The 55708-nt window shown below is 72.4% G+C and carries 53 protein-coding genes and 1 riboswitch (2 of these 54 only partly in view); of the genes, 31 read left to right on the top strand and 22 right to left on the bottom strand.

What is annotated here, in order from left to right; translation table 11 throughout:
* From AB8O64_RS06380 to AB8O64_RS06340, 9 genes are all read left to right on the top strand, one after another.
* Window positions 1–779, top strand: partial view of a mannose-1-phosphate guanyltransferase gene (locus AB8O64_RS06380; RefSeq protein WP_356457281.1) — the 3' end only. Its footprint begins 1717 nt before the window's first position; the window shows 779 of its 2496 coding nt (coding positions 1718–2496); its start codon lies off the left edge, out of view; the stop codon is at window positions 777–779.
* 129 nt (window positions 780–908) lie between these two features.
* Window positions 909–1829, top strand: coding sequence for a DUF881 domain-containing protein (locus AB8O64_RS06375; protein ID WP_370418272.1), 921 nt, complete (start codon window positions 909–911; stop codon window positions 1827–1829).
* Window positions 1826–2158 (top strand): small basic family protein, encoded by a 333-nt coding sequence (locus tag AB8O64_RS06370; protein WP_003984969.1) that lies wholly within the window; start codon window positions 1826–1828, stop codon window positions 2156–2158. The genes AB8O64_RS06375 and AB8O64_RS06370 overlap by 4 nt, the downstream gene beginning before the upstream one ends.
* 5 nt (window positions 2159–2163) lie before the next feature.
* Window positions 2164–3216, top strand: coding sequence for a DUF881 domain-containing protein (locus AB8O64_RS06365; protein WP_370418269.1), 1053 nt, complete (start codon window positions 2164–2166; stop codon window positions 3214–3216).
* Window positions 3217–3346: 130 nt separating this feature from the next.
* Entirely contained in the window at window positions 3347–4186 is an 840-nt protein-coding gene (locus AB8O64_RS06360; protein WP_370418267.1) for an FHA domain-containing protein, read from the top strand.
* A 17-nt stretch (window positions 4187–4203) separates the two neighbouring features.
* On the top strand, window positions 4204–4974 hold the full coding sequence (locus AB8O64_RS06355; protein WP_370418266.1) for a MerR family transcriptional regulator: 771 nt from the start codon (window positions 4204–4206) through the stop codon (window positions 4972–4974).
* A gap of 53 nt (window positions 4975–5027) precedes the next feature.
* Window positions 5028–5501: a bifunctional nuclease family protein gene (locus tag AB8O64_RS06350; protein ID WP_184736688.1), complete on the top strand. Its 474-nt coding sequence runs from the start codon at window positions 5028–5030 to the stop codon at window positions 5499–5501.
* A gap of 179 nt (window positions 5502–5680) precedes the next feature.
* Window positions 5681–6295: a MerR family transcriptional regulator gene (locus AB8O64_RS06345; protein WP_356457287.1), complete on the top strand. Its 615-nt coding sequence runs from the start codon at window positions 5681–5683 to the stop codon at window positions 6293–6295.
* Window positions 6296–6387: 92 nt separating this feature from the next.
* Window positions 6388–7932 (top strand): DNA polymerase IV, encoded by a 1545-nt coding sequence (locus AB8O64_RS06340; RefSeq protein WP_370418264.1) that lies wholly within the window; start codon window positions 6388–6390, stop codon window positions 7930–7932.
* Here the strand turns inward: AB8O64_RS06340 and AB8O64_RS06335 are convergent.
* A complete protein-coding gene (locus AB8O64_RS06335; protein WP_370418263.1) occupies window positions 7902–8279 on the bottom strand; it encodes a PRC-barrel domain-containing protein in 378 nt (125 codons plus the stop codon). The two genes, AB8O64_RS06340 and AB8O64_RS06335, sit on opposite strands and share 31 nt — an antisense overlap.
* Before the next feature lie 170 nt (window positions 8280–8449).
* A riboswitch (glycine riboswitch) is annotated at window positions 8450–8557 on the top strand.
* Between the two features lie 190 nt (window positions 8558–8747).
* Between AB8O64_RS06335 and gcvP the strand changes: the two genes are divergently transcribed.
* Window positions 8748–11633 carry an aminomethyl-transferring glycine dehydrogenase gene (gene gcvP / locus AB8O64_RS06330; RefSeq protein WP_370418262.1) on the top strand — a complete coding sequence of 962 codons (2886 nt, stop codon included), beginning with the start codon at window positions 8748–8750 and terminating at the stop codon, window positions 11631–11633.
* Between the two features lie 123 nt (window positions 11634–11756).
* On the opposite strand, the gene AB8O64_RS06325 is transcribed toward gcvP, so the two are convergent.
* Entirely contained in the window at window positions 11757–11963 is a 207-nt protein-coding gene (locus AB8O64_RS06325) for a DUF5999 family protein (RefSeq protein WP_207303840.1), read from the bottom strand.
* Between the two features lie 340 nt (window positions 11964–12303).
* Complete coding sequence (locus tag AB8O64_RS06320; RefSeq protein ID WP_365208888.1) at window positions 12304–12894, bottom strand: hypothetical protein; 591 nt, start codon at window positions 12892–12894, stop codon at window positions 12304–12306.
* Window positions 12895–13379: 485 nt separating this feature from the next.
* On the opposite strand from AB8O64_RS06320, the gene AB8O64_RS06315 reads away from it, so the two are divergent.
* Together AB8O64_RS06315 and AB8O64_RS06310 are read left to right on the top strand one after the other, a co-directional pair.
* Window positions 13380–14882: a glutamate--cysteine ligase gene (locus AB8O64_RS06315; RefSeq protein ID WP_370418261.1), complete on the top strand. Its 1503-nt coding sequence runs from the start codon at window positions 13380–13382 to the stop codon at window positions 14880–14882.
* A 219-nt stretch (window positions 14883–15101) separates the two neighbouring features.
* Window positions 15102–15854, top strand: a complete 753-nt coding sequence (locus AB8O64_RS06310; protein WP_370423807.1) for a CPBP family intramembrane glutamic endopeptidase — start codon at window positions 15102–15104, stop codon at window positions 15852–15854.
* 43 nt (window positions 15855–15897) lie between these two features.
* Here AB8O64_RS06310 and AB8O64_RS06305 read toward each other — a convergent pair whose 3' ends face one another.
* Window positions 15898–16713, bottom strand: a complete 816-nt coding sequence (locus tag AB8O64_RS06305) for a PhzF family phenazine biosynthesis protein (RefSeq protein ID WP_370418260.1) — start codon at window positions 16711–16713, stop codon at window positions 15898–15900.
* A gap of 374 nt (window positions 16714–17087) precedes the next feature.
* Here AB8O64_RS06305 and AB8O64_RS06300 point away from each other — a divergent pair, with 374 nt between their 5' ends.
* The 4 genes from AB8O64_RS06300 to AB8O64_RS06285 all read left to right on the top strand — a co-directional run bounded on the left by AB8O64_RS06300 (window position 17088) and on the right by AB8O64_RS06285 (window position 22271).
* Window positions 17088–19205, top strand: a complete 2118-nt coding sequence (locus AB8O64_RS06300) for a glycoside hydrolase family 3 N-terminal domain-containing protein (protein WP_370418259.1) — start codon at window positions 17088–17090, stop codon at window positions 19203–19205.
* Between the two features lie 283 nt (window positions 19206–19488).
* Entirely contained in the window at window positions 19489–20013 is a 525-nt protein-coding gene (locus AB8O64_RS06295; protein ID WP_370418258.1) for a Clp protease N-terminal domain-containing protein, read from the top strand.
* 58 nt (window positions 20014–20071) lie between these two features.
* Window positions 20072–21076, top strand: a complete 1005-nt coding sequence (locus AB8O64_RS06290; protein WP_365376601.1) for an EamA family transporter — start codon at window positions 20072–20074, stop codon at window positions 21074–21076.
* Window positions 21077–21233: 157 nt separating this feature from the next.
* Window positions 21234–22271 carry a DMT family transporter gene (locus tag AB8O64_RS06285; protein ID WP_370418257.1) on the top strand — a complete coding sequence of 346 codons (1038 nt, stop codon included), beginning with the start codon at window positions 21234–21236 and terminating at the stop codon, window positions 22269–22271.
* On the opposite strand, the gene AB8O64_RS06280 is transcribed toward AB8O64_RS06285, so the two are convergent.
* Window positions 22258–22944 carry a pyridoxamine 5'-phosphate oxidase family protein gene (locus AB8O64_RS06280; protein WP_370418256.1) on the bottom strand — a complete coding sequence of 229 codons (687 nt, stop codon included), beginning with the start codon at window positions 22942–22944 and terminating at the stop codon, window positions 22258–22260. The genes AB8O64_RS06285 and AB8O64_RS06280 overlap by 14 nt on opposite strands.
* A 35-nt stretch (window positions 22945–22979) precedes the next feature.
* Here AB8O64_RS06280 and AB8O64_RS06275 point away from each other — a divergent pair, with 35 nt between their 5' ends.
* On the top strand, window positions 22980–24311 hold the full coding sequence (locus tag AB8O64_RS06275) for an aminotransferase class I/II-fold pyridoxal phosphate-dependent enzyme (RefSeq protein ID WP_370418255.1): 1332 nt from the start codon (window positions 22980–22982) through the stop codon (window positions 24309–24311).
* A 76-nt stretch (window positions 24312–24387) separates the two neighbouring features.
* Here the strand turns inward: AB8O64_RS06275 and AB8O64_RS06270 are convergent, their stop codons facing one another.
* On the bottom strand, window positions 24388–25428 hold the full coding sequence (locus AB8O64_RS06270) for a DMT family transporter (protein ID WP_370418254.1): 1041 nt from the start codon (window positions 25426–25428) through the stop codon (window positions 24388–24390).
* Window positions 25429–25490: 62 nt separating this feature from the next.
* On the opposite strand from AB8O64_RS06270, the gene AB8O64_RS06265 reads away from it, so the two are divergent.
* The gene (locus AB8O64_RS06265; protein WP_370418253.1) at window positions 25491–26405 is read left to right on the top strand and encodes a LysR family transcriptional regulator; all 915 of its coding nucleotides are present in this window, start codon (window positions 25491–25493) and stop codon (window positions 26403–26405) included.
* A gap of 33 nt (window positions 26406–26438) precedes the next feature.
* Here the strand turns inward: AB8O64_RS06265 and AB8O64_RS06260 are convergent, their stop codons facing one another.
* Entirely contained in the window at window positions 26439–26906 is a 468-nt protein-coding gene (locus AB8O64_RS06260) for a pyridoxamine 5'-phosphate oxidase family protein (protein WP_370418252.1), read from the bottom strand.
* A 148-nt stretch (window positions 26907–27054) separates the two neighbouring features.
* Here AB8O64_RS06260 and AB8O64_RS06255 point away from each other — a divergent pair, with 148 nt between their 5' ends.
* Window positions 27055–27699: a cysteine hydrolase gene (locus AB8O64_RS06255; RefSeq protein WP_370418251.1), complete on the top strand. Its 645-nt coding sequence runs from the start codon at window positions 27055–27057 to the stop codon at window positions 27697–27699.
* A gap of 27 nt (window positions 27700–27726) precedes the next feature.
* On the opposite strand, the gene AB8O64_RS06250 is transcribed toward AB8O64_RS06255, so the two are convergent.
* Window positions 27727–28224, bottom strand: coding sequence for a Rieske (2Fe-2S) protein (locus AB8O64_RS06250; protein ID WP_370418250.1), 498 nt, complete (start codon window positions 28222–28224; stop codon window positions 27727–27729).
* A gap of 148 nt (window positions 28225–28372) precedes the next feature.
* A complete protein-coding gene (locus AB8O64_RS06245; RefSeq protein WP_370423806.1) occupies window positions 28373–30490 on the bottom strand; it encodes an alpha/beta fold hydrolase in 2118 nt (705 codons plus the stop codon).
* A 96-nt stretch (window positions 30491–30586) separates the two neighbouring features.
* Between AB8O64_RS06245 and AB8O64_RS06240 the strand changes: the two genes are divergently transcribed.
* From AB8O64_RS06240 to ung, 5 genes are all read left to right on the top strand, one after another.
* Window positions 30587–31411, top strand: a complete 825-nt coding sequence (locus AB8O64_RS06240; protein WP_370418249.1) for a HipA family kinase — start codon at window positions 30587–30589, stop codon at window positions 31409–31411.
* On the top strand, window positions 31408–31803 hold the full coding sequence (locus tag AB8O64_RS06235) for a DUF3037 domain-containing protein (RefSeq protein ID WP_130876679.1): 396 nt from the start codon (window positions 31408–31410) through the stop codon (window positions 31801–31803). Before AB8O64_RS06240 ends, AB8O64_RS06235 begins: the two co-directional genes overlap by 4 nt.
* Before the next feature lie 167 nt (window positions 31804–31970).
* Window positions 31971–32732 carry a 3-oxoacyl-ACP reductase FabG gene (gene fabG / locus AB8O64_RS06230; protein ID WP_209514247.1) on the top strand — a complete coding sequence of 254 codons (762 nt, stop codon included), beginning with the start codon at window positions 31971–31973 and terminating at the stop codon, window positions 32730–32732.
* A gap of 17 nt (window positions 32733–32749) precedes the next feature.
* Window positions 32750–33502 carry an SDR family oxidoreductase gene (locus AB8O64_RS06225; protein ID WP_356457325.1) on the top strand — a complete coding sequence of 251 codons (753 nt, stop codon included), beginning with the start codon at window positions 32750–32752 and terminating at the stop codon, window positions 33500–33502.
* A gap of 111 nt (window positions 33503–33613) precedes the next feature.
* Entirely contained in the window at window positions 33614–34300 is a 687-nt protein-coding gene (gene ung / locus AB8O64_RS06220; protein WP_356457595.1) for a uracil-DNA glycosylase, read from the top strand.
* Between the two features lie 36 nt (window positions 34301–34336).
* Here ung and AB8O64_RS06215 read toward each other — a convergent pair whose 3' ends face one another.
* The 3 genes from AB8O64_RS06215 to AB8O64_RS06205 all read right to left on the bottom strand — a co-directional run bounded on the left by AB8O64_RS06215 (window position 34337) and on the right by AB8O64_RS06205 (window position 36268).
* Window positions 34337–35011: a hypothetical protein gene (locus AB8O64_RS06215; protein WP_370418248.1), complete on the bottom strand. Its 675-nt coding sequence runs from the start codon at window positions 35009–35011 to the stop codon at window positions 34337–34339.
* Window positions 35012–35108: 97 nt separating this feature from the next.
* The gene (locus tag AB8O64_RS06210) at window positions 35109–35621 is read right to left on the bottom strand and encodes a DinB family protein (protein ID WP_370423805.1); all 513 of its coding nucleotides are present in this window, start codon (window positions 35619–35621) and stop codon (window positions 35109–35111) included.
* A gap of 44 nt (window positions 35622–35665) precedes the next feature.
* Window positions 35666–36268 carry a TetR/AcrR family transcriptional regulator gene (locus AB8O64_RS06205; RefSeq protein ID WP_370418247.1) on the bottom strand — a complete coding sequence of 201 codons (603 nt, stop codon included), beginning with the start codon at window positions 36266–36268 and terminating at the stop codon, window positions 35666–35668.
* An 80-nt stretch (window positions 36269–36348) separates the two neighbouring features.
* Here AB8O64_RS06205 and AB8O64_RS06200 point away from each other — a divergent pair, with 80 nt between their 5' ends.
* Both AB8O64_RS06200 and AB8O64_RS06195 read left to right on the top strand, forming a co-directional pair.
* Window positions 36349–37539, top strand: coding sequence for an FAD-dependent monooxygenase (locus AB8O64_RS06200; RefSeq protein WP_370418246.1), 1191 nt, complete (start codon window positions 36349–36351; stop codon window positions 37537–37539).
* Window positions 37540–37556: 17 nt separating this feature from the next.
* On the top strand, window positions 37557–38462 hold the full coding sequence (locus AB8O64_RS06195) for a Gfo/Idh/MocA family protein (RefSeq protein ID WP_370418245.1): 906 nt from the start codon (window positions 37557–37559) through the stop codon (window positions 38460–38462).
* On the opposite strand, the gene lnt is transcribed toward AB8O64_RS06195, so the two are convergent.
* Entirely contained in the window at window positions 38434–39987 is a 1554-nt protein-coding gene (gene lnt, locus AB8O64_RS06190) for an apolipoprotein N-acyltransferase (protein ID WP_370418244.1), read from the bottom strand. The genes AB8O64_RS06195 and lnt overlap by 29 nt on opposite strands.
* 620 nt (window positions 39988–40607) lie before the next feature.
* Between lnt and AB8O64_RS06185 the strand changes: the two genes are divergently transcribed.
* Both AB8O64_RS06185 and AB8O64_RS06180 read left to right on the top strand, forming a co-directional pair.
* Complete coding sequence (locus AB8O64_RS06185) at window positions 40608–41516, top strand: cyclopropane-fatty-acyl-phospholipid synthase family protein (protein WP_370418243.1); 909 nt, start codon at window positions 40608–40610, stop codon at window positions 41514–41516.
* 4 nt (window positions 41517–41520) lie between these two features.
* Complete coding sequence (locus tag AB8O64_RS06180) at window positions 41521–42732, top strand: hypothetical protein (RefSeq protein ID WP_370418242.1); 1212 nt, start codon at window positions 41521–41523, stop codon at window positions 42730–42732.
* On the opposite strand, the gene AB8O64_RS06175 is transcribed toward AB8O64_RS06180, so the two are convergent.
* Genes AB8O64_RS06175 through AB8O64_RS06155 form a run of 5 tightly spaced genes read right to left on the bottom strand, consistent with a single transcriptional unit; the run spans window position 42624 to window position 46943 of the window.
* On the bottom strand, window positions 42624–44078 hold the full coding sequence (locus AB8O64_RS06175) for a cytochrome P450 (RefSeq protein ID WP_370418241.1): 1455 nt from the start codon (window positions 44076–44078) through the stop codon (window positions 42624–42626). The two genes, AB8O64_RS06180 and AB8O64_RS06175, sit on opposite strands and share 109 nt — an antisense overlap.
* Complete coding sequence (locus AB8O64_RS06170; protein WP_356457611.1) at window positions 44075–44698, bottom strand: ATP/GTP-binding protein; 624 nt, start codon at window positions 44696–44698, stop codon at window positions 44075–44077. The genes AB8O64_RS06175 and AB8O64_RS06170 overlap by 4 nt, the downstream gene beginning before the upstream one ends.
* Window positions 44679–45038, bottom strand: a complete 360-nt coding sequence (locus tag AB8O64_RS06165; protein ID WP_356457613.1) for a DUF742 domain-containing protein — start codon at window positions 45036–45038, stop codon at window positions 44679–44681. The genes AB8O64_RS06170 and AB8O64_RS06165 overlap by 20 nt, the downstream gene beginning before the upstream one ends.
* Entirely contained in the window at window positions 45035–45421 is a 387-nt protein-coding gene (locus AB8O64_RS06160) for a roadblock/LC7 domain-containing protein (protein WP_184737155.1), read from the bottom strand. Before AB8O64_RS06160 ends, AB8O64_RS06165 begins: the two co-directional genes overlap by 4 nt.
* Before the next feature lie 25 nt (window positions 45422–45446).
* Window positions 45447–46943 carry an ATP-binding protein gene (locus AB8O64_RS06155; protein ID WP_365376564.1) on the bottom strand — a complete coding sequence of 499 codons (1497 nt, stop codon included), beginning with the start codon at window positions 46941–46943 and terminating at the stop codon, window positions 45447–45449.
* 401 nt (window positions 46944–47344) lie between these two features.
* On the opposite strand from AB8O64_RS06155, the gene AB8O64_RS06150 reads away from it, so the two are divergent.
* A complete protein-coding gene (locus tag AB8O64_RS06150; RefSeq protein ID WP_370418240.1) occupies window positions 47345–50050 on the top strand; it encodes an AAA family ATPase in 2706 nt (901 codons plus the stop codon).
* 4 nt (window positions 50051–50054) lie between these two features.
* Here the strand turns inward: AB8O64_RS06150 and AB8O64_RS06145 are convergent, their stop codons facing one another.
* A complete protein-coding gene (locus AB8O64_RS06145; RefSeq protein WP_370418239.1) occupies window positions 50055–51092 on the bottom strand; it encodes a Ku protein in 1038 nt (345 codons plus the stop codon).
* A gap of 32 nt (window positions 51093–51124) precedes the next feature.
* Here AB8O64_RS06145 and ligD (AB8O64_RS06140) point away from each other — a divergent pair, with 32 nt between their 5' ends.
* Window positions 51125–52027: a non-homologous end-joining DNA ligase gene (ligD, locus tag AB8O64_RS06140; RefSeq protein WP_370418238.1), complete on the top strand. Its 903-nt coding sequence runs from the start codon at window positions 51125–51127 to the stop codon at window positions 52025–52027.
* Between the two features lie 16 nt (window positions 52028–52043).
* Here ligD (AB8O64_RS06140) and ligD (AB8O64_RS06135) read toward each other — a convergent pair whose 3' ends face one another.
* Window positions 52044–52991 carry a non-homologous end-joining DNA ligase gene (gene ligD / locus AB8O64_RS06135; RefSeq protein WP_370418237.1) on the bottom strand — a complete coding sequence of 316 codons (948 nt, stop codon included), beginning with the start codon at window positions 52989–52991 and terminating at the stop codon, window positions 52044–52046.
* 52 nt (window positions 52992–53043) lie between these two features.
* The gene (locus AB8O64_RS06130) at window positions 53044–54051 is read right to left on the bottom strand and encodes a PHP domain-containing protein (RefSeq protein ID WP_370423804.1); all 1008 of its coding nucleotides are present in this window, start codon (window positions 54049–54051) and stop codon (window positions 53044–53046) included.
* 179 nt (window positions 54052–54230) lie between these two features.
* Here AB8O64_RS06130 and AB8O64_RS06125 point away from each other — a divergent pair, with 179 nt between their 5' ends.
* Window positions 54231–55670, top strand: a complete 1440-nt coding sequence (locus tag AB8O64_RS06125; RefSeq protein WP_370418236.1) for an NAD(P)/FAD-dependent oxidoreductase — start codon at window positions 54231–54233, stop codon at window positions 55668–55670.
* A 3-nt stretch (window positions 55671–55673) separates the two neighbouring features.
* Here the strand turns inward: AB8O64_RS06125 and AB8O64_RS06120 are convergent, their stop codons facing one another.
* Window positions 55674–55708: the 3' portion of a lipase maturation factor family protein gene (locus AB8O64_RS06120; protein ID WP_370418235.1), read on the bottom strand. The gene runs 1396 nt beyond the window's last position; the window shows 35 of its 1431 coding nt (coding positions 1397–1431); its start codon lies off the right edge, out of view; the stop codon is at window positions 55674–55676.

The following is a 55708-nucleotide window of genomic DNA, read 5'->3' as shown; positions in this document are numbered from 1 at the left end:
TCGGTGTGGACGCGCTCATCATCAACCCCGGGCTCGACGAGGCGCATCCGACCGAGACCGCCGACACCCGTCGGTCCGGCCTGGTGCGGCTCGGGGAGATCGTCGCTTCGGCGCGGGCCGCGTTCGGCGTGCGGTTCGACCCGGTGGGTGAGCGGATCTCGCTCGTCGACGAGCGTGGGCGCATCGTCGAGGACGACCGTGCCCTGCTGGTCCTGCTGGACCTGGTCGCCGCCGAGCGGCGCAGCGGGCGGGTGGCGCTCCCGGTGACCACGACCCGGATCGCCGAGCAGGTGGCCGCGTACCACGGTACCCAGGTCGAGTGGACGACGACCTCGCCCGACGACCTGACCCGGGTCGGCCGCGCGGACTCGACGATCTTCGGCGGGGACGGGCGTGGTGGGTTCATCGTCCCGGAGTCCAGCAGTGTCTTCGACGGTACGGCCGCGTTCGTACGCCTTGTCGGTCTGGTGGCGCGTACGCAGCTCACCCTCAGCCAGATAGACGCACGCATTCCGCGGGCGCATGTGCTGCGGCGCGACCTGGCCACTCCGTGGGCGGTCAAGGGACTCGTCATGCGTCATGTGGTCGAGGCGGCCGGGGACCGCTCGGTCGACACGACCGACGGTGTGCGGGTGGTCGAGGCCGACGGTCGCTGGGTGATGGTCCTGCCCGACCCGGCCGAGGCGGTGACACACCTGTGGGCGGAGGGCCCGGACGACGCCTCCGCGCAGGCCCTGCTGGACGAGTGGTCGGCGATCGTGGACGGCGCCGGGCGCTGACCGGCGCGTAGCGGGGTACCCGTCAGCGGTACCCGAGAGAGTCAACGGGACGTCGTCTCCCGGGTCCGGATCCGGCACGCCGGTGGGGCCATTGGGAGACGACGGCTCCGACGTGCGACGATGTGCGGCATGTCGCAGCAGCCCCCCGTTCGGAGCACCGCATCGCCGGCTCCGCGCCCCGATGCCTCCATGTCGCTGCTGACCAATGTCATGGACCACAGCCTCGACGACGGTTACGCCGAGGCCGCTGCCCGGCGCGCGGAGGGCGGCAAGGGGCTGCCGAGCACGCTCCGCGCCAAGTTGGGGATCGCCGCCGCCCTGTTGCTTGCGGCGGCGGTGGTGACGCTCGGTGCCGCGCAGGCGCGGATAGCGGCACCCACCCTGGCCAAGGAGCGCGAACAGCTCATCGACCGGATCGAGACCGAGACCTCGGCCGCGGACACCCTGCAGAAGAATGTCGACACGCTGCGGGACGCGGTCGGCGCGAAGCAGCGCGATGTCCTGGAGAAACACGGCGGGGACAGCGCCGAGTTGGTGTCGCTGCTCGCGGGGGCCACTCCGGCGCGCGGACCCGGGGTCAAGGTCGTCGTCGACGACGCCAAGCAGACCAAGCAGTCCGGCGCCGGGGGACCGCGGGAAAGCAGCGGGTTCTCCGATACGGGACGGGTGCGCGACCGTGATATGCAACGCATCGTCAACGGTCTGTGGCAGTCCGGCGCCGAGGCGATCGCGGTCAACGGACAGCGGCTGACGTCGCTGTCGGCGATCAGGGCCGCCGGTGACGCCATACTGGTCGACAACAGACCGCTGGTACCGCCCTACACGGTGCTGGCGATCGGCGACGGGCAGCGGCTGAGCACCGCTTTCCAGGACAGTGCCGACGGACAGTATCTGCATGTTCTCCAGCAGAATTACGGTGTCCGGGCCAGCATTTCCGCCGAGGGCGAGGTCCGGTTGCCGGCCGCGCCGAGCCTGCTCGTACGTACCGCACAGCCGCAGGGCGGTGGCGCGGAGAAACGCGGCACCGACACAGGGAAGGGCACATCGTGATCGCCGTATTGGGCCTCATCGTGGGAGTCGTGGTCGGACTGGTCGTCCGTCCCGTGGTGCCGACGGTGGTCGAGCCCTACCTTCCCATCGCTGTCGTGGCGGCACTCGACGCGGTGTTCGGCGGCCTGCGGGCGATGCTGGACGGAATCTTCGACGACAAGGTCTTCGTCGTCTCCTTCCTGTCCAATGTGGTCGTGGCCGCGCTGATCGTCTTCCTCGGTGACAAGCTCGGTGTCGGCGCACAGTTGTCCACCGGTGTCGTGGTCGTCCTGGGTATCCGTATCTTCTCCAACGCGGCCGCCATCCGGCGGCACGTGTTCCGGGCGTGAGGCCGATGAGCAGCGACGACACGCCGGAGAAGTCCGGAAAGCCGGAGCCGATCGAGGAGCCGGAGCAGCAGCGGAAGCCCGAAAAGTCCGGTGACAAAGCCGACAAGGGCGACAGCGGCGGGCTGACACCCCGGCCTGACGAAGGCTCGGCAACGGGAAAGCCGGACAAGCCGGACGAGGTGAGCCGGCCCGAGCGACCGGAACAGCCGGAACGTCCGGAACAGCCGGAACGTCCGGAACCCGCGCCGCACGAGGCCGACACGCCCGGGCCCGAACCCGTCCCCGGACCCGTGCCCGAACCCGGGACGTCGGCGGAAGAGCCTGCCGGGCCCACTCCGTTGACCGGTCGTCAACGGCTCGCCAAGGGGCTCTGGCCCCCGAGGCTGACGCGGGCACAGCTCATCGTGGCGCTGCTGCTGTGCGTGCTCGGGCTGGGCCTGGCCATCCAGGTGCGCTCGACCAATGACAGCAGTGCCCTGCGCGGGGCCCGCCAGGAGGACCTGGTGCGGATCCTCGACGAGCTGGACAACCGCACGAAGCGGCTGGAGGACGAGAAACGGCGTCTGGAGAACCAGCAGTCGGAGCTGGAGAGCAGCTCCAACCAGGCCGCCGAGGCGCGCAAGCAGACCGAGCAGAAAGAGGGACAGCTCGGCGTGCTCGCCGGCACGGTGGCGGCCCGTGGGCCCGGCATCGAGCTGACGGTCAGTGACACCAAGAGCAAGGTCGAGGCGGACATGCTGCTCGACGCGATCCAGGAGCTGCGCGCCGCGGGTGCGGAGGCGATCCAGATCAACGACGTCCGGGTGGTCGCCGACACCTATTTCTCGGGTGCCGCGGGCCGGGTGGAGATCGACGGCAAGAAGGTCTCGCAGCCCTACCGCTTCAAGGTCATCGGCAAGCCGCAGGACCTGGAGCCGGCGCTGAACATCCCCGGGGGTGTGGTGCAGACTCTGGAGAAGGAGCAGGCGGGCGTGGCGGTGGCCCGGTCTGAGAAGATCATTGTGGATGCCTTGCGCCCGGCGAAGCGGCCTGACTACGCTCGGTCGTCATCGCAGTGAGGCGGGCATGGACGAGTGCTCCAGGGGGAGCGTGGGAGGTTGCGGGGGGTCGGCGCACCAAGTTGGGGGCGCGTGGTGGAAACTGTGAGCTGACCACGGACGTTGTAGAGGTGTCCGGGTCGGACGGTGTGTGCATCGAGGGTTTGTCCTGCCCCACGGGCGGGTCTGTTTCGGTCAAGGGGAATCGCCCGTGAAGTTGTTTGGGAAGTTGTTCGGCAAGAGCGCACGCCAGGACGGCGGCTCCGCCCGTCACAGGGCGTCGCGTCCGTCGGAAGGCGGCGAGGGGGCCCAGGAAGGGCGTCCTCTGTTCCGGGACCAGGTGGGTGCTCCCGGAGGTGGCGTCCCTGGCGGTCAGGGCGCGTCCTCTGTTGACCCTGCCGCAGCCGGACGCATAGGTTTCGGAGCACCAGAGACCTCAAGTGCGGGTGGAGGGTTTGCCTTGCCGGTCTGTACGAGGTGTGGCCACCGGGCCGGCGAGGCCAGCCGGTTCTGTTCCAACTGCGGTGCGCCGCTGCGGCCCGGCGCCGCTGCCGAGCGCGCCTCGGAGACGACCTCGACCATTTCCATCTCCGGTCTCGAGGCGTACGACTCGGAGACCACCGGGCAGACGCCGATCCCGTCGCTCTCTCCGGAGGCCCAGGCGGCCGTCGACGCGCTGCCGCTGGGCTCGGCGCTGCTGGTGGTCAGGCGCGGTCCGAACTCGGGCAGCCGCTTCCTGCTGGACGGCGACGTGACCACCGCGGGCCGTCACCCGCAGAGCGACATCTTCCTCGACGACGTCACGGTCTCGCGACGGCACGTGGAGTTCCGCAGAGGACAGGACGGCGGTTTCACCGTCACGGACGTCGGCAGCCTCAACGGCACGTACGTCAACCGGGAGCGCATCGACACGGTTCCGCTGTCGAACGGCGACGAGGTGCAGATCGGTAAGTACCGTCTGGTCTTCTACGGCAGCCAGCGCGGCATCTGACCCCGCGAGGGAAGGCCATGCTTCGAACATCGTCAGGCGGTACCGGATCCTCCGGTGCCGCCGGCGCGGACGGCCGGCTGGTGAGCATCGGCACGGTGCTCAATCTGCTTCGGGACGAGTTTCCCGAGGTCACCATCTCCAAGATTCGTTTTCTGGAGGCGGAGGGCCTGGTGGAGCCGCAGCGCACCCCGTCCGGCTACCGCAAATTCAGCGCGGAGGATGTGGAGCGACTGGGGTTCGTGCTGCGCATGCAGCGTGACCACTACCTTCCGCTCAAGGTCATCCGGGAGCAGCTGGACGCCCTGGCCCGGGGCGAGCGGGTGCAGCTGCCCGCGCCGGGGCAGCCCAGGGATGCTCTCGACGTCCCGGTGGCCCCCATCGGTCCGGAGGCCGTGGAGGCCGTCTCCAAGCCGCCTGCGGCCACGCGCATCGGCCGTGCCGAGCTGTTGGCCGTCACCGGCGTGACCGAGCCGGAGCTCGCGGAATGGGAGTCGTACGGGCTGATCGGCGCCCACCCGGACGGCGGATTCGACGTCGATTCGGTCGCGGTGGCCAAGCTCGTCGCGGATCTGGGCCGTTTCGGCCTGGAACCCCGGCACCTTCGCGCCATGAAGGCCGCCGCCGACCGTGAGGCCGGACTGGTCGAACAGGTGGTCGCACCCCTGCGGCGGCACCGTAATCCGCAGACCAGGGCGCACGCCGAGGCCACCGCGCGGGAGCTCGCCGCGCTGTCCGTACGGCTCCATGCGGCCCTGGTGCGCAGCGCCCTGAATCCGCGCCCGTACTGACCGGAGGGTGGCCCGACTACCCAAACCTGCCGGGCACGTCCTAGGGTTGCTGTGTGAACGAGCTCGATGTCGTGGGTGTCCGGGTGGAAATGCCCTCCAACCAGCCGATCGTGCTCCTGCGTGAAGTGGGAGGCGATCGCTACCTCCCCATTTGGATCGGACCGGGGGAGGCGACGGCCATTGCCTTCGCCCAGCAGGGCATGGCCCCCGCCCGCCCGCTGACCCACGACCTCTTCAAGGACGTGCTGGACGCCGTCGGGCAGCAGCTCACGGAGGTCCGCATCACGGACCTGCGCGAAGGGGTCTTCTACGCGGAGCTGGTCTTCGCCAGCGGCGTGGAGGTCAGCGCCCGGCCGTCCGACGCCATAGCGCTGGCGCTGCGCACGGGCACGCCGATCTACGGCAGTGACGGGGTGCTGGACGACGCGGGAATCGCCATCCCGGACGAGCAGGAGGACGAGGTGGAGAAGTTCCGCGAGTTCCTCGACCAGATCTCGCCGGAGGACTTCGGCACCAACAGCCAGTGAGGCGCGCCCGCGGTCCCCGTAGGCGCGGCCGCGGCGCATTCGAGTAGCCCTTCCCGGCGCTGGGACACGTAAAACCACTCTCTGGGTGATTATCACTCGGCGTGCCGAGTGTGGCGATCGTTGACGCACCCCGGGTGACTGCCTACCGTCGAGAAGGCAGGTCAAGGACGGAGGTCGGCGTGAGAAGCACGGGCGACGGTACGGCGGTCGGCGGTCCGTATCCGCTGCATGGGGGAACGGTCGAACCCGGACCCCGTCATGGCGCTCCGGCGGCGGTCGGCGCGCCGCAGGAGCCGGGGGACGACCACGTCGGGTATCGCGGTCCCACGGCGTGCGCGGCGGCGGGCATCACCTATCGCCAGCTGGACTACTGGGCGCGGACGGGGCTCGTGGAGCCGAGCGTGCGGCCCGCCTACGGATCGGGCAGCCAGCGGCTCTACAGCTTCCGGGACGTGGTCGTTCTCAAGATCGTGAAGCGGCTGCTGGACACCGGGGTCTCCCTGCAGAACATCCGCACCGCGGTGCAGCATCTGCGGGCGCGGGGCATGGCCGACCTGGCGCAGATGACGCTGATGAGCGACGGCGCCACGGTCTACGAGTGCACCTCGCCCGACGAGGTCGTCGACCTCCTCCAGGGCGGGCAGGGCGTCTTCGGGATCGCCGTGGGGGTGGTGTGGCGCGACGTGGAGAGCGCGCTGGCCAAGCTGCACGGGGAGCGCGTCGACACGGGCGAGACGCTCATCGGCCACAACCCGGCGGACGAGCTGGCGAGGCGGCGCAACCGGGTCGGCTGAGCGGCCCGCCGCCCGGCCTTCCGGCGGCCCAGGGGAGGGCGTTCCATCGCACGTCCGTGCGATTGTCAGTGGTGTAGGGCAGCATCGAAGACGTGAGAGCCGCACCGACCATCCTGCACCTGGACATGGACGCGTTCTACGCCGCGGCGGAGCAGGCGGCCAAGCCCAGCCTGCGCGGGAAGCCCGTGGTGGTCGGCGGGATCGGCGCCCGGGGCGTCGTGGCCACCGCGTCCTACGAGGCACGGGCCTTTGGTGTGCATTCCGCGATGGCGACCGCCCAGGCGCGACGGCTGTGCCCCAATGCCGCCTATCTGGCTCCCCGCTTCACGCTCTACCGCGAGGTGAGCGAGGTGGTCATGGGATTGCTCGGGGAGCTGTCCCCGCTGGTGGAGCCGCTGAGCCTGGACGAGGCGTTCGTGGATCTGGAGGCCGGCGGCGTCGAGCCCTCCTCGGCGGTCGTGCGGGCGGTGGGGGAGCGGCTGCGACGGGACATCCGACAGGCCACGGGGCTCAGCGGGTCGGTGGGGCTCGCCGGCTCCAAGATGCTCGCGAAGATCGCCTCCGAGCAGGCCAAGCCCGACGGTCTCGTCGTCATCGAGCCGGGCACCGAGCTGGAGCTGTTGGCCCCGATGTCGGTGCGGGCCATTCCCGGCGTCGGACCGGCCACGGCCGAGACGCTGCGACGGGCCGGGCTCACGACGGTGGGCGATACGGCCGAGGCGGGTGAGGCGGAGCTGGTGCGGCTGCTGGGCAAGGCACACGGCGCGGGGCTGTACGCCCTGGCGACCGCCCGCGACACCCGCCCCGTGGTGGCCGAGCGGGACGCCAAGTCGGTGTCCGTGGAGGACACCTTCGAGGAGGATCTCACCGACCGCACGCGCGTGGAGCTGGAGCTGGCGCGGCTCGCCGACCGCTGTGTGCAGCGGCTGCGGGCGGCGGGACGGTCCGGGCGCACCGTTGTGATCAAGGTGCGGAGCTACGACTTCTCGACGCTGACGCGCTCGGAGACGCTGCGCGGGCCGACGGACGACCTCGGGGTGGTGCGCGAGGCCGTGCGGCGGCTGCTGGACGGCGTGGACACCACGGCGGGAGTGCGGTTGCTGGGGGTCGGCGTCACCGGGCTCGCCGACTACACCCAGGAGGACCTCTTCGCCCAGGCGGCAGCTACGGCCGAGGCCGCCGCTGTCGCGGAAAGACCACCGACCGCCGAGGCGGAGGGGGAGCCGGCCCCACAGGAGGCGGCCGGGCGACGGCCGCGGCGCTGGGTGCCCGGGCTGGACATCCGGCACACCGAGTACGGGGCCGGCTGGATCCAGGGCAGCGGGGTCGGCCGGGTCACTGTGCGCTTCGAGCAACCGTGGTCCGCACCCGGCCGGGTGCGGACGTTCGCTGTGGACGACCCCGCGCTCGAGCCGGGGGAGCCGCTGCCGCTGATCAGAGCCGCGTGGGAGCAGCGGGCGGAGTCGCCGGAGCCAAGGGACCCGGCTGCGCCGTCGGAGTCGGCTGCGCCTGATCCTGAGCCGTCCGAGCCGTCCGAGCCGTCCGAGCCGTCCGAGCCGTCCGAGCCGTCCGAGTCGGACGTCGGGCCCGGGGCCCGGGCTGACGGTCAGCCGCTGGCCGGTGGTGTGTCCGGCTGAGCGCCGGGCCGAGGGGCGGTCCCGGCATCCGGCGGGGGGAGGTCGAGCCCGTAGTGGTGGTAGAGCTGCAGTTCCTGTTCGGGGGACAGGTGGCGGCCGACCCCGAAGTCCGGGGCGTCCTTGATGAGCTCCCGGTCATAGGGGATGCGCAGGGCGTCGTCCTCGACCCGGCTCGGTTCCAGCGGCACGAACGCGTCCCGGCTGAACAGCCCGGTGCGCACCGCCGCCCACTCCGGTTCCCCGGTCGCGTCGTCGAGGTACACCTCGTCCACGGTGCCGATCTTCGCGCCATTGCGGTCGAACGCCTTGCGGCCGATGAGACTCCGCGGATCGATATCGGTCTGCACGGTTCCTCCCGTGGTCGCGCCTGCCCTCCGGAACTCCAGCGACCTCCGAGGCCCCCGGGAAAGCACAGAGAAGCACAGAGAAGCCCTGAGGACCACGAAAAGGCACAAAGCGGGAACCGGCCACTCGAGGGATCCGCTTGGACCCGCGCTGGTAGGCTGACAGTGGCTGCAGACCCCACGCGGGAGAGTCCTCCGAGATCCTTTGACGGGTTCGACGGGGGCGCCGAAGGAGCAAATCCTCCCCGGAATCTCTCAGGCACACGTACCGCGCGGACGAGGTCACTCTGGAAAGCAGGGCGGGCCGGGTCGGGTACAGCGCGACGAAGCCCCTCCTCACCGACGGTGAAAGCCGGACCGCCCCGTGCGGCCCGGTGAAGCTCTCAGGTTGAGATGACAGAGGGGGAGGCCGTCCGGGTACCCGCGCCGTGGTACCCCTCGCAGGTCGCAACGACCAGGAGGCCTCCGCAGATGACAGCCCACCGCATCTCCCTTTCCGACCTGGAGCGTGGCACGCCGTTCGAGCACCGCCACGTGGGGCCCGACAGCGCGGCCCAGGCGAAGATGCTCGCCCAGGTAGGGTTCGGCTCGCTCGACGAGCTCACCGCCGCCGCCGTACCGGCCGTGATCAAGAGCACCGAGGCGCTCCGGCTGCCCGACGCCCGCAGCGAGGCCGAGGTCCTCGCCGAGCTGCGCACGCTCGCGGACCGCAACGAGGTCCTCGCCCCGATGATCGGGCTCGGATACCACGGCACCTTCACCCCGCCGGTGATCCTGCGCAACGTCATGGAGAACCCCGCCTGGTACACGGCGTACACGCCCTACCAGCCGGAGATCTCCCAGGGCCGGCTGGAGGCGCTCCTCAACTTCCAGACCGTCGTCGCCGATCTGACCGGGCTGCCCACCTCCGGCGCCTCCCTGCTCGACGAGGGCACCGCCGCGGCCGAGGCCATGTCGCTGTCCCGGCGCGTGGGCAAGGTCAAGGACGGCGTCTTCCTCATCGACGCCGACGCGCTGCCGCAGACCGTCGCGGTGATACGCACCCGCGCCGAACCGACCGGCGTCGAGGTCGTCGTCGCCGACCTCTCCCAGGGCATCCCCGACGACATCGCCGAGCGCGGCGTCTTCGGTGTCCTCCTGCAGTACCCCGGCGCCTCCGGTGCCGTGCGCGACCCGCGCCCGGTCATCGAGCGGGCCCACGAGCTGGGCGCGATCGTCACCGTCGCCGCCGATCTGCTCGCGCTGACCCTGCTCACCTCGCCCGGCGAGCTGGGCGCGGACATCGCGGTCGGCACCACCCAGCGCTTCGGCGTGCCCATGGGCTTCGGCGGTCCGCACGCCGGGTTCATGGCCGTGCGCGAGAAGTTCGCCCGCAGCCTCCCCGGCCGTCTCGTCGGCGTCTCCGTGGACGCGGACGGCAACAAGGCCTACCGCCTGGCCCTCCAGACCCGCGAGCAGCACATCCGCCGCGAGAAGGCCACCAGCAACATCTGTACCGCGCAGGTCCTGCTCGCCGTCATGGCCGGGATGTACGCGGTCTACCACGGCCCGGACGGCCTCGCCGGCATCGCGCGGCGTACGCACCGCTACGCCACGCTGCTCGCCGAGGGCCTGCGCGCCGGCGGCGTCGAGGTCGTGCACGGCGCGTACTTCGACACCCTCACCGCGCGGGTGCCCGGCCGGGCGGCCGAGGTCGTCGCCGCCGCCCGCGAGCGGGGCGTCAACCTGCGCCTGGTCGACGCCGACCAGGTCGGCATCGCCTGCGACGAGACCACCACGCGTGTCCAGGTCGCGTCGGTGTGGTCCGCCTTCGAGGTGGACGCCGACATCGAGGCGCTCGACGCCCAGGTCGCCGAGGCGCTCCCCGAGGGGCTGCTGCGCACCGACGAATACCTCACCCACCCGGTCTTCCACCAGCACCGTTCCGAGACCGCGATGCTGCGCTACCTGCGCCGGCTCGCCGACCGGGACTACGCCCTGGACCGCGGCATGATCCCGCTCGGCTCGTGCACCATGAAGCTCAACGCGACCACCGAGATGGAGCCGGTCACCTGGCCCGAGTTCGGTGCGCTGCACCCCTTCGCGCCGGTCGAGCAGGCGGGTGGCTATCTCACGCTCATCACCGAGCTCGAGGAGCGGCTCGCGGAGGTCACCGGCTACGACAAGGTGTCCATCCAGCCGAACGCGGGCTCGCAGGGTGAGCTCGCGGGTCTGCTGGCGGTGCGGGCGTACCACCGTGCCAACGGCGACGAGGGGCGCACCGTCTGCCTGATCCCGTCCTCCGCCCACGGCACCAACGCCGCGAGCGCCGTGATGGCCGGCATGAAGGTCGTCGTCGTCAAGACCGCCGACGACGGCGAGGTCGACGTCGAGGACCTGCGCGCCAAGATCGGGCAGTACCGCGACGAGCTGTCCGTGCTGATGATCACCTACCCGTCCACGCACGGTGTCTTCGAGGAGCACGTCGCCGACATCTGCGCGGAGGTCCACGCGGCGGGCGGCCAGGTGTACGTCGACGGCGCGAACCTCAACGCCCTGGTCGGCGTGGCCAAGCCGGGCGAGTTCGGCGGCGACGTCTCGCACCTGAACCTGCACAAGACCTTCTGCATCCCGCACGGCGGCGGTGGCCCGGGCGTCGGTCCGGTCGCCGTCCGCGCCCACCTCGCCCCCTACCTGCCCAACCACCCGCTGCAGCCCACCGCGGGCCCGGCGACCGGCGTCGGACCGATCTCGGCGGCCCCCTGGGGCTCCGCCGGCATCCTGCCGATCTCCTGGGCGTACGTCCGGCTGATGGGCGGCGAGGGCCTCAAGCGCGCCACGCAGGTCGCGGTGCTCGGCGCCAACTACATCGCCAAGCGCCTGGAGCCACACTTCCCCGTGCTCTACACCGGTCCGAACGGCCTGGTCGCGCACGAGTGCATCGTGGATCTGCGGCCGCTGACCAAGGCGACCGGCGTCAGCGTCGACGATGTCGCCAAGCGCCTGATCGACTACGGCTTCCACGCGCCGACGATGTCCTTCCCGGTGGCCGGCACCTTGATGATCGAGCCCACGGAGAGCGAGGACCTCGCCGAGCTGGATCGTTTCTGTGAGGCGATGATCGCGATCCGTGCCGAGATCGAGAAGGTCGGCTCGGGCGAGTGGGACAAGGACGACAACGCCCTGCGGAACGCCCCGCACACCGCCGCCTGTGTGGCCGGCGACTGGGAGCACCCGTACAGCCGTGAGGTGGCCGTCTTCCCGTCCGGGGTGTCCGCCGCCGACAAGTACTGGCCGCCGGTGCGTCGCGTCGACGGCGCGTACGGCGACCGTAACCTTGTCTGCTCGTGCCCCCCGATGGACGAGTACGACGGCTGACGGGCCGGGGGATTGAATCCCCGGGGCTGACACACGTCGGGGCCGGTTCGGCGATTGCGCCGGGCCGGCCCCTTCTGCATGCGGTGTCCGTATGCGGTTTTTTCGCGCTGTGCGGTGCCGGCACTAGGCAGCGGTCACCACGTGCTCGGTGCCCAGCGGCCGGTGCGGTGCGATGATCTGACCGTCCGGCAGCAGCTCACCGGTGTCCTCGAAGAACAGGACCCCGTTGCACAGCAGGCTCCACCCCTGCTCCGGGTAGTGCGCCACGAGATGGGCGGCTTCCCGGTCGGTGGAGTCGGCTGACGGGCATGCGGGCTGGTGCTGGCACATGGAAGCATTCTTTCGCTGCGGTGTGGTCTGTGTCCTGCGGCTCGATGCGGTGGTCATGCCGCCCCCCGTTTGTGAATCGTTCGGTCGCTCCCAGTGTTGCCCTACGGGCGTGATTCCGCAGGGATTTCCCGGCAGCTCTCCTCACAGGGAGGAGACGCATCACCCGTGCGGGCGGTTGCTGCCAACAAGACGGCCCCTTTGGGGGGTTCGGGGTAGTCAATGTGGGCTAAGCCTGAAGGGTGAGGGCACTGAAGCGCCCCGCGACCGGCGGGTCGCGGGGCGCTCGGTGTTCGTAGCGGGACGGTTGGTTCGAATGCCTGCCCGGCCGGTCGACCCTGCGTCAAGCCGCCGGGTTCTTCAGACGTGGGGCGGGGGCGAGCCGGTGGGTGAGGACGGTCAGCAGATCGGCGACCCGGTGCGGACGGTGGGCGGCTATTCCGGGCGGGGCGGGAGCGAGCGGCACCAGCAGATCACCCGGGCCCGGGACGCCCGACGAGGCGTCGGCGGTGATGTCGGCATGCAGCCAGAGGGTGAGCATGTAGAGCTCGGGTACGGACAGCAACCGCGGCTGATACGGCGTGGCCATCGACTCGGCCTGTCGCAGGGCCAGTTCGGTGGAGGCGACGTACGGCCCTTCGAAGAAGTACGAGAACACCCAGCCGTCGGCGGTCAGCGTCGTCTCGCCCGCGGCCACCGCCCGCTCACCTCCCTTGATCAGAAAGCGCCAGCCGGTGAGCCGGGTGCGCGGCGCGCCGCTCCGGGCGGTCACGTGCTCCAGGACGTGGACGGGCAGCGGGAGTTCGGCGGTGAGGGGGCCTTGGGCGGACTTGAGGGAAGGGGTGCGTGCCTCACGGACCGCGGTCGGGGAACCGAGGGCCGTCAGGACCGAGCGGAGGGCAGGCGCGGGGGCAGGGGGGACATGCAGGGGCATGGCGGGTCGCCTCTCACTTCGGAGACACGGTGATGCTGGGCAGGTGCTGACGACGCTGTCGGTGTGCAGGGTCAGAGGGGGGCCGGGACCGACTGCCAGGGCGCCTACTCTCTGCCTTGTTCATGGAGTTTATACGACACATGTTCACGGGGTGTTTCCGCTAGCGGTCGCGAGTATTTCCGGCAAGGGGAAATCCGGGCCCGGTTCCGGGGTGATTTCGGTGAATTTGTTCCCGGCCCGCTCTCGTGACCTCGGAATCTGCCCCGGATACGGTCGGCCGAATCTCGTCGGTGTTTATCACCAGCGCAATGCGATATGCCCGGGGTGTCGCGTCATGCCGACGGAATGTGCCGGAGTGCGCTTCGGCCCGAGCCTACCGGGTATGTGGCACCGGCATGGCGTTATCGATCACATTGCCTGGGCATCATCGATGCTGACACGAGCGCCTGGCGCCGCGGGCGACCCACGTGAGGAGGGACCCGTCGATGGGTGAGAAGGTCGTGGCCGAGGGGTTCGACCTCGCTGACCGGCAGCGGTACCGGGACAAGCTCCGGCAGTGTCTGTGCGGGCTCGGGAGGCTGCTGGAGGAGAAGCGGTTCGACCGCCCCAGGAATCTCATGGGTGTGGAGATCGAGCTGAATCTCGCGGGTCCCGACGGGATGCCGAGCATGATGAACGCGAAGGTGCTGGAGCGTATTGCGAGCCGTGATTTCCAGACCGAACTGGGGCGGTTCAACCTCGAAGTGAATATCGTGCCGCACCGGCTGTCCGGGCGCGTCCTGGACCAGCTCGCCGAGGAGTTGCGCACAGGTCTTTCCTACGCCGACCGCAAGGCCGGGGAAGTCGATTCCCGGATCGTGATGATCGGTATTCTGCCGACCCTCACCCCGGAGGACCTGGTCTCCGCCAACCTCTCCGAGGCCGATCGGTACACCCTGCTCAACGACACGATCGTGGCCGCGCGCGGCGAGGATTTCACCATCGACATCGACGGCGTCGAGCGGCTGGCCTGCACCGCGAAGTCGATCACGCCCGAGGCGGCGTGCACGTCCGTCCAGTTGCACCTCCAGGTGACCCCGAGCCGGTTCGCCGCCGTGTGGAACGCGGCGCAGGCCGTCGCCGCCGCGCAGATCGCCGTCGGCGCCAACTCCCCCTTCCTCTTCGGCAGGGAACTGTGGCGCGAGTCCCGCCCGCCGCTGTTCGTGCAGTCCACCGACACCCGGCCGCCCGAACTCCAGGCGCAGGGCGTACGGCCGCGGACCTGGTTCGGGGAGCGCTGGATCGAGTCGGTCTACGAACTCTTCGAGGAGAACCTCCGCTTCTTCCCGCCGCTGCTGCCCATCTCCGCCGACGAGGACCCGATCCGGGTGCTGAACGAGGGAGGAGTGCCCGGGCTGCACGAACTCGTCCTGCACAACGGGACCGTCTACCGCTGGAACCGGCCCGTCTACGGCATCGCGGACGGCGTCCCGCACTTACGGGTGGAGAACCGCGTCCTGCCCGCGGGCCCCACCGTCCCCGACACCATCGCCAACGCCGCCTTCTACTACGGGCTGGTCAGGGCGCTAGCGGAGGAGGGACGGCCGGTGTGGACGCGGCTGCCGTTCGCCGTCGCCGGGGACAATTTCGACGCGGCCTGCCGGGACGGCATCGACGCCACCCTGCGTTGGCCCAAGGCCGGGCGCAACGGCACCCTGACCCGGGTGCCGGCCGTACGGCTCGTACAGGAGGAACTGCTTCCGCTGGCCGCCGCGGGGCTCGACGCGTGGGGTGTGGAGCCCGCCGACCGCGACCGCTACCTCGGCATCGTCGAGCAGCGCTGCCGGCGCCGGGTGAACGGGGCGTCCTGGCAGGCCGACACCTATCACCGGGCCCGGGACGCGGGCATGGACCGGGACCGGGCGCTGGCCGCCACCACCCGGCGCTACCGCGAGCTCATGCTGACGGGCGAGCCGGTGCACACCTGGCCCGTCGGCGTCGGAGCCTGACCCGGGGCCCCGGACCGTCCGCCGTTTGGCGGGCGCGAGGTCGTCGGGCAAGCTGGTGCCGACCATGGGCGACGCTCCTCTCCGCGGGTGTGAGGGCGGGAGGAAGTGGAGGCAGGTGTGCGACGAGGTGCGCGCGACGAGGCGGACGCTCCGCCCGGCGGCCTTTCCGGCGTTCTCCGGGGCTCGTCGCCCGGAGCGGCGGAGGCCCTCGGCGGGGGGCTGTCGCGGCGGACGCTGCGCGTCGAGCTGCTGCTCGTCCTGGCGCTGTCGCTCGGGGCCAGCGGCGTCTCGTCGCTGATCAGCTTTGTCGGCGCGGCCACCCGCCCCGGCGGGCTGAGCGACCAGGCCGCCACCCTCAACGCGAGCCACGCCCCCGGCCGGCCGTGGCTGGATCTCGCGTGGCAGGTCTTCGGCATCACGACCGCGCTGGTGCCCGTCCTCCTCGTCGCCCATCTGCTGCTGCGCGAGGGTGCGGGACTGCGTGCCATCGGCTTCGACCGGCTGCGGCCGGCTTTCGACCTGACGTGGGGAACGGCCCTCGCCGCGGCCATCGGCGGCACCGGACTGCTCTTCTACCTGGGTGCCCGCGCGGCGGGGTTCAACCTGACCGTGGTGCCCGAGGCGCTGCCCGACGTCTGGTGGAAGCTGCCGGTCCTGATCGCCTCCGCCGTGCAGAACGCGGTGCTGGAGGAGGTCGTCGTGGTCGGCTACCTGCTGCGCCGACTCGGGCAGCTGGGCTGGACGCCGATGGCGGCCCTGGCCGCCAGCTCCGTGCTGCGCGGCTCGTACCACCTCTATCAGGGCATCGGCGGTCTCCTTGGCAACATGGCCATGGGCGTCGTCTTCGTCCTGCTCTACCGGCGGTGGGGGCGCGTCGGGCCGCTGGTCGCCGCGCACGCGCTGATCGACATCGTGGCCTTCGTCGGCTACGCGCTGCTCGCCGGCAAGGTGGGCTGGCTGCCCACGGCCTGACCGGACCGGTCCCGGGGGCCGTGGGCGGAGGCGGGCGACCCCGTTACGCGAGCAGTTCCCCGTCGATGACGGTGACGGCGGTGCCGGTCAGCAGCGTGCGGTCGCCGCGCACGGAGGTCCGTACGAGCCCGGAGCGGGCGGACGCCTGGAGTCCCGTCAGGTCGTCGCGGCCCAGGCGCGCGGACCAGAAGGGGGCCAGGGCGGTGTGCGCGCTGCCGGTCACAGGGTCCTCGTCGATGCCGACGTTGGGAAAGAAGCAGCGCGAGACGTAGTCGTAGCCGCGTGCGGGGTCCTCGGCCGCGGCGGTGGCGATGATGCCCCGGCGGGAGTGCCGGGCGAGCGCCCGGACATCGGGGGACAGGCCCCGTACGGTCTTCTCGTCGGCCAGCTCCACCAGGAGGTCGCCGATGTGCTCTCCGGTGTCCAGCACGGAGAGCGGCTCGGCGCCGAGTGCGGCGGCGACACCGTCGGCGACGGTGGCCGGGGTGAGCGGCGACGTCGGGAAGTCCAGGGTGATCGAGCCGTCCTCGTGCGCGGTCGCGGTGAGGATGCCGCAGCGGGCGGAGAAGCGCACGGTGCCGGTGGCGGTGCCCGTGCTGTGCAGGACGTGCGCGGTGGCGAGCGTGGCGTGCCCGCACATGTCGACCTCGGTGGTGGGGGTGAACCAGCGCAGCGCCCAGTCGGCGGCGGCGTCCTGGGGCAGCCGGTGCGCGAACGCGGTCTCGGAGAGGTTGACCTCGGCGGCGATCCGCTGGAGCCGGTCGTCGTCGGGGAAGGTGCCCGAGTCGAGGAGCAGGACCCCGGCCGGGTTGCCGGCGAAGGGGCGGTCGGTGAAGGCGTCGACGATTCGTATCCGCATGACCGGACCGTAGAGGGCCAATGACCTGCTACGACACGGCCAATCCGGAAAATGTGGCCCGGTTCGGGGAGAGTGTCGTGCCTTGACGGTGCCTCAGGGCGCGGAAAGACTCCTCCGGCATCCGACAGAAACGGAGTGCCGCCATGTCTTTGCGTCCCCGTGGGAATCGCGGAATCCGCCGGACCCGCGCGCGTGGTCGGTGCCGTGCGTCGCGATGGCGGTACCCCACCTCCGCGCTCGCCGCCGTTACCGCCTGCGCGGCCGCCGTCGGGGCCGTCCCCGCGGGGCCCGCGGCCTCCTCGGGCGAGGCCGGGCCGCTCTACAGGGACGCTCGCGCCGCTCCGGAACGGCGGGTACGGGATCTGCTGGACCGGATGACGCTCGACGAGAAGATCGGGCAGATGGACCAGATCGCCGTGGCCCGGATGCAGGGCGACTGCCGAGCCGGCGGCGGCGAACTCGTCGAGAGCTGCATGAAGACCGTGCTCGGCGACCACGCCACCGGGTCGGTGCTCTCCGGTGGCGGCATGGGGCCGCCGAGGAACACACCGGGCGACTGGGCCCGCATGGTCAACGCGGTGCAGCGGTACGCCGTGGAGAGGACCAGGCTGCACATCCCGGTGCTGTACGGGGTCGACGCGGTCCATGGCCACAACAACGTCCTCGGTGCCACCGTCTTCCCCCATCAGATCGGCCTCGGCGCCACCTGGGATCCCAGGGCCGCCGAGGCCGTCGCCGCCGGGACCGCCCGGGCCGTCGCCGCCACCGGCATCGACTGGAACTTCGCGCCCGTCGCCGACCTCGCCCGCGACCAGCGCTGGGGCCGCTACTACGAGACCTACGGCGAGGACCCCCTGCTCGCCGGAACGCTGGCCGCCGCCCACGTGCGAGGAACCGAGCGGGCGCGGGGCGCCAAGCGGGTGGCGGCGACGGTCAAGCACTTCGGCGGCTACTCCGAACCGGCCAACGGGCACGACCGGGTGCCCGCCGACGTCTCCGCGCGCTACCTCCAGGACACCCTCCTCCCCCCGTACCGCACGGCGGTCGAGGCCGGGGCGAAGAGCGTCATGGTCAATTCCGGCGCCCTCAACGGCGTACCGGCCACCACCTCCCCCTACCTGCTCACCAAGGTGCTGCGGAAGCACTGGGGGTTCACCGGCGTGGTGGTCAGCGACTGGGAGGACGTCCGCGCGCTGCACACCCGGTACAAGGTGGCGGCCGACTACCCGGGAGCCATCGCGCTCGCGGTCAACGCCGGCGTCGACATGACGATGGAGCCCCACGAGGCGCGCCTGTTCACCGAGGGGCTACGGGCGGCGGTACGGCGCGGGCTGGTCAGCCGGGCGCGGATCGACGAGGCGGCCGGGCGGGTGTTGCGGCTCAAGTTCGACCTCGGGCTCTTCGAGCACCCGTACGTCGACGCGGACCGGGCCGACGCGGCGGTGCTCGGCGCCGACCGGGACCTCGCCCGGCGCGCCGCCACCGCGTCGCAGGTGCTGCTGCGCAACGAGAAGAACACCCTGCCCCTCGGCCCGGCGGCGAGGAAGATCGTCGTCGCGGGGGACCACGCGGACGACATCGACAGCCAGGCCGGGGGCTGGACCGTCGGCTGGCAGCGGGTGCCCGACGGGGTGCGGCTGCCGGGTACGACCGTGCTCGACGGCATCCGGCGCGCGGCACCCGCGGGCACCCGGATCGTGCGTCCGAAGGACGCGGCCGACGCCGCGGCGCAGGCCAGGACCGCCGATGTGACGGTCGTGGTGGTCGGCGAGAAGGCGGCGGCGGAAGGCGAGGCCGACAGCCCCCGCCCCGAACTCGCGGCGGACCAGCAGGCGCTGGTGAAGTCTCTGAAGGCGAGCGGCCGGCCGGTCGTGGTGGTGATGATCGCCGGAAGGCCGCTCGCGCTGGGGGACGCGGCGGGGACCGAAGGGCTGCTGATGTCCTGGCTGCCGGGCACCGAGGGCGGGCACGCGGTCGCGGACGTGCTGTTCGGCAAGGCGAACCCGGGCGGACGGCTGCCGGTGTCCTGGCCCAGGAGGACCGGGAACGAGCCGGTGCACCACCAGCAACTGCCCGGGACCAACGCGGGAGCCGAATCCGCGCACGACGTCGCGTACGACTTCGGCGCCGGGCTCTCCTACACCGGCTACGACTTCGACGCGATCGCGCTCGGCTCCTCCTCGGTGCCGGCCGGTGCGGACGTGCGGGTGAGCGTGCGGGTACGCAACACCGGCGCCCGCGACGGGGAGACGGTCGTGCCCGTCTACGTCTCCCGGCCGGTCAGTAGGGTGCTGGCCCCGCCGCGCAGGCTGGTGGCCTTCACCAAGGTGTGGCTGGCGGCGGGTGAGGCGCGGACCGTCCGGCTCACGGTCCCGGCACGGGTTCTCGCGGTGACGCCGGGCGACCTCGACGGCTCGGGGACGCCGCGCGTCGAGCGCGGGGAGTACACCTTCACGGCCGGGGAGCGGCGGGCCACGCTGCACGTCACCTGAATGCCACCCGGCAGTCCCGGCGCGGCAGCCGCGCGCGGTCGTCCGATGACGGGGGCGGAGCGAAGGGGGCGGAGCGAAGGGGGCGGAGCGAAGGGGGTGCGCGGCGTGACGATGTGCCGGTGTGTACGCGGCGTGCGGACCAATGCTGCACGCCCCCGAGACGGGATCCGGCCCCCTCCTCCTCAAGGATGAGAGCCTGATCGTCCGTACCCAACTGGCGTCGGATGCGGGAATGCTCCCTTCCGGGGATGCTCCGTCAGGCCGGGACTGATGGGGTGGGAGGGTGCAAAGCCGTACGCCTGACACCGGATCGGTCGACGCCGCGAGCGAAGGCCCGCTCAGCGCGCAGTTGGCCTTCGCGGTCGTGAGGGCGCGCCGGCGCGCCCAGCGCGACGGCGACCGGCAGGTCGACACCGCGCATCTGCTGCACACCCTGCTGGAAGCCGATCCCACGGTGTCCCGCGCCTTCGACGGCGGACCGGCCCAGGTCGCGCGGCTGCTCGGCTACCTCGTCCAGCGCACCATCGGCTACGGACTGCGCTGGCGCGGCACCGTCGAGGGCACCTGTCTGCCGCCCGCGACCGGTGACGGGGGCGTGCCCCGCTGGTCGCCCGCCGCCGCCACCGCGATGGAGGGCGCGCGGGCCCGCGCCCGCGCGCGGGGAGCGGACCGGGTGGAAGGGCTCGATCTGCTGGCGGCCCTGACCCGCGACCGCCGGTGCCGGGCCGTCCATGTGCTGCGCCGGGCCGGCGTCGACCCCGACGCCCTCACCACGCGCCTCGACAACCTCTTCGGTCTGGAGCGGTAGCGCATTCGCCAGGAGCCAAAGGGGTGACGCTCCTGACATCGGCTGCCATGATGCAGCGATGCAATCGTCTCCACACAAGAGCACGGGCAGGGTCGCGGGCCTCGGGCCCGCTCTGGTGTCCGCGCTCGCGTTCGGCGGCTCCGGCGTCGCCGCCAAACCCCTGATCGAGGCGGGCCTGGACCCGCTCCACGTGGTGTGGCTCCGGGTGGCCGGGGCGGCGCTGGTGCTGCTGCCCGTCGCGTGGCGGCACCGCGCCCTGGTGATGCGCCGGCCCGCGCTCCTCGCGGGCTTCGGGCTGCTCGCCGTCGCGGGTGTGCAGGCCTGTTACTTCGCGGCCATCGCCCGGATCCCCGTCGGGGTGGCCCTGCTGGTCGAGTACCTCGGCCCCGCCCTGCTGCTCGGCTGGGTGCGGTTCGTCCAGCGACGTTCCGTCAGCCGGGCCGCCGCCGTGGGCGTCGTGCTCGCCGTCGCCGGTCTCGCCTGCGTCGTGGAGGTGTGGGCCGGGCTCGGCTTCGACGCCGTGGGCCTGCTGCTGGCCCTCGGTGCGGCCTGCTGCCAGGTCGGCTACTTCGTCCTGTCCGATCACGGCGGCGACGGTGACGAGCCCGTCGACCCGGTCGGGGTCGTCGCCTACGGGCTGCTCGTCGGCGCCGGGCTCCTGACGGTGGTCGCGAGCCCCTGGACCATGGACTGGCAGGTGCTCACCGGACGGGCCGAGCTGGCCGGTGCGGCCGTGCCGGCCGCCCTGCTGCTCGCCTGGATCGTGCTGGTCGCGACCGTGGCCGCGTACCTCACCGGGGTGCTTTCCGTGCGCCGCCTCTCGCCGCAGGTCGCCGGGGTGGTCGCCTGTCTGGAGGCGGTCGTCGCCACCGTGCTGGCCTGGGTGCTGCTCGGCGAGCACCTGTCCACGCCGCAGATCGTGGGCGGCGCCGTGGTGCTGCTGGGCGCCTTCATCGCACAGACCTCCACGCCCAAGGCGGCCCCGGCCGCTCCGGTGGCCGGCGGCGGAGGCGCTCCGGTCGGTGCCGAGGGGGAGTTGTCGCGGGAGTCCCGTCCGGCTTAGTGTGCTGATCATGCCGATGACTGTTCTGCCGCCTCCCGCCGCGTAGCGCGGGCGGCCGCTCCCGGAGGACCGGGCTCGGGGCGATGCCCCGGGCGGATCGCCGCTGCCCGCACAGGGGACCACGCGATCACCTCTTGTCTTCCGCGGGAGAACAGTCATGCCACGCTCCACCCTTTCCCCCTGCCCTGCGACGGGCGCCTCCTCCGTGCTGCCCCCGGGCGACCGGCCGTTGGCGTCCGGGCCCTCCGTCGGGCGCGGACTGCTCTACGTGGCCCTCGCGGCCGCCTCCTGGGGCACCACGGGCGCGACCGCCGCCCTGGCCTTCGACAGCAGCGGGCTCGGTCCCGTCGCGCTCACTTTCTGGCGCACGGCCGGGGGCCTCGTCCTCCTGCTCGCCGCATGGGCCGTGCGCTCGCGCCGGGCGCGGGTGCGCCCCGTGCGGGCGCATGAGCCGAGGCGGCGCCGGGTGGTCCGGACGCTGGTCACCGGCGTGGGGCTCACCGTCTTCCAGACCGCCTACTTCGGGGCGGTGGACGCGACGGGGATCGCGGTCGGCACCGTCGTCACCCTGGGGGCCGCGCCCGTGCTGGTGGCGCTCGGCGGCAGACTGCTGATGGGCGAACGGCTCGGCGCGGGCGGCCGGGTGGCCGTGTGCGGCGCGCTCCTCGGGCTGGCCGTGCTGATGCTGGGCAGCGACGGCACGGGCGCGGTGCGGCCGGCGGGTGTGGCCCTCGGGCTGCTGTCCGCCGCTGGATACGCGCTGGTCACCCTCACCACGCGGTTCCTGGGCCGGCGGGGCGCGGGCGCCGACCCGTTCACCACGACGCTGACGTCCTTCGCCGTCGGCACGGTCTGTCTGCTGCCGCTCGCGGCCGCCGAGGGGCTGTGGCCGCACGCGCGTGAACTGGGCCGCACCTTGTGGCTGATGGGATATCTGGTGACCGTGCCGACGGCGCTCGCCTACGGCCTGTTCTTCGCCGGGCTGCTGGTGGTGCGCGGCACGACGGTCGCGGTGATCACGCTCATCGAACCGGTCACGGCCGCGGTCATCGCCGTTGCCCTGCTCGGTGAGCACCTCACCGCCGCGACCGTGGTGGGCACGGCGGTACTCCTGTGCGCGGTGGCGGCGCTGGCCGTCGTCGAGGCGCGCGGCACGGCCGCCCCCGCGGCCGGGGGGCCGCTCAACGAGCGGTGAGATAGCCGGGGACGGGGATGCCCGGCGCGAGGTCGTCCGCGGGGACCGGGGCACCGTAGCCGGTGGTGAGGGGGACGACGCCGCTCCAGAAGGGGAGGGCGACATCCGCCTCGGAGTCCACCGGCCCGGCGTCGCGGACCTTGGCGGACACCTCGGTCAGATCGATGCCCAGCACGGCCGTCGCGGCCAGTTCCTTGGGCGACGCGGGCCGGGAGTCGGCGGCGCGGCCCGGCAGCACCTGGTCCACGAGGGCGTCGAGGGCGGCCTTCATCTCTTCCTCGTCCGTCACCGGCCGGGCCGTGCCGTGCACCACGACGGAACGGTAGTTGAGGGTGTGGCTGAAGGCGGAGCGGGCGAGCACGAGCCCGTCGACATGGGTGACGGTCACGCACACGGGAAGGCCGACATCGCTCTGCCCGGCGGTGCGCAGCGGGCGGGAGCCGGTCGAACCGTGCACGTAGAGCCGGCTCCCGACGCGGCCGTAGAGCGTCGGGAGGACGACGGGCGCCCCGTCGCGGACAAAGCCGAGGTGGCAGACATAGCCCGCGTCGAGTATCGAGTGGACCAGCTCGCGGTCGTAGTGGGCGCGCTCGCGGTGGCGGGTGGGAGTGGTCCGCTCGGTCCGCTCGTACGCGGACGGCTCCTGCGAGGCGGGGGCGACGGGTGCCGGCATTGCGCTCTCCATTGCACTAGTGCATACTTGGCTTTGTGCTAGGAGACTATCGGATCGAAGGCCGTCGCGCAGCGGACATCTCGGCGAATGTGGAGCGTGCCGTCGGATCGGGCAAGCTCGCGCCGGGCGAACTGCTGCCACCCATGCGGGAGTTGGCGGTCGAGCTGGGGGTCAATCCCAATACGGTCGCCGCCGCCTACCGCATCCTGCGCGAGCGGGGGGTGATCGAGACATCGGGCCGCCGGGGCAGCCGGGTGCGGCACCGCCCGGCCAATACGCACCGCGAGCTGATCCGCGTGGAGGCGCCCGAAGGCGTGCGCGACGTCTCGACCGGCAACCCCGACCCGGCGCTGCTGCCCCCGCTCGGCCGGGCGCTCGCCGAGGCCGCCTCCCGGGCCGCCGAGGGCCCGGTGCTCTACGGCTCGTCCGCCGTCGACTCGGAGTTGGAGCGGATGGCCCGCGCCGCCTTCGACGCGGACCGCGTCCCGGCCGGGCCACTGGCCGTCACCTCCGGGTCGCTGGACGCCATCGAGCGCGTGCTGAGCGCCCATCTGCGGCCGGGGGACGAGGTGGCGGTCGAGGACCCCGGCTGGGGCAGCCTCCTCGACCTGATCTCCGCGCTCGGTCTGCGCGCGGTCCCCGTCGCGCTCGACGACGACGGGCCGCTGCCCGAGGACACCGACCGGGCGCTCCGGCAGGGCGCCCGGGCCCTGGTCGTCACCGACCGGGCGCAGAATCCCACCGGCGCGGCCGTCAGCGAGGCGCGCGCCCGCGAGCTGCGGGCCGTGCTCGCCGACCACCCGCATGTGCTGCTCATCGAGGACGACCACGGCCACGGCATCGTCGACCTCCCCCTGCACCCCCTCGCCGGGGGCACCGACCACTGGGCACTCGTGCGCTCCGTCGCGAAGGCGTACGGGCCGGATCTGCGGCTCGCGGTGCTCACCGGCGACGCCGTCACCGTGGACCGGGTGCGCGGACGGCAGCGCCTGGGGCCGGGCTGGGTCAGTCATGTCCTGCAGCGGGCCGTGGCGCACCTCTGGCGGACCGGCGCGGTGGACGCGGCGGCGGTCGCCGGCTCGTACGGGCACCGCCGTGAGGCGCTCGTCCGGGCGCTGCGGGACCGGGGAGTTGTGGCGCACGGGCGCAGCGGGATGAATGTCTGGCTTCCGGTGCCGGACGAGACGGGTGCCGTGGCGCGGTTGTTGCAGGCGGGATGGGCGGTGGCGCCGGGTGCGCGCTTCCGGGTCTCCTCCCCGCCCGGGGTGCGGCTGACCGTCTCGCCCCTGTCCATGGACGACATAGGGCCGGTCGCGGACGCGCTGGCGTCCGTGACCGGCCCGGATTCCACGGGGCGTTACGACTGAGGCGGTTGCACGTGCCGGATCGTTTACCGGATCCTTGCCTGCCCCTCTGTCTGATCAGTGCTTGATCAGTGCCTGATCAGTCGCCGGGCCGGCGGGGTGCCTTCGCCCGGGAGCCGCCCTGGGTGAGCGCCGCTCCGGCCAGCACGATCAGCGCGCCGACCGGGGTGTTCCAGGTGAGCCGCTCGTCGAGGAGGGCGACACCGGCCGCCGTCGCGATGACCGGGATGAAGTACGTGGTCATGGTCGCGGTCGTCGGACCCACCTCCGCGACCAGCCCGTACTGGAAGAGGAATGCGAGCCCGGTGCCCAGCGCCCCGAGCGCGACGATCGACAGCACGGGCACGACGGGGAAGGAGGTGGGCAGCGGGCTGAACACCGGGGCGACCACGGCGAGCTGGGCGGTGGCGAGGAGCAGCTGGGCGCCGGACATCGACAGATGGGAGTTGCCGGTGTCGGACAGCGTGCGCCGGACGTAGATCCATCCGACGGCGTAGCTGAGCGAGGCGATCAGGGCCAGCAGTGTGCCGGTCGGGTCCTGCCCGTCGAAGCCCTGCCAGGCGCCGAGGACGGTGAGCACGCCGATGAAGCCCAGCCCGAGACCGGCGAACCGGCGCCGGGTGGGACGGTCCTCGGAGAGGGCCACAAGCGAGAGGACCATGCCCCACAACGGGGTGGTGGCGTTGCAGATGCCGGCCAGGGTCGAGGAGATGGTCAGCTCGGCGTAGGCGAAGAGCGAGAAGGGGAGGGCGTTGAGCAGGAACGCCGCGACAGCCAGGTGCCCCCAGGTGCGGGCGCCGCGCGGCAGCCGTTGCCGCTTGACGGCGAGGATGGCGACGAGCACCAGGGCGCCGAAGAACACACGCCCGAAGGAGACGTAGAGCGGCGCGAAGCCGTCCGTGCCGAGCTTGATGAAGAGAAAGCTGAAACCCCAGATGAGCGAGAGCGCGCCGAAGCGGATACGCCAGTCCACGGCGGGCCGGCCCGGCCCGGAGCCCCTCGCGGTGCCGGTCGAGGGTCCGGTCGAAAGGCCGGGGGCGGAAGGGCCTGCGGTTGAGGGGCGGGTGGTGGCTGTGGCGGATGGTGATCCTGGTGCGACGACGCTCATGGAGATCACCATGCCGGGCCATACGTATTAGAACAAGCAAATAATTGTGTGTGGCATCGCGTAGCATCCCTTACATGTTGAATCTGGACCGCCTGCGCACCCTCAACGCCGTCGCCCGCCACGGTTCCGTCAGCGGCGCGGCCGACGGATTGCACGTGACGACCTCCGCCGTGTCGCAGCAGCTGGCCAAGCTGGAGCGGGAGACCGGTCAGCAGCTGCTGGCCAAGAACGGCCGGGGGGTGCGGCTCACCGACGCCGGCCGGCTGCTCGCCGACCACGCCTCGCGCATCCTCTCCCAGGTGGAGCTGGCCCAGGCCGATCTGGAGGCGCAGCGCGGCCAGGCCGTCGGTGAGCTGCTGCTCGGCGCGTTCCCTACGGCGGCCCGCGGGCTGTTCCCGGCCGCGCTCGCGGAGTTGCGCGACGCCCACCCGCAACTGCGCGCCCGGCTGGAGGAGATGGAGCCCGACGAGGCCGTGCCGCGCGTGGTGCGCGGCGACATCGACGTCGCGGTCGTCCTCGACTGGTACAACAAGCCGCTGCCGATGCCCGACGGCCTGGCCAAGGCCCCGATCCTGGACGACCCCGCCGACGTGGCGCTGCCCGCCGGCCACCCGCTCGCCGACCGGGACGAGCTGGATCTCGAGGACCTCGCCGACGACGAGTGGGTCTCCTGGCCCCGAGGGGAGTTCTGCCACGACTGGCTGATGCTCACCCTGCGCAGCAAGGGCATCGAGCCCCGCATCTCGCACATGGCCGAGGAGCACCACACCCAGCTCGCCCTCGTCGCTGCCGGGCTCGGGGTCGCGGTCGCCCCCCGCCTCGGCCGGGGCCCGGTGCCGGACGGGGTGCGGGTCGTGCCCGTACGCCACAGCATGTGCCGCCACGTCTACGCGGTCTGGCGGGCGGACGCCGACCGCAGGCCGTCGATCCGGGCGGCGGTCGAAGCGCTGCGCACGACGGGGGAGGCGGTCGGCGGCCGAACCGGCTGAGCGGATCCCTGCGGGCCTGCGGCTTCCGCGCCCCTACGCGCCGGGCAGCTTGCGGAAGTCCCAGGAGACGACGGCCTCCGGCGTCAGTCGCAGCCAGGCGTGCCGGCCGTCATGCGGCATGGCGTCCAGGCCGAAGTACTTGGCGGCGAACAGCGCCTCCACGGCGTCGAGCCCGGGGCAGGGCTCGCCGGTGCGCGGGGCCTCGCCGACGAACGCCGCGGTGCCGGACAGCTCGGCGCCGCGCAATTCCCCGTACTCCCGGCCGTCGTCGACGACCACCGCCACCCGCGGGTCCCGGCGCAGATCGGCCCACCGGCGGCTGCGGGTCAGGGAGTACAGCCACAGCGCGGCCCCGTCCCAGACGAACCACAGCGCGCCGACGTGCGGCCGGCCGTCGGGGCCGACCGTGGCCACCCGGCAGGTGCGCCGCTCGGTGAGGAAGGCGTCCAGCTCGGACCGCGTCATCATGATCCGGCGGCCCCGCCGCTGCGCAACGGTCATCTTCCGCGCCACCCTCCTCGGACCTGACGGTACGTCAGGAATCATCGGGCAACTTCCCCCGTCGCGCAATGCCCGCTACCCTCACCCGACTTCGGTCCCGGGCCTTCGCGGCCCGCCCGGCCGTCCCGAGAAGCCGACGAGGAGCGCCATGGCGCCGCACGACCAGCCCGCCGAGCGGCTCGACCCGGCGACGACCGTGCTCCTGACCGTGGAGTGCCAGCGCGGCGTCGTCGGCCCCGACAGCGCGCTGCCCGAGCTCGCCGCCGTCGCCCGCGCCTCCGGCGCCCTGGGCAATGTCGCGCGGCTCGTCGAGGGCGCGCACGCGGCGGGCGTCCAGGTCCTGCACGCCATCGCCGAGCGCCGCCCCGACGGCCGCGGCGCGAGCCGCAACGCCCGCCTCTTCCGTGCCGCTGAACGACTGCCCGTACAGCAGCTCACCGGCACGCTGGCCGTCCGCGTCGCCGAGCCGATCCCGGTCGGCGAGGACGACCTCGTCGTACGGAGACTGCACGGGCTCTCCCCGCTCGCCGGCACCGGCGTGGACGCGCTGCTGCGCAATCTCGGCTGCCGCACCCTGATCGTCACCGGGGTCTCGGCCAACGTCGCGATCCCCAACGCCGTCTTCGACGCCGTCAACCTCGGCTACACGGCCGTCGTCCCCGCCGACGCCATCGCCGGCGTGCCCGCCGACTACACCGCGGCGATGGTCCGCCACACCCTGGCCCTCGTCGCCACCATGACCACGACCGACGCCGTCCTGCGCGGTTGGCGGCGCCCGGGCGGGCCGCGCTGACCGCGGCCGCGCCCGGTCCCGGTGATCTCAGGCGAGCCCGATGGAGTCGCCCCGCACGGAGATCTTCATCTCCTGCAGCGGCAGCTTCGCCGGGTCGTGCCGGACGCCGCCGTCCTCGATGCTGAACTTGCTGCCGTGGCAGGGGCAGTTGATCGTCCCGTCCGACACGTCCTTGACCACGCACTTCTGATGGGTGCAGATCGCGGAGAACGCCTTGAACTCGCCCTGGGAGGGCTGCGTCACCACCACCCGCCGGTCCGCGAAGACCTTCCCGCCGCCCACCGGGATCTCCGACGTCCGGGCCAGCACCCGGCCCCCGGTGCCCCCGGCGGCCGAGGACTCCTGCCCGGGCTGGGACGTCTGCTGTGTACCGGACGTGGCATCCGCGTCGGGGGTACCGGGCGGGGTCGCCTTGTCGTCCGAGCCGCCGCAGGCCGCGAGCGCCGCGGCGAGGCCGGTGGCCCCGAACGCCGCGACGACGCTGCGGCGGCTCGCGCCGCCCGGGGCGGGTGACATGTGCGTCATGTTCGCTCCTTGGTGCCGTTGCCGTGCTGTCTGTGCGGTCAACGGGGCGGTGCTGCCGGCCCGCTGCCGCGCGCGACCGGTGCGACGACGTGACGGGCACGCGACGCGACCGGTACAAGGAGATCTACGGGACCGCCGCCGCCCGCGTTCAGCGCCCGAGTGCCTTCTTCAGAAAGTCCAGCTCGAACAGCAGCAGATTCTCCGCGGTGTCCTCCGCCGCCATGTGCGTCGATCCCACCAGCGGCAGCACCGAATGCGGCCGCCCCGCCGCCAGCAGCGCCGCCGACATCCGCAGCGTGTGGGCCACCGCCACGTTGTCGTCCGCCATGCCGTGGACCAGCAGCAGCGGACGGCGCAGCCCAGCCGCGTCACCGATCGTCGACGAGCGCGCGTAGTTCTCCGGCTCCTCGTCCGGGTGGCCGAGGAAGCGTTCCTTCCAGTGTGTGTCGTACCACCGCTGATCGGTCGGCGCCGCACCGGAGACCGCCGCGTGGAAGACCTCGGGCCGGCGCAGGACCGCGGCTGCCGCGACGGTGCCACCGAACGACCAGCCGCGGATCCCCACTCGCCCCGGGTCCAGGTCCGGATACCGCGCGCACACCGCCCGCAGCGCGTCGACCTGGTCCTCCAGGACGGGCGTCAGCTGGTCGCCGTGTACCGCCTTCTCCCACGCGGGCCCCCGGCCGGGTGTGCCCCGGCCGTCCACGATCAGCACCGCGAAGCCCTGCTCGGCGAACCACCGCGCCACGCACGTCCACCACGCGTCGTCCCGCACCACGAGCCGCACCCCCGGCCCGCCGTACGGGCAGAGCAGCACCGGCAGCTTCCTCGTCCCCGGCTCGTGCCAGGACGGCAGGAACAGCATGCCGGGCAGCTCCCGCTCGCCGAGCGTCAGGAACTCCGGCCGCGGCACGAGCAGGGGGTCGGCGACGAACGAGGCGATCGAACCGGCCGGCTCGCCGTCGCGCAGGACCGTCACCGTGTGCCCGTCCGGGGTCCGGCCGTCCAGCACCACCGTGGGGCCGCCCATGACCGCCGTGTGCCTGCCCGGCTCCCGGCTCAGCCGGGTGAGGCCGGGGCCCGGCTCGTACGACCAGACGTGACACTCGGTCGGGTCCTCCCAGGCCGTGAACAGCACCCGCTCGCCGTCCGTGCCGAGCACCGCGTCCAGGTGCAGCCCCTCGGGGGTCACCGGGCGGCCGTCGATCCCCAGCCGCCTGGTGTCCCGCGATTCGAGGGGCTCCACCAGGGCGCCGGAGCGGGTGCGGGCCGGGGTGCCGGGGACGAGTTCCACCCACGCGGGGTCGTGCCGCTCGCCCGCCGTCCCGGTCGTGCCCGTCTCCGGATCCACCGTCAGCACCCGCAGATCACGCTGGTCGCGGCTCTGCACACCGATCAGCGGGCCGTGCGCGTCCCAGTCGGCCGTGGCCAGGTATTCGAAGGCCGCGCGGTCCCATGTCACCTCCGTGCGCCGGCCGTCGAGCGTCACCACGGACAGGGTGACCTCCGCGTTGGTGGTGCCCGCCGCCGGGTAACGGACGGGGCGGGGTGCCCTCGCCGGGTCGGCCGGGTCGGCCAGATACCACAGCGGCACCGGCGTGGGGTCGACACGGGCGACCAGCAGCGCCCGCCCGTCCGGCGCCCACCAGTAGCCCCGCGAGCGCCCCATCGACTCCATCGCCGTGAACTCCGCCAGACCGTAGGTGACCTCCGCCTCCTCCGGCACCAACCGCAGCAGCTCCTCGCCCGCGATCGATGCGACATACAGCGCGCCGCCACTGACATACGCGACATGACGGCCGTCGGGCGAGGGGCGCGGGTCCACGGCGGGACCGGCCGTCGGCAGCCGGAAGGGCACGGAGCCGTCCGTGCGGGCCGCCCAGAGCGCGCCGCCCAGGGCGAACACGGCCAGCCGCGCCTCGCGGTCGGTCGCGTACGACACGATGCCCGCCGACTGCTCGCGGGCCCGCTCCCGCCGTGCCTGTTCGGCGTCCGGTATGCCGGTGCCGTCCGCCAGTACCGACGGGTCGGCGAGCAGCCGTTCTTGCCCGTCCTCGTGCAGCCACAGCCGGCTCAGCGGGTCCAGCCCGCCGCCCGTGCGCGTGAACAGCACCCGCCGTCCGTCGGGCGAGACCGTGAAGTCGCGCGGCGCACCGAGGGAGAAACGCCGGGAACGGGCGAACCGGCGGGGGAACCCGGCGACGTCCGTGCCGTTCCCGTCGATGTCGAAAGGGTCGTCCGCCGCGCCGATTTCCTTGTCGATCATGTTGTCCATGCTCGGCACCCTGACAGGAAACCACCGTCGCCGGTACCGGGCTCCGCCCTGGCCGGACGGCCCCGTCCGCCGCAGTAGCCTGGGGCAATGCTCCCCGAAGTCACCGCCACCCGCTATGTCACGCCCTTGCGTGAGGGTGGCTCGCTCCCCGGCATCGTCGAGGCCGACGATCTCGGTACGTACGTCATGAAGTTCACCGGTGCCGGCCAGGGCCGCAAGACGCTGGTCGCGGAGGTGATCTGCGGACAGCTGGGCCGCCGGCTCGGGCTGCGCGTCCCGGACCTGGCCGGCATCTGGCTGGACCCGGTGATCGGCCGGGCCGAGCCGGACCAGGAGGTGCAGGGCCTGCTGAAGGCGAGCGGCGGCCTCAATCTCGGGATGGACTTCCTTCCCGGGGCCCTCGGCTTCGACCCCCTCGCCTTCGAGATCGGGGCGGCCGAGGCCGGGCGCGTGGTCTGGTTCGACGCGCTCATCAACAACGTCGACCGCTCGTGGCGCAACCCCAATCTGCTGGTCTGGCACGGCGAGCTGTGGCTCATCGACCACGGTGCCACGATGATCTGGCAGCACAACTGGCCCACCGCGCGGGCCGCCGCCGACAAGGCCTACGACGCCTCCGACCACGTCCTGGCCACCTTCGGGCCGGACGTCGCCGCCGCCGGGGCCGAACTCGCGCCCCGGGTCACCGAGGAACTGCTGACCGAGGTCACCGCCGACGTGCCGGACGAGTGGCTGGTGGACGAACCGGGCTTCGCCGACCCGGACGCGCTGCGGCGCGCCTACGTCGAGACGCTGCTGGCCCGCGCCGCGACCATCGGTGACCGCATCACGCTCGGCGAGCGCAGCAAGGACAAGCCCTCGCAGGCCCCGGAGTGGGTGCGGGTCAGGCTCGACGGAAGGGCCGGAAAATGACCGGGCGCCACAACGGACGTGATGTTTTCGAGTACGCGCTGCTGCGCGTCGTGCCGCGCGTGGAGCGCGGTGAGCTGATCAACGCGGGGGTGGTCGTCTACTGCCAGGCGAAGTCGTTCGTCGCGGCCCGCGTCCATCTGGACGAGGCCCGGCTGCTGGCGCTCGACCCGACGGCCGACGTGGCGGGCGTACGGGCCGCGCTGGGTGCCGTCGAGGGTGTCTGCTCCGGCGGGGAACGGGCCGGTCAGGCCGCCGGTGACGACCCCGGGCGGCGCTTTCGCTGGCTGATCGCGCCGCGCAGCACCATCGTCCAGCCCGGACCGGTGCACACCGGGCTGACCGCGGATCCCGAGCGCGAGTCGGAGCGGCTGCTGGACCTGCTGGTGCGCTGAGGCCGGGCGGGCTGCCGGGGAGCGTTGACAGCGGGTGGCGGGGCTTCTAGCGTCTGTCTGCTGAAGCTACTAAGCGGTTGCTCACCCCGAGGGGCCGGATCCCGACCAGGGAGCCGGATTCCTCGGCGAGCCGCCGTGCCCTGTCGTCCGAGGTGAGGAGAACCCGCATGTCCACTACCGAGCAGCGCGTAGCCGTCGTCACGGGCGCGGCCCGTGGCATCGGCGCCGCGACCGCCGTTCGCCTGGCCGGGGAGGGCCGCGCGGTCGCCGTTCTCGACCTCGACGAGGCGGCCTGCGCGGACACCGTGGAGAAGATCACGGCCGCCGGCGGCAAGGCCCTCGCCGTCGGCTGCGACGTCTCGGACGCGGCACAGGTGGAGGCCGCCGTGGCCCGCGTCGCCGCCGAGCTGGGCGCGCCGGTGATCCTCGTCAACAACGCCGGGGTGCTCCGCGACAACCTGCTGTTCAAGATGAGCGAGGACGACTGGGACACCGTCCTCAACGTGCATCTGCGCGGCGCGTTCCTGATGTCGCGGGCCTGCCAGAAGCACATGGTGGACGCGGGCTTCGGCCGGATCGTCAACCTCTCCAGCAGCTCGGCCCTCGGCAACCGCGGCCAGGCCAACTACGCCGCCGCCAAGGCCGGGATGCAGGGCCTCACCAAGACCCTCGCCAAGGAGCTCGGCAAGTTCGGCGTCACCGCCAACTCCGTCGCCCCCGGCTTCATCGCCACCGACATGACCGCGGCCACCGCGGCCCGCGTCGGGATGGGCTTCGAGGACTTCAAGACCGCGGCCGCCTCCCAGATCCCGGTGCAGCGCGTCGGGGAGCCCGCTGACATCGCCAACGCCGTCGCCTTCTTCACCGGCGAGGAGGCCGGATTCGTCTCCGGCCAGGTCCTGTACGTGGCCGGCGGACCGCTCAACTGACAGGGGTGCAGCACCACATGACCACACAGGACAGCGGAAAGGTCGCCCTCGTCACGGGCGCCAGCCGGGGCATCGGTTACGGCATCGCCGAGGCGCTCGTCGCCCGCGGCGACCGCGTCGTGATCACCGGCCGCACCGAGGAAGCGCTCAAGGAGGCCGTCGAGAGACTCGGCGCCGACCGGGCGGTCGGCGTCGCGGGCAAGGCCCACGACGAGGCCCACCAGGCCGTCGCGGTCGAGCGGGCCATGGAGGCCTTCGGCCGCGTCGACTACCTGGTCAACAACGCCGGTACCAACCCGGTGTTCGGCCCGATCGCCGAGCTGGACCTCGCGGTCGCCCGCAAGGTCTTCGAGACCAATGTCATCTCGGCGCTCGGCTTCGCCCAGCAGACGTGGAAGGCATGGCAGAAGGAGAACGGCGGGGCGATCGTCAACATCGCCTCCGTCGCCGGTCTCGGGGCGTCCCCGTTCGTCGGCGCCTACGGGATCAGCAAGGCCGCCATGGTCAACCTCACGCTGCAGCTCGCGCACGAGCTGGCGCCCGGGGTGCGGGTCAACGCCATCGCCCCCGCCGTGGTGAAGACCAAGTTCGCCGCGGCGCTCTACGAAGGGCGCGAGGAGGAGGCCGTGGCGTCCTACCCGCTCGGCCGGCTCGGCGTCCCGGAGGACATCGGCGGCGCGGCGGCGTTCCTGCTCTCCGACGCCGCCGGGTGGGTCACCGGCCAGACGCTCGTCGTGGACGGCGGGCTCTTCCTCAACGCGGGGGTCTGACACGGCCGGCTGCCCGGGCCCCGGGCAGCCGGCCGGCTTCGGTGGCGGCGTTGTCAGTGGTCGCCGGTAAGTTCTCCGATGAGAACAGAACGAACCCCGGAGGTTGTTGACGTGACCTACACCGACATGCTGCCCGAGTCCTGGCGCGGAGTCCTCGGCGAGGAGCTGGAGAAGCCGTACTTCAAGGAGCTCGTCGACTTCGTCGAGGAGGAGCGGGCGGCCGGGCCGGTGTACCCGCCGCGCGAGGAGGTCTTCGCGGCCCTGGAGGCGACCCCCTACGACCAGGTGAAGGTCCTGGTCCTCGGGCAGGACCCCTACCACGGCGCGGGGCAGGGCCACGGCCTGTGCTTCTCGGTCCGCCCCGGGGTGAAGACCCCGCCCTCGCTGCGCAACATCTACAAGGAGATGCACGAGGAGCTGGGCCTCCCGGTGCCCGACAACGGCTATCTGATGCCGTGGGCCCAGCAGGGCGTCCTGCTGCTCAACGCGGTGCTGACGGTCAGGGCCGGCGAGGCCAACTCCCACAAGGGCAAGGGCTGGGAGAAGTTCACGGACGCCGTCATCCGGGCCGTCGCCTCCCGGCCGGACCCGGCCGTCTTCGTGCTGTGGGGCAACTACGCCCAGAAGAAGCTGCCCTTGATCGACGAGGAGCGCCACGTCGTCGTCAAGGGCGCGCACCCCTCGCCCCTCTCGGCGCGGAAATTCTTCGGCAGCCGCCCCTTCACGCAGATCAACGAGGCGATCGCCGCCCAGGACCACCGGCCGATCGACTGGCGGATCCCGAACCTCGGCGCCTGACCGGCTCCGCCGGGGCCGAGCGGCGGGGGCGGCGGATCAGCTCCCGTAGGCCTGACGACAGATCCGCGACGCGTCGTCGCCCTTCTTCCAGCGCCCGTACGTTTCGCCCAGCCTGCACAGGTTCGAACCGGAGCGGGGCGGGGCCTGCTGGGCGGGGCGGGACTCGGAGCGCTGAGGTGGCGGAGGTGCCTGCTCGACATGGTGCCGGGACGGCGGGGCCTCGCGGGGCGGTGGCGGCGCGGGCGCCGATTCCGGCTCCCGGCCCGGTGCCGAGCGCGCCGGGGGAGCGGCGCGCGGCGAGCGCGCCTCGGAGCGGCCCGGGCCGTCCCAGCGGTCCGGATCGGCCGCCCGAGACGAGGAGGGCCGTGAGTCCGACCGCGAGTCCGCGGCGTCCTCCGCACGTGCCTCCGCCTCGGTGCTCCGGTCAAGATCCGCATCCCCGTCCCGGTCCTGCTCCGACCCGGATGCCGACGGCGTCCTCGATTCGGCCGCGGACGGGGACCGTGAGCCGTCCGACCCCTCCGGGCCGCCCGGCCCCACCAGGCCCAGGGATTCCCGGGCGGGGGCCGGTGACATCCTCGGTTCGGTGACGCGGGAGAACCCGGACCGGTCGGACGCGGGGGAAGCGGCATGGGGGGAGAGGGCGACGCAGCCGACGGCGGCCGACATCGCCACCGCCGCCAGAGCCGCCGCCGCGGGCATTCGATGCATTCGCCCCACCCTGCTGCCTGACGCGGTGGGTTGGGTATTCCCCGCACGGGTGACGCTCCACGGCCTGTCGGCCGCGGGCGGTCCCCAGGGGGCCGGGTCAGTAGCCGGCCGCGCCGTCGATCCGTTCGCGGACGAGGTCGGCGTGACCGTTGTGCCGCGCGTACTCCTCGATCATGTGGAGGTAGATCCAGCGCAGGTTGTACGACTTGCCGCCGTGACGCGTGCTGTGGCCGACGTCGTCGAGCGAGCGTCCCCGCGCCGCCTCGCGTGCCGCCTCGATCTCCGCCTGCCAGGTGGCGTAGGCCTCTTCCCAGGTGTCCTCGTCGGGGGCCAGGAAGTCACCGTCGAGATTGTCCTCGGTGTAATAGATCGGCCCGGCCGTCTCCTCCCCGGCGAGCACCCGCCGGAACCAGGAGCGCTCGACCTCCGCCATGTGCCGGACGAGCCCGAGCAGGGAAAGAGCGGAGGGCGGCACGCTCGCCTCGCGCAGCTGCTTGTCGTCGAGCCCGGCACACTTGATGGCCAGCGTGGCCCGGTGATAGTCGAGCCAACTCTCCAGCGAGGTGCGTTCGTCGGCGAGGGTGGGCGTCTCGGGGCGCTCTGGTGTGATCATGACCGCCATCCTCGCCCGGGGCGGGCTCCCACCGCCACCGGTTATCGCCCGAGCACACCGCGCAGCAGCTCCCCGATCCTCTCGCGCAGCTCCTCCCGCCCCGGCACCTCCGCGTGGTACGCCCCTGCCGCGCACAAGAACATCAGCCCCTCGCCCCACGCGATCACGGACAGCGCGTGCCGCTCCGGGGTGGCGGACCCGGCGGCGGCCATCAGGGCGATCAGCGGCTCACGGAAGGCCCGGCCCTCCTCGTCGTAGATTTTCCGCAGCTCCGGCCGCCGGGTGGCCTCCAGTGCCAACTCGTACCGCGCCACGAGCAGTTCGCGGTGGTCGGTGAGCGTGCGGTGCAGGGCCAGGGCGAGCGCGTCGGCCAGCGCGTCCCGCCCGTCGGCGGGGTCCGGCAGCTCCGTCAGTGTGAGCGCGCGCGCCTCGCGTGCCGCGTGCCGCCGCAGCGCCAGTTCCAGCAGTGCCGCGCGGGTACGGGCGTGATTGGAGGTCGAGCCCGGCGGCAGTCCGGCCGCCTCGTCCACCGCCCGGTGCGTCAGCCCCCGCATGCCGCGCCCGGCGAGCAGGGCGATGGCGGTGTCGGCGATCAGTTCGGCACGGGACACGCCCGAGGTGCGGGCGCTGCGATCGGTGGTCATGGCCCCAACCTAGCAATCCCACTACGGGCGTAGTACCGTCACCGCTGGAGGCACTACGGATGTAGTAACGGGGAGGAATCATGCGGCAACCACACGCCGTCGTCATCGGAGCGGGGATCGGCGGGCTCACCGCGGCGGTGGCCCTGCGGCGGCAGGGCTGGCGCGTCACCGTTCTCGAACGCGCGGCCACCCTCGAACCCGTGGGCGCGGGCATCTCCCTCGCCCCCAACGGCCAGCGCTCCCTCGACGTCATCGGCCTCGGCGACGACGTCCGGGCGCTGGCCGCCTGGCAGGGCGACGGCGGTCTGCGCGCCCCGGACGGCCGCTGGCTCTCGCGCACCAGCAGCGAGGCCGCCGCCCGCCGCTTCGGCGGACCCCTCGTCCTCCTCCACCGCGCCACCCTCGCCGACCTGCTCGTCGGACACCTGCCGGACAAAGCCGTCCGCACGGGCGCCGCCGCCACCCTCGCCGACCCCGGCGCCGCCGACCGGCCGGCCCGGGTCACCACCCCCGACGGTGACATCGAGGCGGACCTCGTCGTGGCCGCCGACGGCATCAACTCGGCGGCCCGCGCCGCGCTCTTCCCCACCCACCCCGGGCCCGTGTACTCCGGCTTCACCACCTGGCGCCTCGTCACCCACGCCCCCGGCCGGCCCTTCGCGGCGCACGAGACCTGGGGCCGCGCCGGGCTCTGGGGCACCCATCCGATGAAGGACGGCCGGAGCTACGCCTACGCCGCCGCGGCGGCCCCCGCCGGCACCCGCGCCCCCGACGACGAGAAGGCCGAACTGCTGCGCCGCTTCGGCACCTGGCACCACCCGGTGCCCGACATCCTCGCGGCGGCCGTGCCCGACCGGATCCTCCGCCACGACGTCCGTTTCATGGCCGAACCGCTGCCCGCCTACCACCGCGGTCGCGTCGCGCTCCTCGGCGACGCGGCCCACGCGATGGCCCCCACCCTCGGGCAGGGCGGCAACCAGGCCATCGAGGACGCGATCGTCCTCGCCCACCACCTGACCCCCGGCGCAGCGGACCTCTCGCCCGCGCTCGCCGCCTACACCCGGGACCGGCTGCCCCGCACCATGGAGGTCGTGCGCCGCTCGGCCCGGACCGCCCGGCTGTTCATGCTCTCCGGCGCCCCCGCCGTCGCCCTGCGGAACACGGCGATCGCCGCCGTCAGCCGGTTCGGCCCCGGGCTCCTGCTGCGCGGCTTCGACGGCATCGCCGACTGGGAGCCACCCGTACGGACGTATGCTTCTCAAACGGGATGACGCACCAGGGAGGCTCAGTGAAGGTCGGCTGCATCGGGCTCGGGGACATCGCACAGAAGGCCTATCTGCCGGTACTGGCCGCCCAGCCGGGACTCGAACCCCACCTGCACACCCGCACCCCCGCCACCCTCCACCGGGTCGCCGACACCTACCGCGTCCCCGGGAACCAGCGCCACACCGACCTCGACTCGCTGATCGGGGCCGGGCTCGACGCGGCGTTCGTGCACGCGGCGACCGCTGCGCACCCCGAGATCGTCACCCGGCTCCTCGAAGCGGACGTGCCGGTCTACGTCGACAAGCCCCTCGCCTACGACCTCGCCGCGAGCGAGCGCCTGGTCCGTCTCGCCCAGGAGCGCGGCGTGAGCCTGATGGTCGGCTTCAACCGCCGCTTCGCACCCGGCTACGCGCAGTGCCTGGACCACCCGCGCGAGCTGATCCTGATGCAGAAGAACCGCGTCGGCCTCGCCGAGGACGCGCGGTCCCTGGTCTTCGACGACTTCATCCACGTCGTGGACACCCTGCGCTTCCTCGTGCCCGGCACCATCGACCACGTCGACGTCCGGGCGCGGGTGCGCGACGGCCTGACGCACCACGTCGTCCTCCAGCTGTCGGGCGACGGCTTCACCGCCATCGGCACCATGAACCGGATGAGCGGCTCCACCGAGGAGATCCTCGAGGTCGCCGGCCAGGACACCAAGCGGCAGGTCCTCAACCTCGCCGAGGTGGTGGACCACAAGGGCCAGCCGACTGTCCGCCGCCGCGGCGACTGGGTGCCGGTGGCCCGTCAGCGCGGCATCGAGCAGATCGCCCTCTTCTTCCTCGACGCGGTCCGCGCGGGCAAGGTCCTGGACGCCGAGGAGGCCCTGCGCACGCACGAGATGTGCGAGCGGATCGTCACCGCGGTGTGCGAGCAGGCTTCCTGACCGCACGCCGCAGCCCGCGAGCGCCCTCGGTGGCGCAGAAGACACCGAGGGTGGCCAGCGAGGCGTACACCACCCAGTCCCCGAACCGGACGTACGGGCTGGTGCCCCGCGCGAGCGGCACGTCGTGGACGGCGAAGTCGCTGCGGTCGGTGCCCAGTCGCCCGCCGACCTGCCGACCCTCGGCGTCCGCCACCGTGCTCACCCCCGTCAGCGTCGCGTGCGCCATCGGCCGCCAGGTCTCGGCGGCCCGCAGCGCGGCCAGTGAGGCGTGCTGCGCGGGTGCCCAGCTGTGCTGGAAGGTCGAGGTCGCGGACTGGGCGACGATCAGCTGGGCCCCGTCGCGCACCAGACGCCGGCTCATGTCCGGGAACGCCGTCTCGAAGCACACCAGCGGCCCGATCAGCGGGCGGTCGCCCGGCAGCCGCATCACCACCGGGCCGTTGCCGCGCCGCCGGTCCTCGGCCGCCGCCTTGCCCACGGACGTGGCCCAGCCGAGCAGCGACCGCGCCGGGATGTACTCGCCGAACGGCACGAGCCGCGTCTTGTCGTAGCGGTCACCGGTCGGCCCGTCCGGGCCGATCAGCACCGAACTCTTGAAGATGCCCGGGCGGTCCGAGCGTTGCGCGTCGACGTTGACGAGCAGGGGCGCCCCCACCGCGCGGGACAGCGCGGCCAGCCGTTCGCGCAGGCCGGGCCGCCGGTCCAGGTCATGGCCGACGCTGCTCTCGCCCCACACCACCAGATCCACCCGCCGCCCGGCCAGCCGGCGGGTGAGCGCCTCCTCGCGGTCGAAGCGCCGCTGCGGACTGTGACCGCCGGCGATCACCCCCGGCTGGACGAGCGCGATCCGTACCGTGCCGGCCCGCTCCGGCAGTGGTGCCCCCACCCACACCCCGGCCACCGCCACCGCGCACGCGAGCACCCCCGCCGCCCCGGCCCATCGGCCCCGGGGAGCCGAAAGCAGCGCGGCCACCGCGGTGTTGACCGCCACCAGCAGGAAGCCCACGAGCCAGACCCCGCCGACCGAGGCGACCCGCAGGGCGGGCGCGACCTGCCACTGGCTCGCGCCAAGCAACCCCCACGGCCCGCCGAGGTACTCCCAGGAGCGGACCAGCTCGACCATCAGCCAGCCGGACGGCACGAGGACCAGCGCCGCCGCCACCCGGCCGGGCCCCGGATCACCGCCCAGCAGCCGTCGCACCAGCAGCCCCCAGGGCGCCCACAACAACCCCAGCAGCGCGGCCAGGAGGAGGATGAAGACGTGCAGGCTCGGCAGCAGCCAGTGGTGCACGGCGAGCAGGAAGCCCGCGCCGCCGAGCCACCCGTCCAGGGCGGCCCGCCGGGGCGTGGCGGCCGACGCGACGATCAGCAGCCACGGGACGAGAGCCGCGTAGGCCAGCCACCACAGCGCGGGGGCGGGAAAGGCCAGCGCGGGCAGCGCGCCCGCGAGCACCGCCGCCACCGCCCGCCACCAGGGCGAGGCACCGAGCCGAGACCACTGTCGTACCGCCGACATCGCTGCCATGCCGCGCCTCCCTTGTCCCGGCCGGTTCACCAGTGTGCGGGAGTGGGGCGATCAAGGGCAGGGTGCGACGGCCGCGACACGCTGCGCGGCCGAGAGCTTCGGGCGCGGACCGACGTCGACGGCCCGGCCGGAAGTGCCCCAGGCGTACCTGCGTGCGCCTGGCCGCGCTGCTTCCCCAACAGCCCAGGGGCGCATGCGCAGAAGCCGTGCCCCCCTTCGATCGCCCGCACACCATATGCGTAAGAGGGTTCCGGCCATCCCCGGCCCGTCTGGATACTGGCCTGTCGGAAGGCCAAAACCCCGACAACAGCGCGCAATTTTCAGCCTTTCTGGTCGTGAAGCAAGCCAATGTCAGCTCAATTTGGTCTAAATTGAGCTGAAGTGATCCTGGCGCCCTGCGTCAGAAAGGCGCACGACGGTACGTAATGTGGGTTATCGCTGACCCGGCATGGGCAGGTACCGGGCAAAACTGGACAGGCGTGCTGGTTGTGTGTCGCCGGGGGGCGGCGTGACATACGTGCGAGACCGAACATGCGATTCAGTCACCAGAGAGCGTCCCTCCCGTGGTCCATCTCCCCTGTCCGCCTCTTCACCGACAGTCGATGTCTCGGAGGTATCCCATGGACAACCTTGTCGCCGAGGTGACCGCTGCTCCCGACGCGGTGCGCGATGAGACCCAGGTGCCGCTGTACTACTCGAGGAAGACCGCCGACATTCTGCACAAGTACGGCCCCGGCCCCCGAGTCCACTTCCATGTGGGGCTGTTCGACTCCGGTGCGGCACCGAACACCACGGTCTCCCAGCGCGTCATCCGGCGCCGTCTCTTCGAGTCCCAGGAGGCGGCGCTCGATCACGCCGCCCGCTCCTGGGGGGTGACGGACGCCCCGCCGGCCTCGCTCTTCGACATCGGCTGCGGACTGGGCGGCGGCTCCATCTACTGGGCCCAGGAGCACGGTTGCTCGGTCACCGCGATGACGGTCACCGCGAAACACGTACCCGTGATGGCGGATCTCGTCCGGCAGGCGGGCGTGGAGCACCTCGTCACCCCCGTCCTCGGCGACATCCACGACCTGTGCGAGGAGCACAAGTACGACGCCGCCGTGGCCATCGAGAGTTCGGGCTACATGGACCGCGAACGGCTCTTCTCCGTGGTCGCCAAAGCGCTCAAACCCGGCGGCTGGTTCGGGATCCAGGAGCACTTCCTGTGCCGCCCGGAGTGGACCAGCTTCATCGACGGGTACTACAAGACCAGGCTGGGCACCCTGTCCGAATACATCGACGCCGCCCACGCGGCCGGCTTCGAACTGGAACAGGACGAGGACGTGACCGACCAGGTCGCGGAGTTCTGGGTGCAGTCCATGGCCTGGACGACGGCCGAGCTGGACAGGATGGCGCGCACGGACGACCGGTCCCCGATCGCGGCCGAGCGACTCGTCGAATCGGCCCTCACCCATGGGAAGTTGTTCCGGGTCTGGCGGGATCACGCGGTCGAGACCCGGCTCCTTCTCTTCCGTCTCGGAGGACACTGATTCCATGACCGAGACAGCGACGCGCGCATCCGCCATCGGCTGGCGGCTGCCCCCCTTCTACTGCCCGATCGACGCCGCCATCCATCCACGGGCGGACCAACTGGAAGAACGGGCCATAGCCTGGCTCGACGCCATGGGCATCTTCCGCGACGGCACCGAGCGGGCCTGGAGCATCGCCACCCACAGCACCGACTTCAGCTGCCGGATGATCCCGTACGGGAAGGACGAGCCGCTGCTGCTGTTCATCGAGTGGAATCACTGGGCGTTCGCTCTCGACGACTTCTGGCACGACACGGGCTCCGCGGACATCCGCACCTCCCGCATCGTCGATCTCAACGCCCGGATCTCCCGCTGCCTCGAAGCACCGGGCTCCGCCATGCTCGGCAGCACCCCGTTCGCCGCCGCCCTGGAGGACCTCGCCTCCCGCACCCGGGCCCTGGCCACCCCCGTCCAGCTCCGACGGGTGGCCGAAGGCATGCGGGACTGGCTCTTCGGAGCCGCATGGCAGGTCAGCAATGTGGAACGCGGCATCATGCCGACCCTGTCCGACTACGTCGCCTTACGCCCCTCGATCAACGGCACTCGCTTCTCCCTGGCCTGGAGCGAGATCGCGAGCGGCATCGAGATCCCGGACGGGGAGCTGTACTCCGCCCCCGTCCAGGCCCTCACCGACGCCGCGGGCTTCATCGTGAGCTGCGACAACGACCTTTTCTCCTATGCCAAGGAAGACAACCAGGAGACCACCGACCAGAACATCGTCAACGTCCTGGCCCACCAGGACGGCAGTCCCCCGGACAAGGCCCTCGGCGAGGCCCTCGCCATACGCGACCGGGCCATGACGCTCTTCCTGGACCTGCGCGACCAGATCGCCCGGGACGCCGACCCCGAGCTGCGCCGCTATCTCGAAGCCCTGGGCCACTACATCGCCGGCTGCATACGGTGGATGAACGCAGCCCCGCGCTACGCCAGCCCCCGGAACCGGCATGAACTCCCGGTGCCAGGGGCGACCTACGGCATAACGTGGCGGGACACACCCAGTGACCCCGACACCGGACCGCTGCCCATAGCGTCGGCGGCCTGGTGGTGGGACCAACTGGAGGCCGTCACTCAGCGCCGCCGGAACCACCCGGTCAGCGACTTCCACACCGACGTCCGGGGGCGGGGCGCCTTCGCCGGCGCGGGGATCCCCGCGGACCTGTCCGGCGCGGAGGTCTGAGGCTCCGGCAACTCCAGTTCCGCCCGGTCCGCCGCGGACAGGACGGGCAGCCCCGACTCCTCCGGCGGCTGCGGACGCTGCGGGGTGAACTGCACGGGCAGCGCCACCAGATGACGTGACATCAGAGAGGAGACCCAGCTCAGCTCGGACTCCGCCACGGCCAGCCGGATGTCCGGCAGCCGGTTCAGCAGCGCGTCGATACCCGTGTCAGCGATGGCCCGGCCGATGTCCTGGCCGGGGCATTCGTGCGCACCTCCACTGAAGGCCAGGTGGGAGCGGTTGCCGTGGACGGGCGCCGTCGGGTCGGGGCGGATGGCCGTGTCCACATTGGCCGCGGCCAGCCCCAGCACGAGGGCGTCACCCGCCTTGATCTTCTGCCCGGCGAGCTCGGTGTCCTGGGTGGCCCAGCGTCCGAGGATCGTCGTGAACGGGGGTTCGTCCCACAGGACCTGCTCGACCGCGTCCGGCAGGGTCATATGGCCCCCGGCCAGATTGGCGCGGCACCGCGGGTCGGACAGCACCATGCGCACTGTGTTCGCGATCAGGTTCGCCGTGGTCTCGAACGCGGCGATCAGCACCAGCCGCAGATGCTGCTGGACCTCCTCGTCGGAGAGCTTGGCGGGGTGCTCCAGCAGCCAGCTGGTGAAGTCGGGGCCGGGGTCGGCGTGCTTGCGCACCACCAGCTTGCGCAGCGTCTCCTGGACGTAGGCGTTGCTGGCGACGGCGGTCTCGGTGCCCTTGATCATGTCGCGGGCGGCCTTGACCAGCTGCGGCCCGTATTCCTCGGGCATCCCGAGCAGCTGGGTGAGCACCAGCATGGGCAGGTGCTCGGCGAACTCGTGCACCAGGTCGGCCTTGCCGGTGGTGCAGAAGCCGTCGACGAGCTGATTGGCGAAGCGGGTGATGTGGCGGCGGACACCGCGCCGGTCGAAGCGGCCCATGGCGTCGTTGATGGCGCCGCGCCACCGCTCGTGCACCTGGCCGTCGGCGAACGCGCAGATGGGCTGCCAGGTGGAGATCGGAGCCAGCGGGTGGTCGGGGGTGAGCTTGCCCTCCCGCATGTCGCGCCAGTTCCGTGAGTCGCGCGAGAACCGCGACGGGGTCCGCGTGACGTCGAGGTTCTCCCGGTAGCCGAGGATCAGCCAGGCCGGGAGATCGCCGTGCAGCAGCACCGGCGCGACCGCGCCGTGCCGGTCGCGGAGCTGTTCGTACAGTCCCATCGGGTCCGCCTCGGCCGCGGGCCCGTACAGCCGCGCGATGCCGCCCTCGCCGTAGGCATGGGCGGGGCACTGCGGGGGAGCGACCGTCGCGGAGTCGGCGCGGGAGTGTTCGTCACGGGGGGTCACTGTGGCTCCGGGGATTCGTTCGTGAGGGTGTAGAGGTAGCGCATGAGGGTCATCAGCGCGTCCCGGCAGGAGGCGCGCTCACGGGCGTCGCAGGTGAACATGGGCACGGAGTCGGGGAGGTCCATGGCCGCCCGCAGCTCCGACATGGCGTGGACGGGTGAGCCGGGGAAGGTGTTGACGGCGACGACGAAGGGCACGCCCCGCTCCTCCAGCAGGCCCATCACGTCGTAACTCACCTCCAGGCGGCGGGTGTCGAGGAGGACCACCGCGCCCAGCGCGCCTTCGAACAAGCCGTCCCACAGGAACCAGAAGCGCTCCTGGCCGGGCGTGCCGAACAGATACAGCACCAGCTGTTCGTTGATGCTGATCCGGCCGAAGTCCATCGCCACGGTCGTCTCGGTCTTGTGCTCGATGCCGGCCAGGTCGTCCACGCCGACCCCGGCCTGGGTCATCGTCTCCTCGGTGGTCAGCGGTCTGATCTCGCTCACCGCGCCGACGAGGGTCGTCTTACCGACCCCGAATCCACCGACGATCACCACCTTGACGGCCGCCGCGGTCGAGGCGGGGAGGATGTCCTCGGTCCTGGGTCCGGCGTGTGTGTCAAAGGTTCTGTAGTCCATGCATCACCGCCTCCAGGAGTCGCACATCGGGTAGTGCGGCGACCGGGACCGGGGGCCTGGCCTCCACTTGATCATTCGCGAGCAGATCCGTGAGCAATACGGTCACGGTGCTGACGGGCAGGGTGAGATAGGCCGATATTTCGGCGACGGAGAGCGGGTAGTCACACATCCGCACAATGGCGGCGTGCTCGGGCTGGAGTCCGGGGTCGGTCTCGGTCCGGGCGACGATCAGCGTCACCAGATCGAGCTTGAGGTCCTGGTCGGTGCTGCTGCGCCCGGTGGTGAGGATGTATAACCGGTCCGGATTTCCCTGGTCCCACGGATTTTTGGGCTTACTCACGTGACCGGCCCGCTGACGCGCGGCGGACTGGTGAGATGCTCGCCGATCCGGGCCACCAGGTCCCGCATGCGCTGGCCCATGAGCCCGGCGTCGACGTCGTCGTCCGCCAGCACCGCCAGATACGCCCCGGCGCCGGCCGCCATCAGATAGAAGAAGCCGCCGTCGACCTCGATCACGACCAGTCGCATCTGCCCGTCACCGTGCGGGAACTCCGCGGCCACCGCCGTGGACAGGCTCTGCAGTCCCGCACAGGCGGCGGCCAGGCGATCCGCGGCGTCCGTGTCCGAACCGTGCTGCGCCATGCGCAGACCGTCCGAGGACAACACGATCACGTGGCGGGTCTGAGGAACGCTGGATGCCAGGTCCTTGAGCATCCAGTCCATGTTGAACCGCAGCTGCGTCACTTGGCTACTCTTCCTTGTCTGACGATTCATCACTGAACGGTCCCCGCGCGTCGGTCGTCGGCTCCTCACCGTTGACAGCGCTCGTGAAGGCGGCCAGCCACAGGCCAGGCTGCGGGGGAGGCTCGGCCGCGGGGGAATGCCTCCGGGGGGAACGGCCCGCCGCGGCGGCCGCTGCCTTCCGGGCGGCCCGCGAGGGGATGCCGGGAGCGCGCCGACGGCGCTGCGGAAGCCCGCCCGAGCCGTCGGACTCCTCGGTCGGCCGGTCGAGTTCCGGGGGCGGCGGCAGCGGCCGGCCCGGCTTCTTCCTGGGCTTGGGGGGTGGGAGGGTGGCCGCACGGGCGATCTCGCCGCCCGGGGTGGCGCTCGCCGTGATCAGGTTCTCCGGCACGATCAGTACGGCACGCACACCGCCGTACGCCGAAGGCCGCAGCGAGACCCGGAACGCGTAGGTCTTGGCGAGCCGGCTGACGACGGCCAGTCCCAGCCGCGGCGTCTCGCCGAGGTCGTTGAGGTCGAGGCCGCGGTCGGCGAGCTCCAGCACCGCGTCGGTACGGCGGCGGGCCTCGTCGGTGAGGCCGACGCCGGCGTCCTCGATCTCGACCGCCACCCCCGACTGGACCTCCACGGCGGTCAGGTGCACCCGGGTCTGCGGTGGCGAGTAGCGGGTGGCGTTGTCCAGCAACTCGGCCAGCGCGTGGATCAGCGGCTCCACCCCGGGGCCGGTGACCGCGACGTCCGCCACGGAGTGCAGGTCCACCCTGCGGTAGTCCATGATCCGGGACATGGCGCCGCGCAGGACGTTGTAGAGGGGGATCGGGTTCTTCCACTGGCGTCCGGGGCGGGAGCCGCCGAGCACCGCGATGCTGTCCGCGAGGCGGCCGATCAGCGCGGTCCCGTGGTCCAGGTGCAGCAAGTCGCCGAAGACATCGGGGTCGTTGCCGTGCCGGTCCTCCATCTCCCGGAGGTCGGTGGCCTGTTGGTGGACGATCGCCTGCACACGGCGGGCGATGTTGACGAAGGCGCGGTGCGCGGAGTCGCGCAGCCCCTCCTCGGCCTGCACCGCCTCCACCACCGAGCGCAGCACCGAGCGGTGCGCGGCCTCGAACGACGGGTCGAGCGGGGTCAGCGGCCTGACCTCACGGAGCACCTCATCGGCTGACGCGCCCTGCTGCAGCAGGTTCACCGCGGCGGGCAGCAGCTCGCGGGCCAGCCGCCGGGTCTCGATCTCCTGTTGGACGAGCCGGTGACGGAACGCGGCCTCCTGCTCGGCGCAGCGCCGGCGCAGCGAGTCGATGATGCGGCCCCGCCGCACCGCCTCCGACGAGGTGAGGGCCACCGCGACGGTCGCCACGGTCCCGCACCAGGCCACCGGGGAGCGAGCGCCGAGAGGTACGAGGACTGCGGCGGTCACCGTGCAGACCGCCAGCACGACAGGGGGGACCAGCCATATGAGAGCGGAGGCGGGCCGCCTGCCTTGGTGTGACGATCCAGTACCAACCATCGAGATCCTCGGTGCTCTTGGGAAAAGGCTTATGGGGCGCCGCGGGAATGGGCGACGCCGTACGCGGAATGCTGGGTGATGTTCTCCGGCCTGCGGTGGCACGGCGGTTGGGGCAGCGGTCTCGAGTCGCCTCGACCCGCTGCGCGACATGGAGCGTAGCCTGTCACGCGGTGCCGGGACCGCGAAGTTGTCATATTCGCGGATTGGGCTGACGGGCGAATTCGAAAGGCCTCACAATGCCCCCGGGATCGGAATATCGAAGAGATTTCCGAGTGCAACGAATAAATGTTCGGCGCCGGGGGAGGGTCACGCTGCCGGGTGGATCGCTGCGGTGAACCTTGCCCCAACGTCCGCCGACGGGGCTAGGCTCGGCCCACCACATCCCTACAGGAGACACTGCCATGACGGGGCATCAGCGTGATCGACGCCAGTACACCGCCCTGTTCGAGCGCGAGCAGGAGATCGCCGCCGCGGAACAGGCTGTAGACGGCCTGTGCGGCCGTATCGCCGACGGGGAAGCGATCCTCGGCGGACTGTTGCTGTACAGCGGGGAGGCGGGGGTCGGCAAGACGGCCCTGCTCGGCGAGCTGCGGAGGGTGGCCGTCGAGCGCGGCTGCACCGTGCTGGCCGGTCGGGGCAGCGAGTCGGCCCAGGCCGTTCCCTTCCATATCGTGCGCCAGCTCCTCCAGCCCGCCCTGGCGCCCATGTCACCCGCCCGGCGACAGGAGTTGCTGGGCGACTGGTACGACGTCGCGCTGCCGGTCCTCGGCATCGCGCCGCCGCTCGGACCACCGGCCGACCCCCAGGGCGTGCGCGACAGCCTCGACTGGGTGGTCACCCAATTGGCGATGACCACCTCGCCGTTGGTCGTCGTCATCGACGACGCCCAGTGGGGCGACGCCGAATCCCTCGCCTGGCTGGCCTCCTTCGCCGTGCGGCTGCGGGAGCTGCCGCTGCTCGTGGTCGTGGCCTACCGGCCGGACGAACTGCCCGATCACACCCCGGCGTTCAAGGAGCTGGTCAACGGCCGCGGCACCCGGCCCGTCAGCCTGCACGCCCTCACCCCGGCGGCGGTGGCCGATCTCGTACGGGCCACGCTCAGCAGGGAGGCGGACGACCCCTTCTGCCGTGAGGTCTGGGCCGTCACCGGCGGCAACCCCTACGAGGCCGTCGAGCTCATCGCCAAGGCGCAGGACCGGGGGCTGCGGCCGGCCGAGGAGTCCGCGTGCCTGCTGCGTGAACTCGGCGCCGCCGCCCGGGGCAGCGGCCTGGTCACCCGGCTGGAGCGGCTCGGCACCTCCGTCACCCGCTTCGCCTGGGCGGCGGCTGTCCTCGGTACGGAGATCTCACCGCGCGTCGCCGCGATGCTCGCCGGAATGAGCCCCTCGGAGGCCGCCGAGTGCGCGGACCGGCTGCGCGAGGCCCGTATCCTCACCGGCGCCGGAGATCTCGAGTTCGTCCACCCGCTGATCGCCACCTCCGTCTACCGGGCCGTGCCGCCCGCCACCCGCACCGCGATGCACGGCCTCGCCGCCTGGGCGATCACCAACGCGGGCCACGGCGCGGCCGCCGCCTCGCGGCACCTGCTGGAGGTCCACCCCGACGACGACCCCGATCTGGTCCGGCAGCTGCGCGCCGCCGCCCATGAACACCTCGCCGTCGGCGCCCCCGAGGCCGCCCGCCGCTGTCTGGAGCGCGCGATGGCCGAGCCGCCGCCGGACGAGGACCGGGCCTCGGTGCTCTACGAGCTCGGCTGCTCGGCCCTGCTCACCTCGCCGTCCACCACCATCAACCATCTGCGCGCGGCCCTCGCCCTGCCGAGCCTGCCCAAGGAGCTGCAGGTCGAGGCCACCTACCGGCTCTCGCAGGTGTACGCCCACAACGGCCAGCTCATCGACGCGGCCGAAGTGGTGGCCGCCCGCGCGGCCGAGATGCCGACCGGCTCCGGACGGATGCGGCTGCAGGCCGCCCACTTCCTGTGGAAGGGCATTCAGTACGAGGAGGAGGGCGCCGAGGAGCGCTCACAGCAGATCGCCGACCTCGCCGACGGTCTCGAAGGGCGGAACAACTCCGAGCGTGCCCTGCTCGCGCTCCGTGCGTTCGACGGCATGGTCCGCGGTGAGGACGCCGTACGCGTCGCCGAGCTGAACGACCGCGCGCTCGACGACGGCCGGCTCGCCGCGGGCATGTCCTGGACCAACACGGAATGGGGCTTCGAGATCCCCAGCGTCATCGGGATCACCTACGCCTACACCGACCGGCTCGACCGCGCCGAGCGGCTGTTCAGCGAGGCGGTGCGGGCGTTCGAGATCTCCGGCTGGAGCGGTGCCCACCTCGCCTTCGCCCACGGCTTCCTCGGACTCGTCCACCGACGGCGCGGCAATCTCGCCGTCGCCGAGGACTTCCTGCGCGAAGGGCTGCGGCTGGCGGGCCGGCTCGGTCCCGGACTGCCCATCCAGTGGGACGGCACCTGTCTGCTGGTGGAGACCCTGCTCGCCCGTGGTCACTTGGCGGAGGCCGAGGCCGTGGCGGAGAAGTACTCCTTCAGCCCGCCCTATCCTCCGGCGATGGTGATGCCCGACGCTCCCTCCGTGGTCGGCCGGCTGCTGCTCGCCCGTGGCCGCAGGAAGGAGGCCATCGCCGAACTCGAGGCCGTCGGGCGGATCATGGAGGAGCGCGGCCGGAACAACACGCTCTGGGCGCCATGGGCGCTCGACCTGGCCTCGGCGGTCGCGGAGGACAACCCCGAGCGGGCCCGCGCGCTCGCCGATCAGGCGATCCGGCACGCCGGGCGGTTCGGCACCGACACCGCGGTGGGCGAGGCGTTGCGGCGGGCGGCGCACCTGACCGACGGGGACGAAGCCCTCGACATGCTCGGCCGTGCCGTGACGCATCTGCGCAGATCTCCCTGCCGGCACGAGCTGGCGATGGCGCTGGTGGACCACGGCACCGCGCTGCGCGGCGTCGGCCTTGCCCATGAGGGCGCCGAGCTGCTCCGCGAGGGCCTCGCCCTCGCAAAGCGCTGTGGCGCGGACGGGCTCGTCGAGACCGCCCGCGGGGAGCTCGCGGCGGCCGAAGGCGAAGGGGCGGCCCCCTCCGGCGGATAGCGGTTCAGGAGGCGCGGCTCGACTTCCGGGCTGCGGTCTTCTTCGTGGTCTTGGCGGCGGTCTTTCCGGCCGCCGCCGACTTCTTGGCGGTCGTGCTTTTGGCCGACCGGGCATTCGACGAGCTTGCCCGGTCGGTTTTCTTCCCGGCACTCTGTGCCTTCGCCTTCGTCGGCTTGCGTTCCGCCGCCGACTTCTTGGCCGCTGTCTTCTTCGTGGCCCCCCGGGAGCGCCGCCCGGCGGTTTCTTCCTTCTGCTCGTCCGTGTCGCCGCGCTCGGCGGCCCGGTCGATGGAGGCCTGGAGCGCGGCCATCAGGTCGATGACGTTGTCGGGCGCCGGGGCGGTCTCCTTCCTCGGCGCGGGCCGGTCCTCCAGATGGGCGGAGATCAGCTCGGCGAGGGCGACCTCGTACTCGTCCTCCAGGGCGTCGAGGTCGAAGTCCTCGGAGAGGGTGTCCATCAGACTCGTGGCCATCTTCAACTCCTGCGGCCGCACGGTGACCGAGGAGGGCGGGGCGAGATCGCCGCTGTCGCGGACCTCGTCGGGCCAGTACATGGTGTGCAGGGTCAGCAGCTCGTCGTGGACCCGCAGCAGCGCCAGCGACTCCCGGGTACGCAGCGCGATCTTGGTGACGGCGACCCGCTCGGTCTGCTTCAAGGTCTCCCGGAGCAGGACGTACGGCTTGTTGGCGGCGGCGCTCTCGGGGGCCAGGTAGTACGCGCCGGAGAGCTGGAGCGGGTCGATGCGGTCGGCGTCGACGAAGGCCAGCACGTCGATGAGCCGCTTGCTCGGCAGCGGCAGCCCCGCCATCTCCTCCTTGGTGACGACGGCGACGTGCCCCTCGTCGTCCGCGTAGCCCTTGGCGATGTGCTCGTAGTCGACTTCCTCGGAGCAGACGTCGCAGACGCGCTTGAGGTGGATCCGTCCCCCGTCGGCGTCGTGGACCTGGTGCAGCTTGACGCCGTGCTCCTGTGTGGCGGCGTACAGCCGTACGGGCACGGACACCAGCCCGAAGCCGATCGCGCCTTTCCACATGGTCCGCATACTTTTATCCCTCCACGGGGAATTCCTACCTTATGCCCGCATCTTCGGACCGGCAGGTGGTGGAGGTCGACGGCCACCGGCTGTCCCTGTCCCATCTGGACCGGGTGCTGTTCCCCGCCACGGGCCACACCAAGGCGCAGCTGCTGCGGTACTACGCCGGGATCGCCCCGGTGATGCTGCCGCACATCACCGGGCGGCCCGCGTCCTTCGTCCGCGCCCCCGAGGGGCCGGCCGGGGAGAGCTGGGTCGCCAAGAACCCGCCGCCCGGGGCACCCGGATGGGTGCCGGTGGTGCCGGTGGAGCACCGCGAGGGGGTCACCGAACAGGTCATGATCGACTCCACCGCCGCGCTGGTGGCCATGGCGAACCTCGGCGCGTACGAGGTGCACGTCCCGCAGTGGACGGCCGCGGCCGGGCGCGACGGCCACGACCGGCTCGTCCTCGACCTGGACCCCGGACCGGGCGCCGACCTGGTGCTCTGCTGCCGCGTCGCCCAGCGGCTGCGCCAGCTCCTCGACGCCGACGGGCTCACCGCCCACGCCGTGGTCTCCGGTGCCAAGGGGCTGCACCTCTACGCGCCCATCCACCCCGCTTCCGGCCGTGCCACCGCGGACTACGCCAAGGACCTGGCCGGCCGCATGATGGGCGAACACCCCGGGCTGGTGGTCGTCTCCATGTCACGCGCGGAGCGCCCCGGAAAGGTGTTCATCGACTGGTCGCAGAACGCGAGCGCGAAGACCACCGCGGCTCCCTACACCGTGCGCCTGCGCGAGAGCCCCGGCGTCGCCGCCCCGGTCGGCTGGGACGAGGTCGCCGCCGTCGGTGCGCCCGGTGACCTCGCCTTCACCCCCGAGCAGGTCCTCGACCGCGTCGCCGCGCACGGCGACCTCCTCGCGCCGCTGGCCGCCGACGCGCCCCGCGGCTCGCTCCCGTGACGGCCCGGCACAGGCCCTAGTCGAGCCGCGTCAGATCCGGGCGCAGCCGGTGCCAGGTCGGATGCCGCATCCGGCCGGCGGGCGTCCAGCCGGAGAAGGCGACCTCGGCGACCAGCCGGGGCTCGACCCAGTGCGCACCCGGGACGTCGACCGGGTTCACGAACGGCGAGGCGGCGCGCCGCACCACCTCCAGATAGCGGGCCAGATCCCGGCGCTCGTACTCGGACAGCCCCGACCCGACGGAGCCGACGTACCGCAGCCCGGCCGGCTCCCACAGGCCCGCCAGGACCGCCCCGGGCAGCCCGGTGAGCCCGCCGCGGCCCTCCGCCCAGCCGCCGATGACCACGTCGAGGGTCGACAGATGCTTGGTCTTGCGCCACTCGGGTGACCGGACCCCCGGCAGGTACACGGACGACAGCCGTTTGGCCATCACCCCCTCCAGACCGTTGCGTGACGTCGCTTCCCACGCCTCGCGCCCGTGCCCCTCCAGATACCCCGGCACCGACCAGCCCGGCCCGCCGAGCCCCATCCCGGACAGCACCGCCCGGCGCTCCCGGTAGGTGGAGCCGAGCAGCGACCAGCCGTCCAGGTACATCAGATCGAACAGCATCAGATGGACGGGGTACTCCATGGCCAGGTGTGCCGCGCGACGCGGATTGACCACGCCCATCCGGCGCTGGAGCAGCCCGAAGTCGGGGCGGCCCGAGGCGTCGAGGACCACGACCTCGCCGTCGAGGACCGCGGGCCGGCCGCGCAGCTGCTCCCCGAGCGCGGCCAGCTCGGGATAGGTCGCGGTCGTGTCGTTGTCCGCCCGGGTGGTGAGCTTGAGGGTGCCGTCGCCCGGCGCGCCGACGACGAGGCGCACCCCGTCCCACTTGGCCTCGAACGCCCAGTCCGCGTCCTCCCCCTCGGCCGGCAGCGGGCCGGGGGTGGCCAGCATCGGCCGGATCACGGGCAGCGTCATTCTTCGATGATCAGGGGGGTCGCGGACGCGCGCAGGTCGGCCGCCGGAGCCGTCAGCGGGAGCGGGTCCACTCCAGCAGGTCCGAGGCGCTCCAGGTGTTGATGATCCGGTCGGCGGGCACCCCGCACTCCTCGGCGCGGGCACAGCCGTGGATCTGCCAGTCCAGCTGGCCGGGGGCGTGGGCGTCGCTGTCGATGGAGAACAGCACCCCCGCGTCGAGGGCCTGTCGGAGCAGCCGGCGTGGCGGGTCGAGCCGCTCGGGACGGCTGTTGATCTCCACGGCGGTACCGAAGCGGGCGCACGCGGCGAAGACCATCGCCGCGTCGAACTCCGACTCCGGGCGGCTGCCCAGCAGCCGCCCCGTGCAGTGGCCGAGGATGTCCGCGAGGGGATTGGCCACGGCCGACACCAGACGGCGGGTCATGCTCTCCGCGTCCATCCGCAGCTTCGAATGCACCGAGACGACCACCACGTCCAGCTGCTCCAGCAGCTCGGGCTCCTGGTCGAGGGAGCCGTCGGCGAGGATGTCGCACTCGATCCCGGTGAGCAGCCGGAAGTCCTTCCCGAGCCGCTCGTCGACCTCCGCGACCACATCGAGCTGCGCCCGCAGCCGCTCCGGCGTGAGGCCCCGGGCGACCGTCAGCCGGGGGGAGTGGTCGGTGAGCACCGCGTACTCGTGCCCGATCGCCTTGGCCGTGGCGGCCATGACGTCGATCGGGCTGCCGCCGTCCGACCAGTCCGAATGCAGATGGCAGTCGCCGCGCAGCGCGGCCCGCAACTCCTGCCCGCCCTCGGTCAGCGGGCCTGCGGCCTCGCCCTCCAGCCGCTCCAGGTACCCCGGCACCCGGCCCGCCGAGGCCTCGGCCACGACCGCCGCGGTCTTCGGACCGATGCCCTTCTCCCGGGTGAGGGACCCGTCCGCCGCCCGTCGGCGCACCTCCTCGGCGGGCAGTGCCGAGATCACCTCGGCGGCCGTGCGGAACGCCTTCACCCGGTACGTCGGCGCGCCCGTACGCTCCAGCAGGAACGCGATCCGGTCCAGTGCCTCCACCGGTTCCACCACGCCACCGCCTCGCCTCGTCCCCTGACCCGGGCCCCACCCCCTACCGTGCGGCACCCCCCGGCCGGGCGCACGCCGTCCCGCCGGGGAAGGGTTCAAGGATTGCGCCGTATGGGCAGTGACCTCTCGTCACCCGCCCGTCGCGCGCGCCCGCGCCCACCCCGTCAGGAGAGCCGGTCATGAGCGACCCGAACAGCGGCAGCACCGCCCGACGCACGAGGGCCGGCCGGCCCCGCCGGGCGGTGGTGCTCGGCGGCGGGATGGCCGGGATGCTGGCCGCGGCCGTCCTCGCGGACCGGGCCGACGAGGTGGTCGTCGTCGACCGGGACCGGATGCCGGCCGGGGCCCGGTCGCGCAAGGGGCTGCCGCAGGCCCGCCATGCCCATCTGCTGATGGCCGGTGGCGCCCGGGCCGTCGAGACCCTGCTGCCCGGCACGATCGACCGGTGGGTGGCCGCCGGAGCCCGGCGGATCGCGGTGCCGACGGGGCTGGTGGTGCTGGGGCCGCACGGCTGGTTCCCCCGTCGGCCCGAGACGCACTTCATGATGGCGTGCACCCGCGACCTGCTGGACCTGGTCGTCCGGGAGCAGGTGCTGGCCCGCCCGGGGGTCACCCTGCGGGAGGGCACCGAGGCGGTGGCCCTGGCCGGTGACGCCGGGCGGGTCACCGGGGTGCGGGTCCGTGACACCGGGGCGGACGCGGTGGCCGGGACGATCGAGGCCGATCTCGTCGTCGACGCCTGCGGCCGCGGCTCCCAGGCGGCACGCCGGCTCGTGGAGCTGGGGCTGCCCGCCGTCCGCGAGGAGACCGTCGACGCCGGGCTGGTCTACGCCACCCGGATCTTCCGGGCCCCGGCGGGCAGCGAGAACTTCCCCGTCGTCACCGTCCAGGCCGACGCGCGCGTCCCCGTGCCCGGCCGGGGCGCGACGCTGGTCCCGATCGAGGGCGGCCGCTGGCTGGTCACCGCCTCCGGTACGCGCGGCGGCGAACCCTCGCGGGAAGCCGAGGCCTTCGAGCCGTTCCTGCGCAGCCTGCGCCACCCCCTCGTCGCCGATCTGATCGCGGGCGCCGAGCCGCTCACCGATGTGCACCTCAGCCGCAGCACCGTCAACCGCCGCCGGTACTTCGAGCGGCTGCCCGCCTGGCCCGAGGGGTTCGTGGTGCTGGGCGACGCGCTCGCGCAGTTCAACCCCGTCTACGGGCAGGGCATGTCCGTGGCGGCCCAGAGCGCCGTCGCGCTGCGCGACGTCCTCGGGGAGCGCGAGCCGGGCGCCCCCGGGCTGGCCCGGAGCGTGCAGCGGTCGGTCGCCCGGGTGGCGGGCGGTGCCTGGGACCTGGCGACGGGCGAGGACATCAACTACCCCGGGGCCGTCGGGGTGCGGCCCCCGCTCGCGGCCCGGCTCCTGCGGGGTTACTTCATGCGGCTGATGCGCACCTCGACCGTGAACCCGACGGTGCTGCGGCATCTGATGGCCGTCATGACGCTGTCCGCGCCGATGAGCGAACTGGTCAGGCCGCAGGTGGTGCTGGGAGTGCTGCGCGGCCCCGGCCGCGCCGCCCGGATGGAGCCGACGATCACCCCCGCCGAGCTGGCGCTGTGCGGGCCGGGCCCGGGCTGAGGATCAGGAGGAGCGCAGGGCCACCGGTGGCAGGAACT

The sequence above is a fragment of the Streptomyces sp. QH1-20 genome, from assembly GCF_041283565.1.
GTDB classification, from domain to species: domain Bacteria; phylum Actinomycetota; class Actinomycetes; order Streptomycetales; family Streptomycetaceae; genus Streptomyces; species Streptomyces syringius.
The sequence above is the reverse complement of the archived record's forward strand: the minus strand, read 5'-3'. Positions and strand labels throughout refer to the sequence as shown.

Excerpts from the sequence above, each read along its gene's own strand:
- AB8O64_RS06375 (WP_370418272.1), top strand. The coding sequence starts at position 909 with ATGTCGCAGCAGCCCCCCGTTCGGAGCACCGCATCGCCGGCTCCGCGC.
- AB8O64_RS06365 (WP_370418269.1), top strand. The coding sequence starts at position 2,164 with ATGAGCAGCGACGACACGCCGGAGAAGTCCGGAAAGCCGGAGCCGATC.
- AB8O64_RS06355 (WP_370418266.1), top strand. The coding sequence starts at position 4,204 with ATGCTTCGAACATCGTCAGGCGGTACCGGATCCTCCGGTGCCGCCGGC.
- gcvP (WP_370418262.1), top strand. The coding sequence starts at position 8,748 with ATGACAGCCCACCGCATCTCCCTTTCCGACCTGGAGCGTGGCACGCCG.
- AB8O64_RS06325 (WP_207303840.1), bottom strand. The coding sequence starts at position 11,963 with ATGTGCCAGCACCAGCCCGCATGCCCGTCAGCCGACTCCACCGACCGG.
- AB8O64_RS06320 (WP_365208888.1), bottom strand. The coding sequence starts at position 12,894 with ATGCCCCTGCATGTCCCCCCTGCCCCCGCGCCTGCCCTCCGCTCGGTC.
- AB8O64_RS06315 (WP_370418261.1), top strand. The coding sequence starts at position 13,380 with ATGGGTGAGAAGGTCGTGGCCGAGGGGTTCGACCTCGCTGACCGGCAG.
- AB8O64_RS06305 (WP_370418260.1), bottom strand. The coding sequence starts at position 16,713 with ATGCGGATACGAATCGTCGACGCCTTCACCGACCGCCCCTTCGCCGGC.
- AB8O64_RS06300 (WP_370418259.1), top strand. The coding sequence starts at position 17,088 with ATGACGCTCGACGAGAAGATCGGGCAGATGGACCAGATCGCCGTGGCC.
- AB8O64_RS06290 (WP_365376601.1), top strand. The coding sequence starts at position 20,072 with ATGCAATCGTCTCCACACAAGAGCACGGGCAGGGTCGCGGGCCTCGGG.
- AB8O64_RS06285 (WP_370418257.1), top strand. The coding sequence starts at position 21,234 with ATGCCACGCTCCACCCTTTCCCCCTGCCCTGCGACGGGCGCCTCCTCC.
- AB8O64_RS06280 (WP_370418256.1), bottom strand. The coding sequence starts at position 22,944 with ATGCCGGCACCCGTCGCCCCCGCCTCGCAGGAGCCGTCCGCGTACGAG.
- AB8O64_RS06270 (WP_370418254.1), bottom strand. The coding sequence starts at position 25,428 with ATGGTGATCTCCATGAGCGTCGTCGCACCAGGATCACCATCCGCCACA.
- AB8O64_RS06265 (WP_370418253.1), top strand. The coding sequence starts at position 25,491 with ATGTTGAATCTGGACCGCCTGCGCACCCTCAACGCCGTCGCCCGCCAC.
- AB8O64_RS06260 (WP_370418252.1), bottom strand. The coding sequence starts at position 26,906 with ATGACCGTTGCGCAGCGGCGGGGCCGCCGGATCATGATGACGCGGTCC.
- AB8O64_RS06255 (WP_370418251.1), top strand. The coding sequence starts at position 27,055 with ATGGCGCCGCACGACCAGCCCGCCGAGCGGCTCGACCCGGCGACGACC.
- AB8O64_RS06250 (WP_370418250.1), bottom strand. The coding sequence starts at position 28,224 with ATGACGCACATGTCACCCGCCCCGGGCGGCGCGAGCCGCCGCAGCGTC.
- AB8O64_RS06245 (WP_370423806.1), bottom strand. The coding sequence starts at position 30,490 with ATGATCGACAAGGAAATCGGCGCGGCGGACGACCCTTTCGACATCGAC.
- AB8O64_RS06240 (WP_370418249.1), top strand. The coding sequence starts at position 30,587 with ATGCTCCCCGAAGTCACCGCCACCCGCTATGTCACGCCCTTGCGTGAG.
- AB8O64_RS06235 (WP_130876679.1), top strand. The coding sequence starts at position 31,408 with ATGACCGGGCGCCACAACGGACGTGATGTTTTCGAGTACGCGCTGCTG.
- fabG (WP_209514247.1), top strand. The coding sequence starts at position 31,971 with ATGTCCACTACCGAGCAGCGCGTAGCCGTCGTCACGGGCGCGGCCCGT.
- AB8O64_RS06225 (WP_356457325.1), top strand. The coding sequence starts at position 32,750 with ATGACCACACAGGACAGCGGAAAGGTCGCCCTCGTCACGGGCGCCAGC.
- AB8O64_RS06215 (WP_370418248.1), bottom strand. The coding sequence starts at position 35,011 with ATGCATCGAATGCCCGCGGCGGCGGCTCTGGCGGCGGTGGCGATGTCG.
- AB8O64_RS06205 (WP_370418247.1), bottom strand. The coding sequence starts at position 36,268 with ATGACCACCGATCGCAGCGCCCGCACCTCGGGCGTGTCCCGTGCCGAA.
- AB8O64_RS06200 (WP_370418246.1), top strand. The coding sequence starts at position 36,349 with ATGCGGCAACCACACGCCGTCGTCATCGGAGCGGGGATCGGCGGGCTC.
- lnt (WP_370418244.1), bottom strand. The coding sequence starts at position 39,987 with ATGGCAGCGATGTCGGCGGTACGACAGTGGTCTCGGCTCGGTGCCTCG.
- AB8O64_RS06185 (WP_370418243.1), top strand. The coding sequence starts at position 40,608 with ATGGACAACCTTGTCGCCGAGGTGACCGCTGCTCCCGACGCGGTGCGC.
- AB8O64_RS06180 (WP_370418242.1), top strand. The coding sequence starts at position 41,521 with ATGACCGAGACAGCGACGCGCGCATCCGCCATCGGCTGGCGGCTGCCC.
- AB8O64_RS06170 (WP_356457611.1), bottom strand. The coding sequence starts at position 44,698 with ATGGACTACAGAACCTTTGACACACACGCCGGACCCAGGACCGAGGAC.
- AB8O64_RS06160 (WP_184737155.1), bottom strand. The coding sequence starts at position 45,421 with ATGGACTGGATGCTCAAGGACCTGGCATCCAGCGTTCCTCAGACCCGC.
- AB8O64_RS06155 (WP_365376564.1), bottom strand. The coding sequence starts at position 46,943 with ATGGTTGGTACTGGATCGTCACACCAAGGCAGGCGGCCCGCCTCCGCT.
- AB8O64_RS06150 (WP_370418240.1), top strand. The coding sequence starts at position 47,345 with ATGACGGGGCATCAGCGTGATCGACGCCAGTACACCGCCCTGTTCGAG.
- AB8O64_RS06145 (WP_370418239.1), bottom strand. The coding sequence starts at position 51,092 with ATGCGGACCATGTGGAAAGGCGCGATCGGCTTCGGGCTGGTGTCCGTG.
- ligD (WP_370418238.1), top strand. The coding sequence starts at position 51,125 with ATGCCCGCATCTTCGGACCGGCAGGTGGTGGAGGTCGACGGCCACCGG.
- ligD (WP_370418237.1), bottom strand. The coding sequence starts at position 52,991 with ATGACGCTGCCCGTGATCCGGCCGATGCTGGCCACCCCCGGCCCGCTG.
- AB8O64_RS06125 (WP_370418236.1), top strand. The coding sequence starts at position 54,231 with ATGAGCGACCCGAACAGCGGCAGCACCGCCCGACGCACGAGGGCCGGC.